Here is a 57,671-nt window from a genome sequence, read left to right as displayed (position 1 = left end):
TGCTCGGTATCGGTACCGCCCAAGGCGCGCCCGTAAAGCAGGCCAATGGCGAATTCCTCAAGGACGACCAGGGTGGCATCCTCATGCCGCGCCTGGACAGCGCCAGCCTCCGCGCATTTGTCGCCAGTACCGGGGGCCGCTACCGCAACGTCCGCATCGACGACCTCGACCTGCGCGGGCTTCGTCTGTTCGAAAACCCGAAAAGCCTGCGCGATGACGGGCAGACCCTGCAATTGGACAGTTGGGCCGACCAGGGCCACTGGCTGCTGCTGCCCCTGTTGCTGCTGGCGGCCTGCGCCGGTCGCCGTGGCTGGCTGTTCTGCCTGCCTCTGTTGCTGGTACTCCCGCAACCGAGCTATGCCTTCGAATTCAGTGACCTGTGGCTACGTCCCGACCAGCAGGGGCAGAGGCTACTTGAGCAGCGCCGACCCAACGAAGCCGCTCAACGCTTCGAGGACCGTCAATGGAAGGGCCTGGCCCTTTATGAAGCGGGTGACTACGATGGTGCCGCGCGTCTGTTCGCCCAAGGCAACAGTGCTGCAGACCATTTCAATCGCGGCAACGCACTGGCTCGCAGTGGGGAACTTGAAGCGGCACTGGATGCCTATGAACAGGCACTGGAGCGGCAACCGGAATTGCAAGCGGCGCTGAGCAACAAAGCCCTGGTCGAACAACTGCTGCAACAGCGTCAAGCCGAGCAGCCGGAACAGACGCCTGAACAAAGCCAGCAGAGCGACCCTAGCGCGCAAACCAGCACCAGCAGCACGCAGAACAACCAGGACCCGGCCAGCGAACAACCTTCGCAACAACCCAGCGAAACCAGCAAGGATGAAAGCAACACCAGTGAACAGGCGCAGAATGTGTCCGGCGAAGGTGACGACGAAGAGACTACTCGGCCCCCCCAGCGTCCACTCGACAGCACCCTGGATGCTGAACAGCGTCAGGCACTGGAACAATGGCTACGACAGATTCCGGACAACCCGGCAGAATTGCTGCGGCGTAAATTCTGGTACGAACAGCAACAACATCAGGAATCCCATCGATGAGTCGCCTCTGTTTTCTGGTACTCAGCCTCATTTTCAGCCTGCAGATTCAAGCCGCAACGCTGCTTGCCAGCGTTGATCGCGCGCGCCTGAATGCCGGCGAAACGCTGGAGCTGACCCTGCAGACCCAGGACGTGACCCAGTTTGGCAAACCGGACCTGACACCGTTGAATGCCAACTTCGAAGTCCGCGATACCCGCCAGGTCAACAGCCTCAACAGCCTTGATGAGCAGAGCGCCGCCGGCACCCGCTGGATCATCACCCTGCTGCCGCGAAAAAGCGGCAGCGTGGAAATTCCCGCCCTGCAAATAGGCGAACTGCGCAGCGAGCCGATCAGCCTGCAAGTGCTGACTCAGGAGGCCAACAACGAGAACCACGGCCCGGTATTCATCGATGCCAGCCTCGACCAACCTGAAGTCTACGTTCAAGCCCAAGCGGTACTGACCTTAAGCATCTACCACTCGGTACCGCTGTATGACGACAGCAGCTTGAGCCCGCTGCAAATCGCCAACGCCAAAGTCGAGCCGCTGGGCGAATCGCGTACGTTCGAAAAACAGATCGATGGCGTGCGCCATGGTGTGATTGAAATGCGTTATGCGGTTTATCCCCAGCAAAGCGGGGACCTCACCATTCCGACCCTGGTGTTCAGTGCAACCGCTGCCCAGAATGATGCCGAGCAAGAGCTCAATGCGCCCAGGGTCGGCAAGCACGTGCAGGTCAGCTCCACACCGCTGGTGCTGACCGTCAACCCAATCCCGGCTGACTACCCGGCCAATGCGCCCTGGCTGCCTACCAGCAGCCTCAGCCTCGAAGAGCATTGGAGCCCTGATCCTGCGCAACAGCAGACACAAATCGGCGACTCGCTGACGCGCACCGTGATCGTGCAAGCCGAAGGTCTTTCCAGCGCTCAGCTCCCACCGTTACCGACTATCGAAGTGACCGGCCTGCGCCGCTACCCTGACCAGCCGCAACTGCGCAATCAGGTGACCGACCGAGGTTTGCTGGGCATTCGTGAAGAACGTGAAGCCCTGGTCCCAACCCACAGCGGCAGCCTGGAGCTGCCCGCCCAGGAGGTGTACTGGTGGAACACCCGTGAAGATCACCTGGAGCACAGCAGCCTGCCAGCGCGGACCCTGCAGATTCAAGACAACCCGGCCCTGAGCGCCGACAAACCGACCAATATCGATCCGGTCAGAGTGACCACGCGCCCACTCTGGCCTTGGCAATTGAGTACCCTTTTGTTTGCCCTGACCACGCTGCTTGGCTTTGTTTTGTGGTGGCGCGCCCGTTCGCAACCGGCGGTGCTGCGCGCCGCCCAGGCCGGCCCGAGCCCGCGCACGCTGCTCGATGACCTCAAGCGTGCATGTCAGGCCAATGACCCCCAGGCCACCCGCCAGGCCCTCGACGCCTGGGCTCGCCAACACCCCGAAACCCTGGCGGAAATGGCCGCTCGCTTTGTACCACTGTCCGACGCTTTGGACGGCCTCAATGGTGCCCTCTACAGCGAAAGCGGGCAGTATTGGCAAGGTGATGAACTCTGGCGTGCCATCGGCACCATCCCGGCGGCTGAACAGATCCAGCCGACCGCGAACGAAAACGGCAGCCTGCCGCCGTTGTACCCCAAATAACCCAAAGGCGTGACGCGCCAAGCGTTGCGCCGGTAATCTGCGGAACCCTTCATGCGTCTGTTTCACACCTCCGACTGGCACCTGGGACAAGCCCTGCATGGCCAGGAACGCGACTTCGAGCACGGCTGTTTCCTCGACTGGTTGCTTGGCCAACTCAAACTGCGCCAACCGGATGCGCTGCTGATCGCGGGCGACATCTTCGACACGGTCAACCCGCCGGTCAAAGCCCAGGAACGGCTCTACGATTTCATCGTCCAGGCTCACGAGCAACAGCCGAAGTTGAACATCGTGATGATTGCCGGCAACCATGACTCCGGCTCGCGTATCGAGCTGCCGGCGCCGCTGATGCGGCGCCTGCGCACCCACGCCCTGGGCCGCGTGCAGTGGCTTGACGATGGCGTCCTGGACAGCGATCGCCTGTTGATTCCTTTGACCAACGCCCGCGGCAAAGTGGCAGCCTGGTGCCTGGCGCTGCCCTTTCTGCGACCGGCGGAAGTGACCGGCGCGCACCTGGGCGATGACTACCTGCGCGGTATCGCCCAGGTGCATGAGCGTTTGATCGACGCCGCCCTGGAACGGCGCAAGCCTGGCCAGGCACTGATCGCAATCAGCCATGCGCACATGGCCGGTGGCTCGGTCTCGGAGGACTCCGAGCGCAGCCTGATTATTGGCAATGCCGAAGCCCTGCCCGCCAGCCTGTTCAGCCAAGACATCAGCTACGTTGCGCTCGGCCACCTGCACAAGCCCCAGCGGGTCAATCGCGAGGAACGCATTCGCTACAGCGGTTCACCCATTCCCCTGTCGTTTTCCGAGATCGCTTATCAGCACCAGATTCTCGAGATCGAACTTGAAGGCAGCCAACTGAACAGCGTCGAGTCGCGATTGGTACCACGCGCCGTTCACCTGCAGCGACTCGGGCCGGCCCCCCTGGCAGAGATACTTGAGCAACTGGCCGAGTTGCCAGTGGTTGACCTGCTCGATGACCCGCAGCGCCAGCCCTGGCTGGAAGTGCGCGTGCGCCTGGATGAGCCGCAGCCGGATCTGCGCCAGCAACTGGAAAGCGCCCTGCACGGCAAGGCAGTACGCCTTGTACGAATCGGTGCCGAATACGCGGGGAACCGCAACGGTGAAGAAGTCGACGCCCAAACCCTGGTGGAGCTTGGGCAGCTGACGCCGCAGGAACTGTTCAGTCGCGCCTGGACCCAGGCCTATGGCAACCCAGTGGACGAGCAGACCCTGGCCGACTTCGCCCTGTTGTTACAGGACGTGCAGCAACAGGAGGAGCAGGCATGAAAATTCTAGCTATTCGCCTGAAGAATCTCGCCTCCCTGGCGGGCCCGTGCGAAATCGACTTTACCGCCGAGCCGCTGGCCAGCGCTGGCCTGTTCGCCATTACCGGCCCCACCGGCGCCGGCAAGAGCACCCTACTCGATGCCTTATGTCTAGCCCTGTTTGGCTCGGTTCCACGCCTGAACAATATCGGTCGCGAAACCAAGCTGCCGGAAATCGACAGTGACATTCTCACCAGCGACCCCCGCACGCTGCTGCGTCGCGGCACCGGCAGCGGCTTTGCCGAAGTCGATTTCATGGGCATCGACGGACGACGCTACCGAGCCCGTTGGGAAGCCAACCGCGCCCGTGATAAAGCCAATGGCAAGCTGCAAGGCAGCCGCCAAAGCCTGCACGACCTGGACAGCGAGCAACTGCTGAGCAACCAGAGTAAAGGTGAATACAAGCAACTGATCGAAGCGTGCCTGGGCCTTAACTTTGAACAGTTCACCCGCGCCGTAATGCTGGCCCAAAGCGAATTCAGCGCCTTCCTCAAAGCCGATGACAAAGATCGCAGCGAGTTGCTGGAAAAGCTCACCAACACAGCAATCTACAGCCAGTTGGGACGCCGTGCCTTCAGCAAGAGCAAAGAAGCCGAAGAAGCCCACAAGGCATTGAAGGACCAAGCCGCCGGGGTAATGCCGATGGCTGCCGAGGCGCGCGCTGATCTCGACCAGCGCTACGATCAGGCCCTGGAACGCCTGAAAGGCGAGCAGTCGCAACTGCGTCAACTTGAGCTGCAACGCACATGGCTGGCTGAACTGCAGCTCCTGCAAGCCCAGGTGCAAACCAGCCACGAACAACTGCACAGCGCTCAACAACACAGCGCAAGCCTGCAGAGTGACCGCCTGGATCTGGCACGCCTTGAGCAGCTTGCTCCGCAGCGCCACCAGTTCTCCCGCCAGCAGGCATTGAGCCAACAGCTCGCGCCCCTGGCTGCCAGCATCAGCAGCGCAAACCAGCAACACAGCGAGTTGCAGGCACGTCAGCAACAACTGCACAGCGAACAACTGAACGCCCAGCAGGCACTGAGCCAGGCCCTGGCCGAACACACAGAAAGTGCTCCGCTGCTACGCCAGGCCTTTACCGAACAGAACACCCTGGCGCGCTTGCTGGAGGAGCTCGGCAACTGCCAGTCGCTCAAGCAGCAGGCAGACCAAGTGTGCAGCGAAGGCCAGCAGCAGCTGCTGCAGCTGACAGAACAACAGCGCCTGACCCAGGAGCGCCTCGGTCAGATCAGCGAACAACTCCTGCACAGCGAATCCCTTGCCAGCTTGGGAGACGCCTGGAACGCCTATCGCGATCGTCTGCAGCAACTGATGCAGATGGGCAACCGCTTGAACCAGGGCCGCGCCGAGTTGCCCGCACTACAGGAACGGGTCAAACAGAGCAGCGCAGCGCTTGAGCAACAACGGGCGGCCATCGCCTTGCTCTACCATGAAGCGCAAGCTGAACCCGAAGCGCTGGCTGAGCAGATCGGCTTGCTGGGCGAACTGCTACAGAAAAATCGCCAGCAACAGCGTGAGGTGGATGAGCTCAACCATCTGTGGCGACAGCAACAGGATCTCGAACAGCGTCTCAACGCCCTGCGTGCGCGCCAGCAGGTTGCGCTTAAGCAACGTGAACAATTGATCAGTGCTGGCCTGGACGCCAAGAGTCGACTGACGACTGCCGAACAAACCCTCACAGTCACCCGGCAACTGCTGGAGCGTCAGCGCCTGGCCCGCAGCCAGAGCGTTGAAGACCTCCGCGCCCAGCTCGAAGACGGCCAGCCGTGCCCGGTATGTGGCAGCCAGGAGCATCCCTATCATCAGCCCGAAGCCCTGCTGCAGAGCCTGGGCCGGCATGACCAGAACGAGGAGCACAACGCCCAGAACGCGGTCGATGAGCTGAAAAAGCAACTGGACGAGTTGCGCACCCAGTTGGGTGGCATCAATGGCCAGATCAAGGAATACCTGCACCAGCAGGAGCAGTTGAGCGAGCAACTGCAAGGCCTGGAACCCAAGCTGCAGGCGCACTCGCTGTACAGCGTGCTGTCCGATCAGGAACCCGGCCAGCGCTCGAACTGGCTGGACCTGCAAGCGCGGCGCCTAGGTGACGATATCAGCCGCGACGAACAGCGCCAGAACACCCTGCTCACCCTGCAAAAAGACGCTACGCGCCTGCAACAACAGGTGCAGACCGCTAAAGACGCCAACCAACAGGCCAATCAACATCTGCAACAACAGCAGCAAGCCCTGGGCGCCGATCAAGAACGTCTGGAGCAAGAGTTGGCAAGCTTTGCCACGCTGTTACCCGCGGACACCCTCGACCAACTGCGCCGTGAACCGGCAGCGGCATTCCTGCGCCTGGACCAACAATTGGCCCAGCGCCTGGAACTGCTGCAACGGCAAAAAGACGAGCAAGAGCAATACAGCGAGCGCCAACAGACCCTGGACAAAGCTCAAGTCCAACAACAGGCACGCGTACAAAAACAGCAGGAACTGCAGGCGCAACTCGCCGGGCTTGAACGTCAACAGCAACAGAGCCAGACCAGCTTGATCGGCCTGCTCGGTGAGCAACCGAGCGCAGATCACTGGCAGCAGCATCTGGAGCAGTCTGTCGAACTGGCCCGCCAGCAAGTCACCCAGGCGGGCCAACAATTGCAGCAAACCCAGGCGCAGTTGATCGAGCTGAGCACCGAACTGAAGGCCAAGGGCGAGCGTTTGAGCGCCCTGGAACAGGAACATGCCGAGGTACGCGGGCAAATCGAGCAATGGCGCCAGCACCACCCTGAGCTGGACGACAGCGGCCTGGAACAATTGCTGGCCATGGATGACCACACCGTTGGCCAGCTTCGCCAACGTTTGCAGGACAGCGAAAAGGCCCTGGAGCAGGCGCAGATCCTGCTTACCGAACGCCAGCAGCGCCTGGAACAGCACCAAGCCCTGGCCACGCTGGAAACTCCCGCCGAAGCACTGCAACAAGCACTGCTCACGCTGCAAGAACAACTGTCTGCCAGCGAGCAGGTCTGCGCCGAACTGCGTGCCGAACAAGCGGACGACCAGCGCCGGCAGTTGGCCAACCAGGCCTTGACCGAACGCCTGGCCCAGGCCTATAGCGAGTGGCAGCGCTGGGCGCGACTCAACGCCCTGATCGGCTCAGCTACCGGCGACACCTTCCGCAAGATTGCCCAAGGCTACAACCTCGACCTGCTGGTGCACCACGCCAATGCCCAACTGCGCCAACTGGCACGGCGCTATCGCCTCAAGCGCGGCGGTAGCTTGCTTGGGCTGTTGGTACTGGATACCGAAATGGGCGATGAACTGCGGTCAGTCCATTCGTTGTCCGGGGGCGAAACCTTCCTGGTGTCGCTGGCCTTGGCGCTGGGCCTGGCATCAATGGCTTCGAGCACATTGCGCATCGAATCGCTGTTCATCGACGAAGGCTTCGGCAGCCTTGACCCAGAGTCGCTGCAATTGGCGATGGATGCCCTTGATGGCTTGCAGGCCCAGGGCCGCAAAGTGGCGGTGATTTCCCACGTGCAGGAAATGCACGAACGCATTCCGGTTCAGATTCAAGTACGTCGCCAGGGCAATGGCTTGAGTACCGTGGAGGTCAGCGGATGATTCTTTATTCATTCCGGCGTTGCCCCTGGGCCATGCGTGCCCGCCTGGCGCTTCACTACAGCGAATGCCCGGTGGAAATTCGCGAAGTCAGCCTCAAGGCCAAGCCGGCGCAACTGCTTGAGCTTTCGCCCAAAGGCACGGTGCCGGTATTGAGCACAGGTGTGCAGGTGCTCGATGAAAGCCTGGATATCATGCGCTGGGCCTTGGCCTGGAACGACCCGCAAGATTGGCTGCTGCACGCCGACCCACAAGCGGCGCAAGCAGCCGAGACGCTGATTGCGCGTAACGACCGGGACTTCAAGGCCCAGGTTAATCTGTACAAGTACGCGGAGCGCTACCCGCAACACACTCGCGAGCACTATCGTCACCAGGCCGAGGCCTGGCTTGGGGAGCTTGAAGCGCTTTTAAGCCAGCGCCCGTACCTGCTCGCCGACCACCCCAGTCTCGCCGATGTGGCGTTGTTGCCGCTGATGCGCCAATTCGCCGGGGTCGAGCCGCAATGGTTCGCCAGCGCCCCCTACCCGCACCTGCGTGCCTGGTTGCAGGGCTGGCTGGACTCGGCACTGTTCAAGGCCATTATGGCGCGCTGAAGTGACTCATCGCGGGCCGTAGCCCGCGATGAGATGTGTGCGACCACCTGGTATTTCTACTCGTTGACCCAAGGCAGACGCGCCTTGTGGTCGAGCGCGGCGTAGAAGTTGGCACTTTGTTGCAGGTACTTCTGGGTGTAGCTGAGGGTGGAGGATTTACGCTCGCTGATTTCAAACTGGGCGTGAGCAGGCAACACAACCGAAGCAGAAATGGCAGAGGCGGCAATGACGGGGAAAAGATTGAAGTTCATGGCGCTGATCTCGACGTCTGTGGTTTGAAAGGGCCGTTGCAGACCGTGGTTCAAACTTACGCCGCTGACGCGGCGCACAGAAATTCATTGCAGCAGTAGCCACTATCACGGCTATCGATAGTCAGTCTATGAACTTGAGATCCGAGGGCGCGCTCTGAGGCAGCTTCTGCAGGGTTTCTCCCAGCATGCCGCTGCGTGGGTCGCGGCGAATCACCACAATCTCGTTACTCTTCTGATTGGCGACCAGAACAAACTTGCCGGTCGGATCAAGGGCGAATTCGCGCGGGTGATCCCCCTCGACACTGCGATGCTGCACCTGCATCAGTTTGCCGGTGTCCTCATCGACAGCGAAGACCAGAAGCTCGTTGGCCGTACCCCGATTGCTGACATACAGAAAGCGTCCGTCAGCCGAAAGGTGCAAGGCACCGGCAGCCTTGGCAGAGGCATCATTCTGTTCGGTCAATGGCAAGCGCTGGCGTTCGATCAACTTGCCGTCGTTGTGCTCGAAGACCACTACCTGCGCGCTCATTTCCAGGGTCAGGTAAGCCTGCTTGCCATCGCTGCTGAACAGCAAATGACGTGGGCCACTGCCGGGCGGCAGATCGATCGACGGCGGGTTGGCTGGACTCAACGGATGTTTCGGACTGGCGCCGTCGTAGCGATAGATGAACACCTTGTCGGCGCCCAGGTCGCTGGCAAACACGAAATGCCCGTCTGGGGAGGGCACCACGCTATGCACATGCGGCCCGGCCTGGCGCTGCGGGTTTGCACCGCTGGCCTTGTGTCGGTCCTGCTGCACCGAGGCGGACAACTTCCCATCCTTGGCTACCGGTAATACGCTCAGGCTTCCACCAGGATCTGGCTGGACACCATAGTTGGCAACCAACAGATAACGCTGGTCATGGCTGAGGCTGGCATGGGTCGGCTCATCGCCGCCGCTGCTGATCTGGTTGAGCGGTTTCAGACCACCGTCTTTGCTGATGGCGAAACTGCTGGCCTGGCCCTTGCCAGCGCCATTTTCGTTAACGGCGAACAACAGGCGATTGTCGACCGACAACGTCAACCACGACGGATTCTCACTTTTGAGCACCTGCAACGGCTTGGCGTCGATCTGGCCGCTTTCGCTGTTGAATGCGTAGCGGTAGATCCCTTCGCTGGTGCCATCGGTGTAACTACCTACCAGCAATTGCGCGCCGTGAGCGTTGACCAACACACTCATGGCACTAGCTAGCAGCAGGGTCGTCAGTTGGCGTTTCATCGTCATCCTCGTCCGGGGCGCGAAAGGCACTTATACAGATTAGTCGATGCTCGGCAGTGTCAGCAGCGAGCAGCCAATCCTCGCCTTCTGCACGGGCGGCAGCGATTTGCTCAGGAGAGAAAGACCACTTCTTCAGGGCGCGACCGTCCATGCACTGGATGTGCAGGCCGCTGTCGTCAAAGGTGAAGTCGAAAGCGTGCAAACCGTCGATCAAGAGCATGTCGCAGGTTTGCAGGACTTGGGAAAGGGTTGTCATTTCGCACAGTATCGTCAGGTAAAAATGCATGATACCTGAAAGCATCGCGAGGCAAGTCGAGTCGGCTTGCCTCGCGAGCTCACGCGCTTAGTGCGCGAAGATCGAGTTGCTTGCCTTGCCGGCCATTTTCTCCGGCTTGATCAGGAAGCGCGCCAGCGCTGGCAACAGCCACAGCGCCCCGAACATGTTCCACAGCAGCATGAAGGTGAGCATCAGGCCCATGTCGGCCTGGAACTTGATTGCCGAGAAAATCCAGGTGCACACGCCGATCGCCAGGCACAGGCCCGTGAACAACACCGCCTTGCCGGTCGACTTGAGGGTCTGGTAGTAGGCCTCTTGCAATGGCAGCCCGGCACGCAGGAAGCTTTCCAGGCGACTGTAGATATAGATGCCGTAGTCGACACCGATTCCCACACCCAGCGCCACTACCGGCAAGGTAGCCACCTTCACGCCAATGCCCATGAAGGCCATCAACGCGTTACCCAGCACCGAGGTCAGCACCAGCGGCAGCACGATGCACAGGGTCGCCGCGAAGGAGCGGAAGGTGATCATGCACATCACCGCCACGCAGATGTACACGAGGATCAGGATGGTCAGTTCCGCCGACTTGATCACTTCGTTGGTGGCCGCCTCGATACCCGCGTTACCCGCCGCCAGGAGGAATTCCAGGCCTTCCTTGTTGTGGGTGTCGGCAAATTCCTGCACGGCTTTTACTGCACGATCCAGCGTCTCGGCCTTGTGGTCGTTGAGGAACACCAGCACTGGCGCCAGCGAGCAGTCGGCGTTGTACAAGCCATCTGCACGGGAGATGGAGCTGTTGAGTACATCCGGGTTACGCGACAGGCTTTCCCATTTCAGGTTGCCTTCGTTCATGCCCTTGATCATCTGCTTGGACACAGTGACCAGGGAAATTGCCGACTGCACGCCCGGGGTATTCTCCATCTTCCACATCAGCTCGTCGATCGGCGCCATGGTCGAGTAGATCGAGCAACCCTCGGTCGGGGTCTTGACCATTACCACCAGCACGTCCGAACTGGTCGAATAGTTATCGATGATGAAGCTGTTGTCCTTGTTGTAGCGCGAGTCCGGACGCAATTCCGGTGCGCCCTGATCAAGGTCGCCGATTTTCAGGTTCTGGCTGTACCACAGGCCACCACCGAAGGCCAGAAGGGCCAGGACGATGGAGACCGGTGCAACTTTGGCGCTGGCAAAGTTCGACAGCAGGCGCCAGAACGGATGCTCGCGCGTCGCGTCCTTTTTGCTGCGCTCAATGGCCTTCTTGCTGATACCGACATAGGAAATCGCCACCGGCAACAGAATCAGGTTGGTGAACACGATTACCGCTACACCGATGGAGGCGCCGATGGCCAGTTCCCGGATCACGCCAATGTCGATGATCAGCAAGGTGATGAAACCCACCGCGTCGGCAAGAATCGCGATCATTCCCGGCAAGAACAATTGCCGGAAAGTACGGCGTGCTGCGGTCAGGGCGTTATCAGCTTCGCTCGATTGCAGGGCAATACCGTTGATCTTCTGCACACCATGGGAAATACCGATAGCGAAGATCAGGAACGGCACCAGCATCGAGTAGGGATCGAGCCCGAACCCCACCGCGTGCATTAACCCCAACTGCCAGACCACTGCGACCAGCGTGGTGATCAACACGGCGATGGTGCTGCGGATACACCAGGTGAACCAGTACAACAGCACCCAGGTGATCACCAGGGCGATACCAAAGAACATCACCACCATCAGCAAGCCATCGATCAGATCACCGACCTTTTTGGCAAAACCGACAATGTGCACTTTTACATTGGGATTCTGAGCCTGGAACTTGTCGCGGATCTTCTCTTCCAGCTGGTGAGAGAACTGCTGGTAGTCGAGCTTGATCAGCTTGCTCTGGTCTTGCGGGTCTGGATAGGACTCAAGCAACGGTACGTCGATAATGCTCGACTTGAAGTTGTTGCCTACCAAGCGTCCAACCTGCCCGGACTTGAGGACGTTGTTACGCAATTGCTCCAGGCTGTCAGCCGAACCGTCGTAGGTGTTGGGAATGACCTCGCCGCCAGCAAAGCCTTCCTCGGTTACCTCGGTCCAGCGAACACTCGGGCTCCACAGCGACTTGAGCCCGGAACGGTCAACGCCAGGAATGTAGAAGACCTCGTCGTGAATCTGGCGCAAGGTCTCCATGTAGTCCTTGCTGAAGATATCGCCATCTGTGGCTTCTACCGAGATGCGCACGGTGTTGCCCAGGTTGGCCAGGTCGTTACGGTGCTCAAGCATCTTTTCAATGAAAGGATGCTGAAGCGGAATCATTTTCTCGAAACTGGTTGAAGGACGAATCTGCATGGCCTGCCAGAACAGGAACACGCTGACCACCAGGCAGATCAGGATCACCACCGGACGGTTGTTGAAAATCAGACGTTCAAGCAACGTCGCCTTGTCCTGATGGTGCTGCTGGTTCATGTTGATCTTCTCCTGCTGGCTCATGGCTGTACTCCTTCGGCGCCTTGGGCCGAAGCCAGGTGTACGCCGCCCTGGCCAACCAGTACCAGGCCTCCTCCGCTCTTGCCGCTGACACCTGCCAGGGCGACACGGTCCGACCGGTTGAAAACGCTGAACGTCTGGCCGTCGTCAGTGCTGCGCAGGACGGTGCCGCCATTACCCACGAGTACCAGGTTGCCGTCATCGAGAAGCGTAGCGCTTGCCAGGCCAAATTCGAGAGCGCCGCGTGCGCCTTGCAGATCAATCTTCTGCCAGCTGTCGCCGAAATCCGTGGAGCGGTAGAGATTGCCGCGCAAGCCGTAGGCCAGCAATGTACGTGGTTGAGCGGTACCGATCACACCGAACAGAGAGCCTTCATAAGGGCCTTCAAGCTTCTGCCAGGTCTGGCCGTCATCGCTGGAGCGGAACATCGTGCCTTGTTCACCAACAATGAACAGGCCGGCGTCCTTCACTAGAGCGATGCCGTTAAGGTGCAGTTGGTCTTCGTTGTCCAGGCGGTCAGCCACATCGTTCCATTGCTTGCCACCGTCGGTGGTTTCCAGCAACGCGCCGTAGGCGCCCACGGCAAAGCCGTGGTCGGGGTTTTTGAACCAGACATCGAGTAACGGTGCTTCGCGTTTCAAGTCTTCGAACTGCTTGGTCCAGGTTACGCCGCCGTCTGCGCTGACCAGCACCTGTGCATCATGGCCTACAGCCCAGCCGTGCTTGTCGTCGACAAAATACACAGCAGTCAGCAATTGCCGGGTCGGTACCTTGGATTGGGTCCAGGACTTGCCCTGGTCATCGGAAAAGAGGATATGGCCGCGATCGCCAACAGCGATCAAGCGAGCACCTGCGCGGGTCACGTCCAGCAACAGGCTCTTTTCGGCTTTGGCCGATTCAGTGGAGTAAACCGGCGCCGCGGACGTTGCCGCCTCGACGGTGTTGGCCCACAGCCCAATTGCCAGCACCAGCGCAGCGCTGGCGGCCAACGTCCATGGGCGCGCGTGCAATGCGCCACCGGTACCTGCCATATAAGGCTCGGTCATAGATCTGTTCCCCGATTATTGTTATTTGGGTCAATCTATTTGCAGGTACTGCCAAAAACCGTGTTCCAGAGCCCCGCAATAGCTGGGGGCAATCCTATCGGGGTTTGTGAAGGGCTGACAACGAACGGGACGTTATGTTTTGTTAAGCGGGGGTATGGGGGCAGGTAGATCACACTCAAAAGCAGGCGCAAGTGCTGCCCTGATCACGCCCGCTTAGCGGCCGTGACCAGGTAAACCAGCGTGTATCGCCAGGCGGTCAAGCCAGGCTTTTGCTGACCACTTCGTAGACATCACTGGACAGCGAACCCGATGCAAGGATGCGTTCGAGTTCTGACTTCATCAGCGCCTGGCGGGCACTGTCGTACTTGCGCCAGCGGGTCAACGGCGCCAACTGACGCGAGGCAATCTGCGGGTTGAGGGCATTGAGTTCGATCACCAGATCCGCCAGGAAAGCATAGCCAGAGCCATCAGCGGCGTGGAAGTTGATCAGGTTTTGCCCGGCAAAGGCGCCAATCAAGGCGCGAACCTTGTTCGGGTTCTTCAGGGTGAAGGCCGGGTGCTGCATCAGTGCCTTGACCCGCGCCAGACCGCCCGGCAAGGTACTGCCCGCCTGCACGCTGAACCACTGGTCCATGACCAGCGGGTTGTCCTTGAAGTTGTCGGCGAAGACTTCCAGTGCGTTGGCCCGCTCGCTTTCGAATGGCGAGTTGACCAGCACGGCCAACGCCGTCAGGCGCTCGGTCATGTTGTCACAAGCGTCGAACTGTTCCAGGGTCGCAGCCAGTACTTCGGGTTTACCACTGAGCATCAGGTACGACAACGCGATGTTCTGCAGGCTGCGGCGGGCAAAATGTTCGGCCGCGGCTACATACTCAGTGGTACGCGAGACCCCGCGGTTTGCCTGATAACGTGCATACAGCGCGTCGAATAGCTGATCGGCGATCTGCTTGCGCGCGAATTCGCGGGCCGCATGAATCGCATCGACATCCGCCACTTCACTGATTTCGGTGAGGTACGCCTCGCTTGGCAGCGAGAGCATCTCGGCGACCATGGCCTGGTCCAGTTGCTCATTGGCCAGCACGGTGCCCAAGGCGGTGACCAGACGCTGGTCAAGTACCAGGGCACTGCCCTGCAGATGCTGGGCGATCAGTTCCTGAAGCACCTGCACCGATAGTTGCTGACCTGCTTCCCAGCGGTTGAAGCCGTCGCTGTCATGCTGCATGAGGAACATCAGCTGATCGCGGTCGTAGGGGAAGCTCAGCTTCACCGGCGCGCTGAAACCACGCAACAGCGACGGCAGCGGCTTGGCCGCGATGTCGACGAAGGTAAAGGTCTGCTCGGCCTCGGTCACCGACAATACTCGCGAGGTGCCAGCAGCGGTGTCTTCACCTTGCAGGCGCAGATCGATATCGTTGCCCTGGGCGTCGAGCAGGCCCAGCTCAACCGGAATCACGAACGGCTGCTTCTCGACCTTGTCCGGGGTTGCCGGGTAGCTCTGGCGCAAGGTCAGGCTGTAGGTCTGTGCGGTGCTGTCGTAGGACTCGCTGACTGCCAGGCGCGGCGTACCTGCCTGACTGTACCAGCGTTTGAATTGGCTCAGGTCGACACCGTTGGCATCTTCCATGGCCTTGATGAAGTCGTCGCAGGTCACTGCCTGGCCGTCATGACGCTCAAAGTACAGATCGCTGCCCTTGCGGAAACCTTCGGCGCCCAGCAGCGTGCGCACCATGCGCACCACTTCCGAACCCTTTTCGTAGACCGTGAGGGTGTAGAAGTTGGAGATTTCGATGAAGCTTTCCGGACGCACGGCGTGAGCCATGGGGCCAGCATCTTCAGCAAACTGGTGGGTACGCAGGTAGGCCACATCTTCGATGCGCTTGACCGTACGCGAGTTCATGTCGGCACTGAACTCCGAATCACGGAACACCGTGAAACCTTCCTTGAGCGACAACTGGAACCAGTCGCGGCAGGTCACCCGGTTACCCGACCAGTTGTGGAAGTACTCGTGGGCGACCACCGCCTCGACGCGTTGGTGCGCGGCGTCGGTAGCGGTTTCGGCACGGGCCAGCACGCAACTGGAGTTGAAAATGTTCAGGCCCTTGTTTTCCATCGCGCCCATGTTGAAGTCGTTGACCGCAACAATCATGAAAATGTCCAGGTCATACTCGCGCCCGTAGACCTCTTCGTCCCAGCGCATGGATTTTTTCAAGCTAGTCATGGCGTGCTGGCATTTGTCGATGTTTTCCGGCTCGACATAAATGCGCAAGGTCACGTCGCGGCCCGACTGACGGGTGAAGGTGTCTTCGACACACCACAAGTCACCCGCCACTAGCGCAAACAGGTAGGCCGGTTTCATGAACGGGTCTTCCCAGGTCGCCCAGTGCCGACCATCGTCCTGAGGACCGCTGCCCACAGGGTTGCCGTTGGACAGCAACACCGGATAACGATGCTGCTCGGCAATCACCGTGGTGGTGAACTTGCTCATCACGTCCGGGCGATCAAGATAGTAGGTAATCTTGCGAAAGCCCTCGGCCTCGCACTGGGTGCAGAACATGCTGCCGGATTTGTACAGGCCTTCGAGCGCCGTGTTGCTCTCCGGATGGATCTTTACGCTGGTGTCCAACGTGAAGCTGGCAGCGTTGGGCTGCAGCGTCAGGTGGCTGTCATCGAGCTGGTAATCAGCCGCTTGCAAGGCATGGTCACCCATGGAAACAGCCAGCAACTCAAGTTGCTGGCCATCGAGCACCAGCGGCGGCAAACCGGCCCCGCGAGCGGGGTTACGGCGCATGACCAATTGCGCGTGAACCAGGGTGTGATCCTCGAACAGTTCGAAGGTCAGGTGCGTCTCGTCAATCAGGTATTCGGGGGCCTGATAGTCCTTGAGGTAGATCACTTGCGGCTGTTCGGTACGCATGTGGCGGTCCTTTTACTGATGCACGGCGAGCTGATACGCCGTGTATTTGCGAATATTGATCACACCGGTATCGAAGATCAGGTACTGGCCCTTGATGCCCAGCAGCGTGCCTTCAGCCACTGGGTTCTTGTCCAGATTGAAGCTGACGATCTTGCTTGGATAAGCCTCGACCGGGTAGCGAATTTCCACCACTTCGGCATCGTTCAACGGCTGCACGGCCTGCAAACCGAAGCGCTCCTGCAGGGTGCTCAGGCCTTCGGCGCAGCTGTCGAACAACTGATCGCGCACCGCCAACAGGTCAACCGCCACGGCATCGCCCTTGAGCAGCGCCCGCCAGTTGGTGCGATCTGCAACCTGGCTACGGAACAGGTCCTCGACCAGCCCCGACTGCTGGCGGGTGGCGACCCGCACGATGGGCAGAGCCTGACTTGCACCCTGGTCGAGCCAACGCGTGGGCAACTGGGTGGCACGGGTGATGCCGACCTTGATGCCGGAGGAGTTGGCCAGGTACACCACATGATCGGTCATGCAGAACTGCTCGCCCCACGAGGGCTCGCGGCAGGTGCCTTGATCGTAGTGGCATTTTTCCGGGGCCATGATGCACACATCGCACTGGGCCAACTTGGTCATGCAAGGGTAGCAGTAGCCCTGGCTGAAGCTGGTCTTGGTCATACGACCGCAGTGGTTGCAATGGATGGCACCGAGGTATTCCAGGCGCACCGTCTTGCCAATCAGCGGGTTGACCGGGACTTCCTGCTCACCCAGACGAAAAGCGTACTGCACCACAGGCGCGTCGAGACGCGCCGACATTTTACTGATGGAGCCGCGGCCAAGTTCGATCAATGGATCGCATCCGACTTGAACAGGATGTTCTCGACTGGCGCCGACTTCGAACCGCATTCCTGCGCGCCCATGTAGCCGGTGCGCTGATCTTCAGGCAGGTTCTGCATTTCCCAGGCAATCACCGCTTGCAGCGACAGCTCTTTCTGCTCGGTGGTGAGCTTGCGCCCGTCCGCCCATTTACCCAGCTCCACGGCCTGTTTCAGGCTCGCGTAGATTTCCGGGGTGATGTTTTCGATCATTTGCGCAAAAGTGGACATAGCGTCTCCCAAATCAAGCCGTAAGTTTACGCCGGGCCAGCGCCCCGCCCAAGAGCCCGCTGAGGCAACCGACCAACAACCCGCCGACATGGGCGGCGTTGGCAATCTGGCCAAAGCCCAGCAAGCTGACCAGTCCGGACAGGCACAACAGCAGCCAGACCAGCATCATCACCAGTACCCCGCGCGGCATCCTGTACACCGGGTTCGGCGCCAGCCACTGGTACAACCAGATATGCCCGAGCAGGCCGTAAAGCACCCCGGACAGACCACCAAACAGGCTCGGCCCGCCGAACAGGTATTGGCCGATGTTGGATACCAGGCTGAACAACAAGGTCAGACTCAGCAGCGCCCAGAATCCCTGGCGCAGCTCGATTCGTCGCCCCAACTCCCAATACCACAAGGCATTCATGGCCAGGTGAAGGATGCCGAAATGCACCAGCATCGGCGTAAACAACCGCCACCACTGGCCGTCTGCGAGGCTTGCAGCCAGCGGCGTGAAGTACAGGTAATCACCCTGTACGCGAAAATCGAGAAAAGTCAGCCAGCTCAAGGTGGCGAAGTTGTCACCAAGGCCGGTCAGCCCGGCAACGATCAGGCACAGCAAAAGTATCCCCGCGGTAGCCTTGCTGGCGCGCACCTGCTCGGCAAGCCGCGGACGCGGTGGCGGCGCCAAGGCGGCATCGGCAGGTAGTTGGAAGTTCGCGTCGCCCTCAGGAAACCTCTGGTACAACTCGCGCACATCTTCGGCGAGGTTTTCTGCCACCCACAGCACCTGCTCGCCGCCCTCCTCGCTGACCCGATGCGGTACCTGCAGGCGCCGCAACAGGCCGACAAAGCCGCTCAGGTCGATGTTCAAGGGCATGCGTAACACCACCACTGCACTCATTGACTGGCCTCCGGCCGATCGACATCGACCCAAACGAACTTGCGCGGGTCGATTCGGGTTTCATCATCAAGACGGTATGCGACCAATTTGCCGTACAACACCGCGCTATAATCCAGACAGGCCAGGTTCGAACGAATCGGCGCCGGCTTGCCGCTGCGCCAATAGTGGCCGACAAACAGCATCGGTTCGTCTTCACCGTAGCGCAGCAAGGCATTCTTCTGGGTGTGGCTCAACGGTGTGCTGGCAACTTTTTCGGGCAAGGCGTCAGGCTGGAACACAATATCGCCGTAGGTCTGCGGGTCTTCTTCCCAGAACTTGGTACGGAAGAAGGCGCGCGTCAGGCCGTCACCGCCGGTCAGCGTCAGTCCATCCGGCAGGCGCATGTCGGTGCCCCGCAGCAAGCGGTTACAGACCGTCGCCGCAAAGCTTTCGGGCTCGGCAGAAGCCTGGATGAAATGCTCATCGATACAGCCATCGGGGTGATGCTTGCGCAACGGTTCGATCAGCCGCGGATCCCAACAGGCATGGACCAGACGGAAGCGCCCGGCATCGAGAAACAGCGGGAGCTCGTAGAACCATTCGAGAAAATCGTGCCAATCGCCCGGATGCTGTTCGAACTGGGTCAGGGTTTCATAAATCAGGCGACCGTGGCGCGGCGTATGCTCGCGCACGAACTGCTTGCCACTATCAGGCAGGGCCGGCGTATTCCAGCCCAGGGCGTTGTACTCATGATTACCCATGATGCAGCGAGCCTGGCCGGCTTCGACCATGTCGTGGACAATATGCAACGCCTCACGGATCCGCGGACCGCGGTCGATGATATCGCCCAGAAACAGCGCCTGGCGCTGGGCATGACGCCAGACCCCGCCCTGGCGTTTGTAGCCAAGGGCATCGAGCAGGCGCTCCAGGGTGTGCGCACAGCCGTGCACGTCACCAATCAGGTCGTAACTACGGGCTGGATCGAGCATCACTCGCCTCCACCACCCAGGCGGCTGCCCCAGCCGAGCTTGGTTCGGCAGACCTCGTAATAATTGTGATCGAGCGGATGAATCAGGCGCAGCTTTTGCGGCTTCTTGTTCACCGTAATGGTGTCGCCCGGTGCACAGGTAAAGTGGTTCTGGCCGTCACAGGAAATTTGCGGGTAGATCTGCAGGTCCTTGGACACCACGATTTTCAGCTCGCTGTTGCCGTCGACCACGATCGGTCGTCCAGACAAGGTGTGCGGGTACATCGGCACGATGACGATGGCGTCGAGTTTGGGGTGCATGATCGGCCCGCCCGCCGACAAGGCGTAGGCGGTTGAACCGGTCGGGGTGGCAACGATCAGGCCGTCGGCCTTCTGGCTGCAGACAAACTGGCCATCGATGTAGATTTCGAATTCGATCATCCGTGTCGATTTGCCCGGATGCAGCACCACATCATTGAGCGCGTCGCCCTGGCCAATGGCTTCGGCGTGACGACGCACCTCAGCCTGGAGCAGAAAGCGATTCTCGACCAGGTAATGACCGTCGAGGACCTCGGCGACTTTTACTTCCAGCTCATCGGGACGGATATCGGTAAGAAACCCGAGACTGCCGCGGTTGATGCCCAGCACCGGCGTGTTGTGCTTGGCCAGGGCCCGGGCCGCACCAAGCAGACTGCCGTCACCGCCAACGACAATGACCAGGTCGCAGACCTCGCCCAGCAACTTGCGCGAAGAGGTCTGCAGGCCGTGGCCTGGCAGTACTTCGGCGATGGTGTCCTCGAGAATGACGTGCAGATGCCGTTGCAGCAGGAATTTTTTCAGTCGGCGAATAGTATCGAGCACCTGGGAGCTTCCAAGGCGGCCGATGATACCGATATTGCGAAATTGCTCCATGTGGCTCCTGCTAGGCACTACGGCGGGTAAAAAGGCGAATTGGCCAAAGAGTTCAATTATGGGCGAAAGCGCCGGCTGGCAGCAAACGCCGGAGAAAAACGCCAGGGCCGGGAGCTTAACGACTATGCTCGCAAGATGAACCCTTTTCCCGGCCTGATCGACTTGCCTCGCCAGTTACGCCAGCCTGCAGTACGCGACTTGGCCTGGACCCTGCTCGCGCCCCCCATGCTGCTTGAAACGCCTTGGCCACAACGTCATCCACTGGCTGCCAGCGACTGGGTCGAGCATCCCGAGCGGTTGCAGCAGTGGCTCCAGGCCCTGGATGGCGACAGTAGCACCTTGACCCAGTGGCTAGCCCATGGCCCCACTCGCCGCCTGGGCCTGTACTACGAACGTCTTTGGCAGTTTGCCTTGCAGCAGGCGCCAGGCGTGGAGTTAATGGCGGCGAACCTGCCGATCCGCACCGCCGGCCACACCCTGGGCGAGTTGGATATTCTCCTGCGTGACGCACAAGGGGTGCACCACCTGGAACTGGCGATCAAGCTCTATCTGGGGCCAACAACGGCTAATAGCAAGGACCCGGCGCACTGGCTGGGACCGGGCTGCCACGACCGCCTGGATCGCAAACTTGCTCATCTGAGCGACCACCAACTGCCGATTTGCGCCCGTGCTGAAAGCCGCGAAGTGCTGGCGAAACTGGATATCGAGCAGCTCAGCGCGCAAATGTGGCTCGCGGGCTATCTGTTCTACCCCTGGCCTGGGGGACAAGTCACCCCGCCTCAGGGCGCCCACCCCCAACATATGCGCGGACAGTGGCTGCACCGGCGCGACTGGCCGGCGTTTGTCGAACAAAGCCCGTCCGGATGCTGGCAACCCTTACCTCGCCATGCCTGGCTCGCGCCCGCACGCTGTAGCGATGAAGCGTGCTGGAGCGCGCAACGATTGAATTCCTGGCTCCAGGCGCTTGAGCCCTTGGCACCGGCGCAACTGCTGGTGCGTTTAGTGCAAGGGTCAGACGGTCACTGGGAGGAAGCTTCGCGCGTGTTTCTTGTTGCCGATGGCTGGCCCAACGAAGCCTGCACATAACCGCGCGATAGATGGCGCCACTAACCCAAGCTCAACCGCAGCGCCAACGCCGCCAACGTCAGTAACAACACCGGCAGCGTCAGCACGATGCCGACTTTGAAGTAGTAGCCCCAGCCAATTTTCACCCCCTTGCGTTCCAGCACATGCAACCACAACAAGGTTGCAAGGCTACCGATGGGGGTGATTTTCGGGCCCAGGTCACTGCCGATGACGTTGGCGTAGATCATCGCTTCCTTGACCACTCCAGTGGCCGAGCTTGCATCGATGGACAAGGCGCCAATCAGCACTGTCGGCAGGTTGTTCATGATCGACGACAGCAATGCTGCCAACAGTCCCGTGCCCATGGCCGCGCCCCACACGCCGCCAGCAGCAAAGCCATCCAGCCAACCAGCCAGGGCGTCGGTCAAGCCAGCGTTGCGCAGGCCATAGACGACAAGGTACATCCCCAGGGAAAACACCACGATATGCCAAGGCGCTTCTTTCAGCACGTTGCGCGTCGAAATCTTCTGTCCGCGTGCGGCGATCAGCAGCAATACCAGCGCACACACCGCTGAAATTGCACTGATGGGAATTCCCAGCGGTTCAAGGGCAAAGCAGCCGATCAACAAGATCGCCAGCACCAGCCAGCCAGCAACAAACGTGGCGGGGTCCTGAATCACGCTGCGCGGTCGATCCAACTGCAGAGGGTCATAGTTGACCGGAATATCGCGGCGAAAATACCACAGCAATACCGCCAGGGTCGCCGCCACGCTGACCAGGTTCACCGGCACCATGACCGCGGCATAACGGTTGAAGCCAATACCAAAGAAGTCCGCTGAAACGATGTTGACCAGGTTCGACACGACCAGCGGCAAGCTCGCCGTATCGGCGATAAAGCCTGCGGCCATTACAAATGCCAGGGTAGCTGCCGGGCTGAAACGAAGTGCCAGCAGCATGGCAACCACGATTGGGGTAAGAATCAATGCAGCGCCATCGTTGGCGAACAAGGCCGAAACCAGCGCGCCAAGCAAGACGATAAAACAGAACAGCCTCCTGCCACTGCCTCGACCCCAACGTGCAACATGCAGGGCCGCCCAGGCAAAGAAACCGGCGGCGTCGAGCAACAGGCTGATGATGATCAGCGCAACGAAAGTACCCGTGGCGTTCCAGATAATCTGCCAGACCACCGGGATATCACTCCAGTGCACCACACCACTGAGCAGTGCCAGCAACGCGCCACCCGTAGCACTCCAGCCAACGCCCAGGCCTCTGGGTTGCCAGATCACCAGGGTAATGGTCAGCAGAAAAATCAACGACGCCATGAGCATGGGAGAAACCAGGATCGCGAAGGGAAGAAACGCCGGATTCTAGCGACAGATCAATAATCCGATAGCAATTTTTTGTTGCAATTGACGAGTAATCCACTTGTCAGCGATTACAGTGACGTCACTGCGTCTAGAAGAACGCGGATTTAGACCTGATCACGAGGAATGACCATGACCCTGAAAACCCCCGTAGCCCGTTATGGTGGCCTGTCGATTGCCTTGCACTGGTTGATGCTGGTGCTGTTGGCCGCCGTCTATGCCCTGATCGAACTGCGCGGAATGTTCCCCAAGGACAGCGTCGAGCGCAACTTGATGAAAGACTTGCACTTCATGCTTGGCCTGACGGTATTCGTACTGGTGTGGCTGCGTCTGGCGCTGCGCCTGAGCCGCCCGACGCCACCGATCATCCCGGCCCCTCCGGCATGGCAGACCGGCCTTGCGCACTTGATGCACCTGGCCTTGTACCTGTTGATGATCGGCCTGCCAATTGCCGGCTGGTTGATTCTCAGCGCAGCAAACAAACCCATTCCGTTCTATGGCTTCGAACTGCCAGCCCTGATGGCGCCAGATCCGGACATGGCTAAATTCATCAAGGGCTGGCACGAGCGCATTGGCAGTTGGGGTTACTGGCTGATCGGATTGCACGCCCTGGCCGGCCTCTATCATCACTATGTGCAGCGAGATAACACCCTGATTCGCATGCTGCCGCGCAACAACTAAGCAAAGCCGCGGCGGCCTTGCAGGCCGCCGCTGTGCAGAAAGATAAGCCGTGTACCTGGCGCAAAAGCACCCGCCTCAACCTGCTCACGCAGCGCCAGCAGGGCCTTGCCGGTGTAAAGCGGCTCCAGTGGCACACCGGCTTGCGCTTCGCTGGCGGCGATAAACGCCAGCAATACCTCATCGACCTTGGCAAAACCACCGCGACAGGCGTCATACAGTCGATAACCACTGGTGCCGGCCAGGGCTTCAACCTGAGCAGGCACACCGTGGTCCCAGGGAACTGCCAAGGCGCCATGAACCTGATGAGCACCGCGCTCGGCCAGCACCAGCCCTGCCAGCGTTGTACCGGTACCCGCCGCCAGCCACCAACCGTCGTAATCCAGCCACCCGATGCTCGCCAGTTGAGCTTGCGCCTGTTCAACGATCAAGGCACAGCCCTTGACCCCAAGCGCCCCTGCTCCGCCTTCGGGAACGCAATGCCACCCCGGGTATTGCGCTTGCCAGGGCTGCCAGAACTGCGCGTGATGACGTGCACGGTATCCTGCATATCCAAGCCAATGCAGTTGCATACCGAAGTCTTGCAGATCGCGTACCGTGGGCGTGTCTTGCGGATGACCGCGCAACAGGCCAGCGGTGGCGAAGCCGAAGCGTTTGCCGGCAGCTGCCAAGGCGTGAAGGTGATTCGAATGCGCACCGCCAAGGCTGATCACACCTGCAGCTGCAGCTTTTTCCGCCAGGCGCAAATGCTCAAGAAGCTTGAACCACTTGTTGCCACTGATCAGCGGGTCGATAAGGTCCAGGCGCAACACCGCCAACCCAACGCCGAACGGCAGCAGCCAGTCCAATTCAAGTCGTTGCAAAGGCGCATGGGGAAGAACATCAAAGCCGGTCATGTACAGATCACTGCCACAAGGAAGCAGCAGTCTAACAGCGCGACGGGATAGACACCCCGCCGCGCGCGACGCGTGAAGTTAAGTGCTTAGAGCGCCGCCGCCAGACGTGAACCCTGGTTGATCGCCCGCTTGGCATCCAGCTCGGCGGCCACATCGGCGCCGCCAATCAAATGCACCGACTGCCCGGCAGCCTGCAGGCCATCGTACAGTTCACGCAGTGGGTCTTGCCCGGCACAGATGACCACGTTATCAACCGGCAGAAGTTGCGGCTCGCCCTCACCGATACGGATATGCAAACCGGCATCATCGATGCTCAGGTATTCGACACTGTTGAGCATCTGAACCTGCTTGTTCTTCAAGCCGGTGCGGTGAATCCAGCCCGTGGTCTTGCCCAGGCCGTCGCCGACCTTGGTTTTCTTGCGCTGCAGGAGGAACACCTGACGCGCCGGGGCATGCGGCTCAGCCTTGATACCCGCCACACCACCCCGCGCATTCAAGGCGGTGTCGATGCCCCATTCTTTCCAGAATGCCTCGCGATCCTGACTGGTGGCCACGCCTTGGTGAACCAGATACTCGCTAACATCAAAGCCAATACCGCCAGCGCCAATCACAGCCACCTTCTGCCCTACCGGCTTGCGCTCAAGCAGGACGTCCAGATAACTCAGCACTTTGCTGTGCTCGATCCCCGCAATGGCAGGCAGGCGCGGCGCGATACCGGTCGCCAGAATGATCTCGTCGTAGCCAGCGGCTGCCAGTTGCTCGACATCGACACGGGTGTTGAGGCACACCTCCACGCCGGTAGTCTGCAGCTTGCGCTTGAAGTAACGCAGGGTTTCGTAGAACTCTTCCTTGCCCGGTACGCGCTTGGCGACGTTGAACTGGCCGCCAATCTCGCTGGCCGAATCGAACAGCGTCACCTGATGGCCGCGTTCGGCTGCCACGGTGGCAGCAGCAAGTCCGGCTGGGCCGGCGCCGACGACAGCAATCTGCTTGACCTGGGTCACCGGCAGATAGTTGAGCTCGGTTTCATGACAAGCACGTGGATTGACCAGGCAACTGGTCAACTTGCCGCCGAAGGTGTGGTCCAGACAGGCCTGGTTGCAACCGATGCAGGTGTTGATCTCGTCGCCACGTCCGGCCGCCGCCTTGTTGACGAACTCAGGGTCGGCGAGGAATGGGCGCGCCATCGATACCATGTCGGCATCGCCTTCGGCGAGGATCTGCTCGGCCACTTCCGGGGTGTTGATGCGGTTGGTGGTGATCAACGGGATCTGCACCGCACCGCGCAATTTGGCCGTGACCTTGCTGAAGGCGGCCCGCGGAACCTTGGTGGCGATGGTTGGAATTCGTGCTTCGTGCCAGCCGATACCGGTGTTGATGATGGTTGCACCTGCCTTCTCGATCGCTTGGGCCAATTGCACGATCTCTTCCCAATTGCTGCCACCCTCGATGAGGTCGAGCATCGACAAACGGAAGATGATGATGAAATTCGGACCGACAGCCTCACGCACGCGGCTGACGATCTCCACCGCCAGGCGCATGCGGTTTTCATAGCTGCCACCCCAACGGTCAGTGCGGTGGTTGGTGTGGGCGGCGAGGAACTGGTTGATGAAGTAACCTTCCGAACCCATGATTTCGACACCATCGTATTCGGCGCTTTGTGCCAGCAACGAGCAATTGACGAAATCCTGGATCTGCTTTTCGATGCCCTCTTCGTCCAGCTCGCGAGGCTTGAACGGGTTGATCGGTGCCTGAATGGCGCTTGGCGCCACCGACTTGGGGCTGTAGGCGTAACGACCGGCATGAAGGATCTGCATGCAGATCTTGCCACCCGCCTCATGCACGGCCTGAGTGACGATACGGTGCTTTTCGGCTTCTTCCGGGGTGCTCAGTTTGGCAGCGCCGGAGTAAACCCCGCCCTCGACGTTCGGACCGATACCGCCAGTAACCATCAGGCCGACACCGCCACGGGCGCGCTCGGCGAAATAAGCCGCCATACGCTCGAAGCCACCTGGCTTTTCCTCCAGGCCGGTGTGCATCGAGCCCATCAGGGTACGGTTGCGCAAGGTGGTAAAACCCAGGTCCAGCGGGGCGAGCAAATGCGGGTAACGAGCGGCGGCCATAGTGAACTCCACAACAGGCGTAATCACAGGATGCGGGCACCTCGCCAAGGTTGGTGGCGCCCGTCAGTTATCTGAGGGCGACATTAAAGAGCACGGGCACAAGGCTCAATGACCGAAAGTGACAAGTTATTGATCCTACTGCACCCGAGGTCTACCCTAGAGGCCGAATCCTTCGTCGGCGCTGTGCTGTTTCATGCGAAAACTTCTGTTGAGCGCCCTGGCGCTGATTGTTATTGCCGCACTCTGTGGCTACGGGTTCTGGACCGAGCGACGGCCGACCGGCCATTACCTGTCGGACCTGCGCATTGACCTGGTCATGAGCGAAGGCGTCCCCACCGAGCACGGCAACCTGCTGGGCGTCGAGCCGCAACTATTCCCCAGCGACTATCAGAACCTGCAACGCCTGCACCGCAAACTCGCCGCTTACCTCGAGCAGGCCCGTGCGCGCGGGCTGGTTAACGCCCGGACTATCGTCATCCTGCCGGAACATATCGGCACCTGGCTCTGGGCCCGAGGAGAAAAGAACGAGCTGTACCAGGTCACTGACCGCCGTGAAGCCTGGAAGTGGCTGGAACTTAGCAATCCGGTCAGTTACGGCATGGCCATGCTTGGCGCCGAAGGAGACGACCGTCGCTCTGATGCTCACTTGCGCATGAAGGCCCAGCAAATGGCCAGCGACTACCAGCAGGTTTTCGGCGGTCTGGCCAAAGAGTTTGGCGTGACCCTGGTGGCAGGCTCGATTGTCTTGCCATCACCCTATGTCGAGCACGGTACCCTGCACGCCGGTTCTGGCGCGCTGTACAACAGCAGCCTGGTATTCGCCGGCGACGGTTCGGTGCTCGGCCAGCCCCTGCGCCAGCAACACCCTGACAGCGAAGTACGCCGCTATATCAGCAGTGGCATCGACCAGCCACCGCAGGTAGTGCAGACCCCGGCAGGTCGCCTGGGCGTGCTGATCGGCAGCGATAGCTGGTACCCCAGCAATCAACAACAGCTGGCCAACCAGTCGGCGCAGATTCTAGCCAATCCCGCCTTCCTCGGCGGCAAAGGCAGTTGGAATGGCCCCTGGCGCGGTAACCGGCACCAGCCATTGGCGGCTTCGCTGCCGGTCAAACCTGGAGAAATCAGCGAAGCCCAAGCCTGGCAACAGTTGACCCGCAACGCCAACCCCAGTGGCATGAGCAGCATGAGCGTGTTTCTGCACGGGCGGTTCTGGGACGTCGTAGCTGAAGGCCAGGGCTTTGCCAACCACGCCGGTCTCAACCTGCAAAGCAGCAGCGCCAGCGGCGCCCGCATGCTCAATCTGTGGTTGTAGTGCGCGATGACTCGCCCACGGATGCGCCTGGGGGATCTGTCTGTCGGCTTCATCCAGAGCCTTAGCGAAACCCTGCAGCAACGCGGCATCGACCCTACATCGCTGCTGCAGCGCTACGGGCTGGACGAAACACGCCTGGCTGAAGCCGGGGCACGCTTGTCGATCCCGCGCTACATGCACCTGGGCCATGCCGCCATCGAACTGACCGGCGAACCGGCCTTGGGCCTGCACATGGGCCGAATCAGTCGTTTGAGCCAGGCGGGCCTCGCCGGGGTTACCGCTGCCCAGGCACCGACGGTAGGCGAGGCAGCGCGCACACTGCTGCGATTTGAGCCGCTGTATGCCGCCAACTACCGCGGCCACTCAAGCTTTCATGAAGACAGCAGCGGCGCCTGGCTACGGTTTTACTCCATCAGCCCCTACAACGCGTACAACCGCTTTGTGGTGGATTCTCTGCTGTCTGGCTGGCTGTCCCAGCTGTCGAGCCTTGCCGGGGTGAACCTTGTGGCCGATCGCGTGGAGATTGAGTTCGACGCTCCGGTCTATGCCGACCACTACCAGGCCTTGAGCAGCAGCCCGATACAGTTTTGCGCCCCCACCAATCAGCTACACCTCAATCGCACAAGCCTGGCACTGAGCAACCCTGCGCACTGCCCCAGCACCTGGCAGCATCTGTTGAAGTTGTGTGAGGCGGAACTGGAGCAACGCACCCGCGTGCGCAGCTTGAGCGAACGCATCGCCCACTTGCTGGGACCGTTGCTAAACGGCGGTCGGGAACCGGACCTGGAAGAAGTGGCGCAGCACCTGCAACTGCCTACCTGGACATTGCGGCGCAAGCTGGCCGAGGAAGGCACACAGTTTCGGGCGATCCTCAATGACACCCGTCGCGACCTGGCCATGACCTACATTCGCGACACCGAACTGGCCTTTGGCGAGATAGCTTATCTGCTCGGGTTTGCTTCCGCGGAAGCCTTTCAACGTGCATTCAAGCGCTGGAACAGCATGACCCCGGGAGAGTTTCGTCGCAGCCAGCGGCGCACCGGCTGATGCTACAGCTCGGTGGCGTCTTCGGCAGGCTCGAGTGGGTCAAGCTCAAAGGCGCGGTACTCGAGTAGTTCTTCTTGATAATCGTCCATCTTCTGCTCCGTCGTTTTCATTCATTTCATTGATTCGTCATCGAGCCTAAAGTGCCGCGATGAAAGAAAAATGACAATGACGCTTATCAACACAACGTAGCAGTGGATGGAAAAATTATCCTCGCCTAGGGGGCAACCTGTTCAGGACTGTTTGCCGGTGCTGGCGGCGCCGGGGTCGAGGCAGGTTCGGTAGCGGCCGGCGTCGGCGTCGAAGGTTCGACATTGATTGGCGCAGCTTCGACAGGGGGAGGCACCGGCTGGGAGCCGCTGCTGTCATCGACGACCGGAGCCGGTGCAGCCTCGACGACCGGTACGGCCGTTGCGGGCGTTACGGGCGCTGGTGCGACAACCGCAGGGGTTGCCACCGGAATTGGCGCTTCGACCGGCGCCAGAGCCGCTGGCGCCGCCACAGGGACGCTCTCGGGTATACCCAGTGCGGGCGCGGGTTTCTCAACCGGCTTTTTCAGCGATACCTTTTTCTTCTGTTCTTTGGGCAGGAAACTTTCGACCAGCGCGAAATAACGCTCATAAAACTTGGCCGAGGTGACTGTTTCGCTGGCGACCTTGACCATTGAGTCGTCCGTGGAGCCGATTGGCATCGACAGCGAGCCCAACACCCCTACCCCGACACTTGCCGAGGTATTGGATTTTTTCAGAGCGTAGCGGTCCTGCAGGGCGTTGGCGAACATGGTTGAACGCTGTTCGTCACCGCTGTCGCGAGCACAGACCACATTGAAACTGATCTGCAGGTGCGATTCGCCGGTCTGCTGGAAGCTTTTGTTGCCGTTGACCTGCCCTGCATCGCTGCTGGTGATGATGTAGCCCTGGCTGAGCAAGGCGCGCCGGGCAGCCTCGCAGCTACCCGCTTCGCTCACTGCGAAGCTGCGCGAATAGGTTCCGGAATCGTCGAAATTTTCGTGTTCGTAGATGGCAGCTTTCTTCGAAGAACAGCCTGAAATACCCGCCAGCACCAGGGCCAGCCCAAGCGCACTGAAGACGGTTGACTGTGACATTGCAAATCCTGAGTAAAACGATCGGCGCCTATTGTGCAACACATCGGCAGATCTACGAAACCGCAGGCAGACGATCTCCCTGGAAAATTAATTCTGCCCTTGTCGCAAAAATGCGCGGCCACAAAAAAAGCGACCCGTAGGTCGCTTTCTTTGATACTTCAATATGGCGCAGCGGACGGGACTCGAACCCGCGACCCCCGGCGTGACAGGCCGGTATTCTAACCGACTGAACTACCGCTGCGTGTCGTGCTGACCTGGATCGCTAAATAGCCGCTGATCTCAGGCACAAAAAAAGCGAACCTTAGGTCGCTCTCTTTGTTACTTCGAGGAGTTCAAGGGCCTCGAAGAAATATGGCGCAGCGGACGGGACTCGAACCCGCGACCCCCGGCGTGACAGGCCGGTATTCTAACCGACTGAACTACCGCTGCGTATCGTACAAGCCTTAGCTTGCTTGAAACTGGGATCTGGCCTGAAGGCTTAAGTGCCTTCTGACCTCAAACCGGTCGTTAAACCGATCTGGAGAAAAGTGGCGCAGCGGACGGGACTCGAACCCGCGACCCCCGGCGTGACAGGCCGGTATTCTAACCGACTGAACTACCGCTGCGCATATGGACTTGCGTCCTGTTCCTCTCTGGTAACACTCTCGTTGGAAAGTGTCGGGCCAGGAACATCTCAGGAAGTGGTGGGTGATGACGGGATCGAACCGCCGACCCTCTGCTTGTAAGGCAGATGCTCTCCCGGCTGAGCTAATCACCCGTGTGCTTCGCTGAGGTGGCGAAATTTACGCAGGTATCGATGCTAAGTCAATACCCCTGTTGAAGTTTTTTTCAAAAAGGGCAAAAAAGCATTGTTACTTGTAGATCATCTTCTTGGTCATACCGCCGTCGACCACGAACTCCTGGCCAGTGACAAAGCCGGCATTGCGCGACAACAGCCAGGCAACCATGGCTGCCACGTCTTCTACCGTCCCTACCCTGCCCGCCGGATGCTGGGCATGATCCTCTTCACTCAGTGGCTCGGCACGACGCTCCGAGGGGTCGCGTGCGTCGATCCAGCCGGGGCTTACAGCATTGACGCGGATTTCCGGCCCCAGGCTCATCGCCAGGGCATGGGTCAGCGCCAGCAGGCCGCCCTTGCTGGCCGCATAAGCTTCGGTGTCGGGCTCCGATTGCGCAGCGCGGGTGGACGCTAGGTTAACGATCGCACCACCGTGGGCGCGCAGATACGGCGCACAGTGCTTGGCCAATAGCATCGGCCCTCCGAGATTAACCGCCAGCACCCGGTTCCAGTGCGCAAGACTCAGGGTTTCCAGGGTGGTGTTGTGCGGATCGGCAACGGCGGCATTGCACACCAGGGCATCGAGGCGACCAAACTGGCCAAGTACTTCAGCCACCGTGACCTTCACCTGGGTCTCATCGGCGACATCCATGCCGATGAACCAGGCGTTGTCCCCAAGCACCTTCGCCGCCTTGGCGCCGCGTACCCGATCCAGATCGGTAAGCACCACTTGCCAGCCCTCGGCGATCAGCCAGGCAGCAATGCCCAGGCCGATGCCGCGTGCCGCACCGGTCACCAGGGCGACGCGACCGTTATGGCTGCTATCGCCCGCTGACCAGTCGATCACAGCGCTTCCAGACCGCGGGCCAAATCGGCCTTGAGGTCGGCGACATCTTCCAGACCCACGGCCACGCGAATCAGGCTATCGCGAATACCGGCGGCCTCACGCTCCTGCGGCGACAGACGGCCGTGGGAAGTGGTGCCCGGATGGGTGATGGTGGTCTTGCTGTCACCAAGGTTGGCGGTGATCGAGATCAGACGCGTGGCATCGATGAAGCGCCAGGCACCCTCTTTGCCGCCCTTGACCTCAAAGCTCACTACAGCACCAAAGCCGCTCATCTGGCTTTTCGCCAGAGCATGCTGCGGATGGCTCTGCAGCCCCGCGTAGTGAACCTTTTCAATGCCGTCCTGCTGTTCCAGCCATTCGGCCAGAATCTGTGCGCTGGCACAGTGGGCGCGCATACGCAGATTGAGCGTTTCCAGGCCCTTGAGGAAGATCCAGGCATTGAACGGACTCAACGATGGCCCGGCGGTGCGCAAAAAGCCCACGACCTCTTTCATCTGCTCGCTTCGCCCGGCAACCACACCGCCCATGCAACGGCCCTGGCCATCGATGAACTTGGTGGCCGAATGCACGACGATGTCGGCACCCAGCTTCAGCGGTTGCTGCAAGGCCGGTGTGCTGAAGCAGTTGTCGACGACCAACTGAGCACCCTTGGCGTGAGCGATTTCGGCCAGTGCCGCAATATCCACAAGCTCGGCCAGCGGATTGGACGGCGACTCGACGAACAACAGCTTGGTATTGGCCTTGATTGCCGCATCCCAGCCGGCCAGATCAACCAGCGGTACGTAATCGACCTGCACGCCAAAACGCTTGAAATACTTCTCGAACAGGCTGATGGTCGAGCCGAATACACTCTGCGAGACCAGTATATGGTCGCCAGCGCTGCACAAGGCCATTACCGTGGACAGGATCGCCGACATGCCGGTGGACGTCGCCACTGCTTGCTCAGCGCCTTCCAGGGCGGCCATGCGCTCTTCGAACGCACGTACGGTGGGGTTGGTGTAGCGTGAATAGACGTTGCCTGGAACCTCGCCGGCGAACCGTGCAGCGGCATCGGCCGCTGTACGGAACACGTAGCTGGAGGTGAAGAACAGCGGATCGCTGTGCTCACCCTCCGGCGTGCGATGTTGGCCGGCGCGTACCGCCAGCGTATCGAAAGCGACCCCTTCGAGGTCGCTGTCCAGGCGTCCGGCATCCCATTCCTGTGTCATGCCGCCACTCCTAAATCAATTATTGTAGAGGTCGATGATCGCGCTGACCGCCTGGTTCTTGACCTTGGAGGCGTCGTTACGCGCCTGCTCGATCTTTTCCAGGTAGGCCTCGTCAATGTCGCCGGTCACATATTTGCCGTCGAACACTGCGCAGTCGAAATGCTCAATCTTGATCTTGCCACCACCCACGGATTCGATGAGGTCCGGCAGGTCCTGGTAAACCAGCCAGTCGGCGCCGATCAGCTCGGCCACATCTTCAGTGCTGCGATTGTGCGCGATCAGTTCATGAGCGCTCGGCATGTCGATGCCGTAGACGTTAGGGAAACGCACCGCTGGCGCTGCCGAGCAGAAGTAGACGTTCTTCGCTCCGGCTTCGCGAGCCATCTGGATGATCTGCTTGCAGGTGGTGCCGCGGACAATGGAATCGTCCACCAGCATCACGTTCTTGCCGCGAAATTCCAGCTCGATGGCGTTGAGCTTCTGGCGCACCGACTTCTTGCGCGCGGCCTGGCCGGGCATGATGAAGGTACGACCGATGTAGCGGTTCTTGACGAAGCCTTCACGGAACTTGACGCCCAGGCGGTTTGCCAGCTCGAGAGCGGCGGTACGGCTGGTGTCGGGAATCGGGATGACCACGTCGATGTCGTGTTCCGGACGCTCGCGCAAGATCTTCTCGGCGAGTTTTTCGCCCATGCGAAGGCGCGCCTTGTAGACCGAAACGCCGTCGATGATCGAGTCAGGGCGAGCCAGGTAAACGTGCTCGAAGATGCACGGCGACAATTGCGGGTTGATTGCGCACTGACGGGTGTGCAATTTGCCTTCTTCGGTGATGTAAACCGCTTCACCCGGGGCCAGGTCGCGGATCAGGGTGAAGCCGAGCACGTCCAGGGAAACGCTTTCGGAGGCGATCATGTACTCGACACCTTCGTCGGTATGACGCTGGCCGAAAACGATTGGACGAATACCGTTAGGGTCACGGAAACCAACGATGCCATAACCGGTGATCATCGCCACGACCGCGTAGCCGCCAACGCAACGGTTGTGCACGTCGGTCACGGCGGCGAACACGTCTTCTTCGGTCGGCTGCAGCTTGCCGCGCACCGCCAGCTCGTGAGCAAAGACGTTGAGCAGGACTTCGGAGTCGGAGTTGGTATTGACGTGACGCAGATCAGACTCGTAGATCTCCTTGGCCAACTGTTCAACGTTGGTCAAGTTACCGTTGTGCGCCAGGGTGATGCCGTACGGCGAGTTGACGTAGAACGGCTGGGCCTCGGCCGAGGTCGAGCTGCCCGCCGTCGGGTAGCGCACATGGCCAATGCCCATGTGGCCGACCAGGCGCTGCATATGGCGCTGTTGAAATACGTCACGGACCAGGCCGTTGTCCTTGCGCAGGAATAACCGGCCATCATGACTGGTCACAATACCGGCAGCGTCCTGGCCGCGGTGCTGGAGGACGGTTAGCGCGTCATACAGCGCCTGATTGACGTTCGACTTACCGACGATACCGACGATGCCACACATGCGACGCAACCCCTACTTAATGAAACTGGACTGAGCAGCTCTCAAGGCGTTTTCGGCCCCAGGATCTGCTCCTTGAACGGAAGATCAGCCGGTGCGCTGATCCCGCTGGCTAACCACTGGCTGGTGAACCCCAGGATGAGGTTTTTCGACCAGTCAGCTACCAATAGAAATTGTGGTATCAGGCGAGAATCCTGCCACCACTGATCTTGTTGTACCGGCCCCAGGCTCAACAGCCCGACGGCCACCACCACCAGCAAGGCCCCTCGGGCGGCACCGAATGCCATGCCCAGAAAGCGGTCGGTCCCGGAAAGTCCGGTGACGCGAATCAGCTCGCCGATGAGAAAATTGATCATGGCCCCCACCAGCAGGGTGGCGACGAAAAGAATGGCGCATCCTGCGATGACCCGGGCCGAAGGCGTCTGGATGTAAGACTCCAGGTACTGCGACAGCGAGCCACCGAACATCCAGGCTACAGCGCCGGCAATGATCCAGGTAAGCAGCGACAAGGCCTCTTTGACAAAGCCGCGCTTGAGACTGATAAGCGAAGAAATGGCGATGATCGCGAAAATCGCCCAGTCGACCCAGGTAAATGCCACAGTGTTGCCTGCAAACGGATAAGGCGGCGCATTTTACCAGAGCAACGGGCTGTCGGTAAGCAGTGATTTGTCGCCCGGCGCGGGCCGGGCGACGAACACTCAGCCGCGCTCGGGCTGGAAGCGCACGACAATGCCGTTGAGCTTCTGCTGGCGGCTGATCACGTCCCGCAGACGCTCAGCTTCAGCACGCTCGATCAACGGCCCAACGTACACCCGATTCATACCGCCGGCAGAACGAATGTAGGCATTGTAACCCTGGCTGCGCAGGGTTTTCTGCAGGTTGTCGGCCCCGGCCCGGTTGGACAGGCTGGCCAATTGCACCGACCAACTGACCGGCAGGCCATTGGCGTCGATCTTGCCTGCCGCAGGCTTGGCCGCAGTGGCAACGGCCGGGGCCGGCTTGGCCGCTGGCGGCGGTGTCACAGGCTTGGCCGCTACAGCGGGGGCGGGCACTGGAGCAGTCACGGGCTCAGGCACAACGGTCGGGGCAGGAGCAATCGGTGCGCTCGGGGTCTGGGCTGGCGCCGTGGACTCATCGACAATCACCGGGTTTTCTTCTGGCAACACCTTTGGCTCCGGCACCTGCACCGGCTCTACCTGAACCGGGGTCATGCTTGGCGCTATGGGCGCGTCAGGGGCTTCGACACGTACCTGGCGCATTTCGTCCTCCCGGGAAAACAACATCGGCAGGAAAATCACCGCCAATGCCACCAGCACCAGCGCCCCGACCATCCGTTGCTTGACCACTTTATCCAGCAATGCCATTTGCTTCTTCCTCCGTGGCCTGCCGATCCAGCCACTGCAGGGCCTCGCCGACACAGAAAAACGATCCGAACAGGAGAATTTCATCTTCTGCCGTTGCCAGCGCACACTGCCCGTCAAGGGCTTGTGCCACGCTGGAATAAGACTTCACCTGCGCACCGAGGTTCGCCAGGGTCACTTCAAGCTCGCCTGCAGACCGACTGCGAGCAGTATCCAGAGGCGCAACCGCCCAACGCTGAACCGCACCCAACAACGGTTGCACTACGCCGTCCAGGTCCTTGTCGACGAGAAGACCGAATACGGCCAGACGCTTGCCCACCACCGGCCTTGCCGCGAGGCGTTGGGCCAGGTACTCGGCAGCATGCGGGTTATGGCCAACATCCATGAGGATAGTCAACGCCTTGCCTTGCCAGCGAAATGCGCGTCGGTCCAGACGACCGACCATGCGCGTGGACTGCAACACCGCGGCGATCTGCCCGGCCTCCCAGGGCAGATCCATCAGCAGGTAGGCTTGCAGCGCCAGCGCTGCGTTTTCCATTGGCAGGTCGAGCAATGGCAGATCGTGCAGCTCGACCTGCTGGCCGCGGCTATCCACGCCCCGCCACTGCCAATACTGATCGGTACAGGCCAGGTCGAAATCACGACCACGCAGCAGGAATGGACAACCCAGCTCACGGACCTTGTCGAGCAGTGGCTGTGGCGGATTCAGATCACCACACAGCGCAGGCTTGCCCTGACGGAAAATACCGGCTTTTTCATATGCCACAGACTCGCGGGTATCGCCCAGGTAATCGGTATGGTCAACACCAATACTGGTAACCAGCGCCACGTCGGCATCGACGATGTTGACGGTATCCAGGCGCCCACCCAAGCCGACTTCAAGCACCACGGCATCCAGAGCCGACTGCTTGAACAGCCAGAAGGCAGCCAGGGTACCGGCCTCGAAATAGGTCAACGACGTTTCACCACGAGCGGCTTCAACGGCGGCAAACGCATCACATAGCTGCTGATCGTCGGCTTCCTGGCCGTCGATCAGCACACGCTCGTTGTAACGCAGCAGGTGTGGCGAGCTATAGACCCCGACCTTGAGGCCCTGGGCCCGCAACAACGCCGCCACGAAGGCGCAGGTCGAGCCCTTGCCATTGGTGCCGGTCACGGTGACGACCCGTGGCGCCGGCTTGTCCAGCCCGAGCCTGGCCGCAACCTGTTGCGAACGCGCCAAGCCCATATCGATGGCCGAGGGGTGCAACTGCTCGAGATAGGCGAGCCAGTCGCCAAGGGTACGTTGGGTCATACGTTGGCAGGCACCGGTGGTACGACGATCGGCTCAAGCACTGGCTCGACGAACTTAGGCGTCGGCAGGCCCATCATTTGTGCCAACAGGTTGCCCAGGCGATGACGCAGTTCCTGACGTGGAATGATCATGTCGATTGCGCCGTGTTCCAGGAGGAACTCGCTACGCTGGAAGCCTTCTGGCAGTTTTTCACGCACAGTCTGCTCGATGACACGAGGACCTGCGAAGCCGATCAGGGCCTTGGGCTCACCGACGATAACGTCACCCAGCATTGCCAGGCTCGCCGAAACACCGCCGTAGACGGGGTCGGTCAACACCGAGATGAATGGAATACCCTCTTCGCGCAAGCGTGCAAGCACCGCCGAGGTCTTGGCCATCTGCATCAGCGAGATCAGCGCTTCCTGCATACGGGCACCACCAGAGGCCGAGAAGCACACCATTGGGCAGCGGTTTTCCAGGGCATAGTTGGCAGCGCGAACGAAGCGCTCACCGACAATGGCTCCCATCGAGCCACCCATGAACGAGAACTCGAAGGCGCTGACGACAATAGGCATGCCCAGCAAAGTACCGCTCATGGAGATCAGCGCGTCCTTCTCGCCCGTTTGCTTCTGAGCAGCGGTCAGGCGGTCCTTGTACTTCTTGCCATCCCGGAATTTCAGACGGTCAACCGGCTCCAGGTCGGCACCCAGCTCGGCGCGACCTTCGGCATCCAGGAAAATATCGATGCGCGCGCGGGCACCGATGCGCATGTGGTGGTTGCACTTAGGGCAAACATCCAGGGTCTTTTCCAGCTCCGGACGATACAGGACCGCTTCGCAGGACGGGCACTTGTGCCACAACCCTTCCGGCACGGAACTCTTCTTCACCTCGGAACGCATGATCGAAGGGATCAGTTTGTCTACTAACCAGTTGCTCATGCTTTCTTTCTCCAGTAACGACGACCGACAGGCTTTGGCTGTCAGGTTCGCGCGTATGCCCTTGAGCTCAATTCATGTATGACGCGATGATGGACCGGCTCCGGCGCCCCACATACAGCGAGGTGCCCCGATACCGCTCCATCGTCAACCTGTAAGGGCGACGCCAACGGCGACACCCGGCAATTTCGACCGGCCCAGGGGCGCGATCAGGCAGCAATTGGCTGCGAAAGCTATGGACGATGGCGCACGGCCAGCCGTCACATCGACAACGGCAGACGTTTTCACGCCTGCTTTACCGCCTTGATAAAAGCCTCGATCAGGGCACTGTCCTTGATGCCCTTGGCCTGCTCCACCCCGCCACTGACATCTACTGCATAAGGGCGCACCTGAGCGATGGCGCTGGCAACGTTGTGCGGCGACAAACCACCGGCAAGAATAATCGGCTTGCTGAGTTTTTCCGGCACCAGCGACCAGTCGAACGCCTCACCCGTGCCGCCCGGCACGCCAGCGACATAGGTGTCGAGAAGAATCCCGCTGGCACCGCTATACAACTTGCAGGCCGCTTCGAGATCGTCACCGGGACGCACACGCAGGGCCTTGATCCACGGCCTGTTATGACCGGCACAATCAGCCGGGGTTTCATCCCCATGAAATTGCAGCAAATCCAATGGTACCGCTTCGAGGATTTCGGTCAGTTCACAGCGACTGACGTTGACGAACAGGCCCACGGTGGTCACGAACGGTGGCAAGGCGGCAATAATTGCCCGCGCCTGCTGCACATCTACCGCGCGCGGGCTCTTGGCATAAAACACCAGGCCGATGGCATCGGCGCCAGCCTCAGCCGCCGCCAACGCATCTTCAATGCGAGTAATACCACAGATTTTGCTGCGAACTGCGCTCATGACCTGTGAACCCTGGCTGATCTGGAAAGCTCCGGATCTTAGCAAATGGCTAGTGGGTCGTCAGCCGCCAGCGTTTCGTAACCGGTGAGAAAGTGTGGGCCGATGTAACGCTCGGGCAACTGAAACTCATCGTGGTACTCCACTTGCACCAGGTACAAACCGAACGGATGAGCAGTAACCCCCCCAGTGCGCCGCTCGCGGCTTTCCAGCACCTCTTTGGCCCACTCCACCGGGCGCTCGCCAGCACCGATCGTCATCAACACACCAGCGATGTTACGCACCATATGGTGGAGGAAGGCGCTAGCGCGAATATCCAGGACAATCATCTTGCCGTGGCGGGTAACGCGCAGGTGATGGATGTTCTTGATCGGCGACTTGGCCTGGCATTGACCGGCGCGAAAGGCGCTGAAGTCATGGGTCCCCACCAGATAGTCGGCAGCCAGGGCCATGCGTTCGACATTCAGCGGTCGGTGGTTCCAGGTCACTTCCTGACCCATATGCGCCGGACGAATCTGATCGTTGTAGATCACATAGCGATAACGCCGGGCTATAGCCTTGAAGCGAGCATGAAAACTTGCCGGCATCTCTTTGGCCCACGCCACACTGATGTCATGAGGCAAGTTGATATTGGCGCCCATTGTCCAAGCCTTCATGCTGCGCACTACCTGGGTGTCGAAATGCACCACCTGCCCGCAGGCGTGGACCCCGGCGTCGGTACGCCCGGCACACAGCAGGGTAACGGGTGAATCGGCAACTTTGGACAGGGCTTCCTCCAGGGTCTGCTGGACACTCGGCACGCCATCGGCCTGACGCTGCCAGCCACGGTAGCGCGAGCCTTTGTATTCAACACCCAGGGCAATACGGGAGAAGCCTTCGGCCGCCGATTCAGCAACCGTGTTATCAATGATTTCCAAGAAGATAAAGCCTGTCGATTAAGCAGATGGCGGGAATTATAACGACAACGGCAGCCTCGAGGGCTGCCGTTGGACGTGCAAGGGCAAGACTCAGACCAGACGCGAAAGCATCTCCTCCGCTTCTCCCTTCTGGGCATCATTACCCTCCTTGCGTACTTCATCAAGAATGTCACGGGCGCCATCATGATCGCCCATATCGATGTATGCGCGCGCCAGGTCGAGCTTGGTGGCTGCCTCATCGGCCCCACCGAGATAGTCGAACTCCAGGTCGTCGCCCAGATCGTCACTCATTGCGTCTTCAGCCGTGAAATGCGGCTCGATCGACGGTTGCTCCAGGCTCTGGGACAACTTGTCGAGCTCAGCGTTGACGTCATCAAGCTCGGAAGCAAAGCTCTTGGCTGCGGTTGAGTCGTCGTCCAGAGACAGCGACAGATCGAAATCTTCCGGCAGATCCAGTTCGCTCAGCGAATCGAACTCCGGCATGGTTTCGTCGAAGGCAGCCAACTCGGCAGCAATATCAACAGGTTCGCCTTGCTCCAGCGTGGCAACCTGGTCGGCAGCGACGTCGAGATCAAAATCAGCCAAATCATCGAGAGTCACCGGCGCAGGCTCAACCCGCGGCTCGACCATATCGTCGACTAGCGGTTCATCAAATGTCGGCTCGGCTACAACCGGTTCAACCACTACCGGTTCGATTGCAGGCTCAGGCGCAACGTCCACTTCGAGTTCAGGTGCCGACTCGCCAAGCTGCAGGGGCTCGGTTAGCTCCAGACCTTGCAGGTCGTCTTCCAGGCTCAGGTCAAAAGCACTGTCCAGCTCATCATCGACAATCGCTTCAGGCTCGGGCTCGGGCTCGATGACCGGCTCTGGCTGCACCTGCGGCTCGTCTTGCAGCAACGCCTGGACATATTGAGCGTCCATTTCCGCCGCCAGCGCCGCCGCGCCGATACCGCCCGCTGCCGCCAGCGCAACCATGGCCGGGAAGCGGCTTTTCAGCGCCTCGACATCCGCGTGGTTCTGGCCGTTGGCGATCAGTTGACGCTCATGACCAACAAAGGCATCGCGATCACCCTGACGCGCATACACCTCCATCAACTTCAGGCGCAAATCGCTACGCCCTGGTGCTGCAGCCACGGCGGGCTCCAAAAGATCAGCAGCGTGGTTCAGGCGTCCGCGGGCAATACTCAGTTCCACCTCGTCGAGCAAGGCATCGCCGCTTGGCGCGGGGGCAGCGTCAGCAGCAGGCGCCACCAGCGGCGCAGCCATAGGTTGCGGCTGCACAGGTGCTTCGACGGGGTCTGCTGCAGTCACTCTGGATGCCACGACGCCAGCTTCTGCCGCGCTGGCAGCTGCCGCAGAGGCTGCCACCACCGCTGGCGCCAAGGTAACGCTAGGCGCTGGCACGTCCAGGCCCTCGAAGCTGCTCGGCGGCAAGTCGAGGTCCGGGTTGCGCTCGCTTTCCTCAGCCAGTGCACGCGCCATGCGCAGGTGCTTTTCCGCCTCCTGGTCAGCCTTGCGCTTGCGCGCCAGCAGCAACAGCAACAACAGCAGCACCAGCAACGCAGAAGCGCCGATCAATGCGAGCATGGTCGGGTTGCCGAGCACATCATCGAGGGTGCTGCTCGACGCCGCTTCTTCGCTTGCAGGGGTTGAGGCGTCCAGCGGTGCGGTATCGACCGCAGCAGGCGCTGGAGCAACTACCGGTTCACCCGGCGCTGATTGCAACTGGGCGGATATGGCAGGCTGCGCCGGGGTGCCTTCGGCCGGTTCCTGGCCTCCGGCGCCCTGGGCTTCGAGCCTGGCCAATTGATCATTTTTCAAGGCAATCAGGCGCTCCAGCTTGTCCAGCTGGCTCTGCAGATCGCTCATCCGGCTTTTCAATTCGGTGTTGTCACGCCGGGAGGTGTCGAGGCTCTCTTGCGCCATCGCAAGTTTATCGCTGACCGCCTTGCCGTCACTGGCAGCCGCTTTGCTGCCTGGCGCTACCAGTCGCAGATTGTCCTGATTGGCAATTCGCGCTGGAGCCGTCTCGGCGGCGGTGCGGCGAGTGGCGTCGAGCTGTCGGGCGCGCGGCCCCAGTCGTCGCCCTTCACGCCAGGCGGCGTACTGCTCTGCAACTTCGGCTACCGCCTGGCCTTGAGGAATACTCATGACCTGTTGCTGATCGGGCAGGCGCAAGACCTGACCGGTTTTCAGCAAGTTGATATTGCCGTTGATAAAGGCATCGGGGTTCAGCGCCTGAATGGCCAGCATGGTCTGCTGCACCGAGCCCCCCTGGCGTGCTTTCGAGGCAATCTCCCACAATGTGTCACGGCGTACTGTGGTGTAGTTGCCCGGCGCGCTTACCGCCGGGCTGATTGTCGATTCAGGCTTGGCGCCCGGCAGTGCAGCCTGGTTGACCAGTACGCTGTAATCACGCAACAGGCGCCCGCTTGGCCACATCACCTGGACCAGGAACTTGACCATTGGCGCCGGCAACGCCTGACTTGAAGTCACCCGCAAGACACTCTTGCCGTTGGGGTTGATCACCGGGGTGAAAACCAGGCCGTTGAGGTAGGTCGGACGTTCAATCCCGGCCTTGGCAAACTCTTCAGGCGGCGCCAGGCTCGGGGCCATTTCGGCGGCAGTGAGATCGCGAACATCGAGCAGTTCGATTTCGGCATCCAGCGGCTGATTCTGCGCCGACTTGAGGGTCAACTCACCCAAACCGAGGGCATGCGCCATACCGGACGACAGCGCCGACGCCGCGGCTATTGCTAAGACCAGTTTGCGAATTCGAAGCATGACCTCTTCCTTTGAAAGAACCGTCCCCGGCAACCGAGCAATCTCTCGGTAAAAATTAGCTGCAAGTATCTTTTACACAACATGTTTTATCAACAATTGCGCCAATTGCACGGCGTTCAATGCCGCGCCCTTGCGCACATTGTCGGTGGTCAACCAGAGGTTGAGCTGCTCGACCTCGTCAATTCCACCGCGTACTCGTCCAACATAGACCACGTCCTGCCCAACCGCGTCACCCACCGGAGTCGGGTAGTCACCCTCCTCGACCAGTTCAATACTGTCAGCAGCCTCAAGCGCGGCGTTGACTGCGGCCAGATCAACCGCTTTGCGGCTTTGTACCGACACACTGTAGCTATCGCCGAAAAACACCGGGACTTGAATGCAGCTGACGGAAATCTTCAGCGCCGGCAAGCCCAGCACTTCGCGCAACTCACCGACCAGGCGACGCTCGAGCGCACCATGACCATCGGTATCGTTGGCGCCGACCTGAGCCAACAGGTTAAAGGCCATTTGTCGATCGAAGAAACGCGGCTCCAGCGGACGCGCGTTGAGCAGCTCTGCGGTCTGGCGGGCCAACTCGCTCACTGCTTCACGGCCTTGGGCCGACACTGCCAGGCACGCAGTTACGTTGATTCGCTCGATATCGAGCAAGTTCTTCAGCGGCGCCAGGGCCACCGACAAGGCCACGGCAGCAGCGCTCGGGCTGCTCACCTGCACTGGCTGAGCCAGGTTTTCGAGCCGTGCGGCATTGGCCTCAGGAACCAAGGCCGGCGCCGCCTCGGCCGACAAGCCGCCTGACAGATCAATCACGGCACAACCGGCGGCCTGGGCCCGCGGGGCGAAGCTGCGGGTAACGGCGGGGCCGGCAGCGAAAAACACCAGCTTGACCTTGGTGAAGTCGAAGCTGTCGACTTCACGGACGCGCAGGCTTTTACTGCGAAACATCACACCGCTGCCAGCCGATTCATTGCTGGCCAGCAAGTGCAGGGTACCCACTGGAAAATCCTGCTCTTCAAGAATTTGCACAAGGGTTTCACCGACAGTACCGGTGGCACCGATAACGGCAATATCAATAGGCTGGCTCATGGGGAACTCCTCTGCTGGAACGGCGGGAGCGGCACTTTACACCACAATCGCGGAGCAAGCCCGTTCCTGCCGGCTCTATTGATAACAACAAAAAAGCCCGTGCTGTCACCAGCACGGGCCTTCGCTACCGCCAGCGTCAGATCAACGCTCCAGCAGAATCCGCAGCATGCGACGCAGCGGCTCGGCCGCGCCCCACAGCAGTTGGTCGCCGACAGTAAAGGCACCCAGGTACTGCGAACCCATGTTCAGCTTGCGCAGACGCCCCACCGGAATGTTCAACGTACCGGTGACATTGGTCGGGCTGAGCTCCTGCATGCTGATCTCACGCTGGTTGGGCACCAGTTTGACCCATGGGTTGTGCTGGCTGATCATGCCTTCAATATCGGCGATCGGCACATCTTTGTTCAGCTTGATGGTCAGCGCCTGGCTGTGGCAACGCATTGCACCAATGCGCACGCAGATACCGTCAACCGGGATCGGGCTCTTGAAGCGACCGAGAATCTTGTTGGTCTCGGCCTGAGCTTTCCACTCTTCACGGCTTTGACCGTTAGGCAGTTCCTTGTCGATCCAGGGGATCAGGCTGCCCGCCAGCGGAACACCGAAGTTTTCCGTCGGATAGGCTTCGCTGCGCATGGCTTCGGCGACCTTGCGGTCGATGTCGAGGATTGCGCTGGCCGGATTGGCCAGATCATCCGCCACGGCCGCGTGGGTGGCGCCCATCTGACGGATCAGCTCGCGCATGTTCTGAGCACCAGCACCGGACGCTGCCTGGTAGGTCATGGCACTCATCCACTCGACCAGGCCAGCCTCGAACAGGCCACCCAAGCCCATCAGCATCAAGCTGACGGTGCAGTTGCCACCAATGTAGTTCTTGGTGCCCGCGTCGAGTTGCTGATCGATAACCCGGCGGTTGACCGGATCCAGAACGATAACCGCATCATCCTGCATGCGCAGGCTGGAGGCGGCATCGATCCAGTAGCCCTGCCAGCCGGCTTCGCGCAGCTTGGGGAATACTTCGCTGGTGTAGTCGCCACCCTGACAGGTCAGGATTACATCGAGGGTCTTGAGCTCTTCAATGCTGTACGCGTCCTTGAGCGGAGCAATGTCCTTGCCCACAGCCGGACCCTGTCCACCTACGTTGGAAGTGGTGAAGAACACCGGCTCGATGAGATCGAAATCCTGCTCTTCCAGCATCCGCTGCATGAGCACGGAACCGACCATACCGCGCCAACCGATCAGACCTACACGTTTCATCGCAACTACACCTTTGCTAAAAAGTGGGCCGCTGCTTCACAAGGAAAAACAGCAGCGGGCCCGAGAGATTACAGATTCCGCAGCGCTGCGACTACTGCGTCGCCCATTTCCTGCGTACCTACCTTGCTGCAACCGGCCGACCAGATGTCGCCCGTGCGCAGCCCCTTATCCAGCACCAGGCTGACGGCCGTTTCAATTGCTTGGGCTGCCGCCTGTTGATTAAAGCTGTAACGCAACATCATCGACACCGACAAAATGGTTGCCAGTGGGTTGGCGATGCCTTGTCCGGCGATGTCTGGCGCAGAGCCGTGGCACGGCTCGTACATGCCTTTGTTGTTGGCATCCAGGGACGCTGACGGCAGCATGCCAATGGAGCCGGTGAGCATGGAAGCTTCATCCGACAGGATGTCACCAAACATGTTGTCGGTGACCATGACGTCGAACTGCTTGGGTGCGCGCACCAGTTGCATGGCGGCGTTATCGACGTACATGTGGCTGAGTTCTACATCCGCGTAGTCCTTGGCCACTTCTTCGACGATTTCGCGCCACAACTGGCTGGAGGCCAAGACGTTGGCCTTGTCCACCGAGCAGAGTTTCTTGCCGCGTACACGGGCCATGTCGAAACCGACACGGGCAATACGGCGGATTTCGCTCTCGCTGTAAGGCAGGGTGTCGTAGGACTGACGTTCACCGCCTTCCAGCTCGCGGGTGCCCCGTGGTGCGCCGAAGTAGATACCCCCAGTCAGCTCGCGGACGATGAGAATGTCCAGGCCGGAAACGATCTCTGGCTTGAGCGAAGACGCATCGGCCAATTGAGGATAAAGAATGGCTGGGCGCAGGTTGGCAAACAGCTCCAACTGCGAACGGATCTTCAACAGGCCGCGCTCAGGGCGAATGTCACGCTCGATCTTGTCCCACTTTGGCCCACCCACAGCACCGAGCAATACCGCGTCGGCCTGGCGCGCACGCTCCAGGGTCTCATCGGCGAGCGGCACGCCATGCTTGTCGATGGCAGCACCACCGATCACGTCGTGAGACAGGCTGAAACCAAGCTGGAACTTATCGTTGGCCAGCTCCAGCACCTTGACCGCCTCGGCCATGATTTCCGGACCAATACCATCACCAGGGAGAATCAGAATCTGCTTGCTCATGGGTTCCTCTTGTTCGAATCAAGCGACACGCCGTACTGGCCTGCCGGAAATAAATCAGCGCTCTGCCCACAGCACCAGCACATCGGTGCTGAACGAGCCGTCGGCTTCAATCTGGTAATACTGCCGTACTTCTTCGCCCATCGCCTGCTGCAAATGGCGTATTGCGTCACGCATTACTTGTGGGGTGCGCATACGCTCGACCCACGAGCTGTACTCAAGACGCAAACGCTGGCGCGTGTGGCTGCGCGCAGCCAAGCCGGCCTCACTGATTTGCTGCAGCCACTGCGCCGCCGAATAATCGCGCACATGGCTGGTATCACGCAGGACCTCAACGCTTTGCAGATACGTGTCGAGCAATGGGCTGCCTGGCGAAATCACATCGATGAAGGCCGCCACGCCACCTGGCTTGAGTACCCGGCGCACTTCGCGCAGGGCCAACCCCAGGTCGCTCCAGTGGTGCGCCGAATAGCGGCTGAAGACGTAGTCGAAGCTGGCATCGGCAAACGGCAGGCGCTCGGCAACACCGCACTCGGTGACGATATTCTCCAAGCGCCGCTCGGCAGCAGTCGCCGCGACCACATCGAGCATTTGCTGTGACAGGTCGTAGGCCACCACTTCACGCACCAGCGGCGCTACGTGAAAACTCACATGCCCAGCCCCACACCCCAAGTCCAGCAAGCGCGCGCGACCTTGCCCGGCGAGCTCCGCCTGCAACAAGGCAAACTCGCTGCCCTGGGCGTGCACTGCACTGCTCAGGTAGGCATTGGCCTGCTCGCCGAACTGGCGCTGGACAACATCGGTATGGGTGCTGCTGGTCATGTGCATCTCCTTAAACCCCCACAGCAATCTTTGTGGGGGTGGGCTTGCCCGGCAATGGCTCAATCAAACGTCACGAAACAACCAGGGCTGACTGGCGCGATGCTTGGCTTCGAAGGTGGCAATTGCATCGGCATCCTGCAAGGTCAAACCAATGTCATCCAGGCCGTTCAACAGGCAGTGCTTGCGAAACGCATCGACTTCAAAGCTCAGTACCTTGCCATCGGGACGGGTGACGGTTTGTGCCTGCAAGTCGATGGTCAACTGATAGCCAGGATCGGCCTCCACCTGCTTGAACAACGCGTCCACTTCCTCATCGCTGAGGATGATTGGCAACAGGCCATTCTTGAAGCTGTTGTTGAAGAAAATGTCGGCATAGCTTGGCGCAATAATGCTGCGGAAACCGTACTCTTCAAGGGCCCACGGCGCGTGCTCGCGGCTCGAACCACAACCGAAGTTCTCACGGGCAAGCAGTACGCTGGCACCCTGGTAGCGCTCATGGTTGAGAACGAAGTCCGGATTTTGCGGACGCTTGCTGTTGTCCTGATAGGGCTGGCCCACATCCAGGTAACGCCATTCATCGAACAGGTTCGGGCCAAAGCCGGTGCGCTTGATCGATTTCAAGAACTGCTTGGGAATAATCTGGTCGGTGTCGACGTTGGCACGGTCCAAAGGCGCGACGAGGCCGGTGTGCTGGGTAAAGGCTTTCATGCTGCGCTCCCTTGAATCAACTCGCGTACGTCTACAAAACGACCGGTTACCGCGGCGGCGGCGGCCATCGCCGGGCTCACCAGATGGGTACGACCACCCGCGCCCTGACGGCCTTCGAAGTTGCGGTTGGAGGTGGAAGCACAATGCTCGCCACTCTCCAGGCGGTCCGGGTTCATTGCCAGGCACATGGAGCAACCTGGCTCACGCCACTCGAAACCAGCTTCGAGGAAAATCTTGTCCAGGCCTTCTTTCTCAGCCTGGGCTTTGACCAGGCCCGAGCCAGGCACGACGATGGCTTGTTTGACCGTCGAGGCAACCTTGCGACCTTTGGCAATTTCGGCAGCAGCGCGCAGATCTTCGATCCGCGAGTTGGTGCATGAGCCAATGAAGACGCGATCCAACTGAATGTCGGTGATCGCCTGGTTGGCGCTCAAACCCATGTACTTCAAGGCGCGCTCGATCGAGCCACGCTTGACCAGATCGGCCTCGGCGGCCGGATCGGGAACGCGCTGATCAACCGCCAGGACCATTTCCGGCGAAGTACCCCAGCTGACTTGCGGCTTGATCTGTGCGGCGTCCAACTCGATCACCGTATCGAACACGGCATCGGCATCGGAAACCAGGTCTTTCCAAGCGGCGACAGCCTGATCCCATTGCTCGCCTTTTGGCGCGTAAGGACGGCCTTTGACGTAGGCAACAGTTTTTTCGTCGGTCGCAACCAGACCTACACGGGCACCGGCTTCGATGGACATGTTGCAAATGGTCATGCGGCCTTCGACGGACAGGTCGCGAATCGCGCTACCGGCAAACTCCATCGCATGACCGTTGCCACCGGCGGTGCCGATCTTGCCAATCACCGCCAGTACGATGTCTTTGGCAGTCACGCCAAATGGCAGCTGGCCTTCAACCCGCACCAGCATGTTCTTCATCTTTTTCGCAACCAGGCACTGGGTAGCGAGTACATGCTCGACTTCCGAAGTACCGATGCCATGGGCCAGCGCGCCAAAGGCACCGTGCGTGGAGGTATGCGAGTCGCCGCAGACCACGGTCATGCCTGGCAAGGTTGCGCCCTGCTCCGGGCCAATGACGTGAACGATGCCCTGACGCACATCATTCATCTTGAATTCGGTGATGCCATACTCGTCGCAGTTCTCGTCGAGGGTCTGCACCTGCAGGCGCGAGACCTGATCGACGATGGCGTCGATTCCGCCCTTGCGCTCAGGGGTGGTGGGCACGTTGTGATCAGGCGTGGCGATGTTGGCATCGATGCGCCAAGGTTTGCGTTTGGCCAAGCGCAGGCCTTCGAAGGCTTGCGGCGACGTCACTTCGTGAATGATGTGACGGTCGATGTAGATCAGCGCCGAACCATCGTCGCGCTGTTTGACCAAATGCGAATCCCAGAGCTTGTCGTAGAGCGTTTTGCCGGCCATCAGACGTTTCCTCATCAGCGTCTTTCTATGCCAATAACCACTTGGCTTGTACGGACGATGCTATGAGGTTAGATTGAATAACTCAAATTCATAATTTTTATAGTTTGGATAACCAAAAGGAATCCGAGTTTTGGACCTGGCCAATCTCAACGCCTTCATTGCCATTGCTGAAACCGGCAGCTTCTCTGGAGCAGGCGAACGCCTACACCTGACGCAGCCGGCAATCAGCAAACGCATTGCCGGGCTTGAGCAACAACTGGATGTGCGCCTGTTCGATCGCCTGGGTCGCGAGGTGAACCTGACTGAAGCTGGCCGCGCCCTGCTCCCGCGTGCCTACCAGATTCTCAATGTGCTGGACGACACCCGCCGGGCCTTGACCAACCTCACCGGTGAAGTCAGCGGGCGGCTGACCCTGGCTACCAGTCACCATATTGGCCTGCACCGCCTGCCACCCCTGTTGCGGGCCTTTACCCGACAATATCCGGCAGTGGCATTGGATATCCAGTTTCTCGATTCAGAAGTGGCATACGAAGAGATTCTCCATGGTCGCGCCGAAATTGCCGTGATCACGCTTGCCCCGGAACCCCACCATCTGGTTCGCGCGGTGCCGGTGTGGGACGACCCGCTGGATTTCGTCGCCGCCCCCGAACACCCGCTGGCCCGAAACACTGCGGTCAAACTGGCAGACATTGCCCACCTTCCCGCGGTATTTCCCGGCGGCAACACCTTCACCCATCACATTGTCCAGCGCCTGTTCGAAGCCCAGGGGCTAACGCCCAACATCGCCATGAGTACCAACTACCTGGAAACCATAAAAATGATGGTTTCCATTGGCCTGGCCTGGAGTGTGCTGCCGCGAACTATGCTCGACGAGCAAGTCGCGCCTATCGCTTTGCCGGGCATACAGCTAACGCGCCAACTAGGCTACATTTTGCACACTGAGCGAACGCTATCGAATGCGGCGAAAGCCTTTATGGCCCTGCTCGACAATCATGCAGGCAGCGCTGACGTCCGGTAATAGCCGCTCAGAATGACACTCAAGGACGTGCCACCGCCAAAGGTCTGGTCTCGATGCCCAAATCAGCAAACCGCTTTCCGCGCCTGCCACGCATCCATGCGGCAGACCCCCAGGCGTTGGAGCAGACCTGGGAAAATGCACCGCAACTACTGGCGGCGTTGAACGGTGCGCGCCTGGGCGCCTGGTTCTGGGATGTCGAGACAGGCCAGATCAGTTGGTCGCGAGGCACCCAGGCGTTGTTTGGCTTCGACCCTCAGCAACCCTTGCCCAATGACCTGGACTATCTCGATCTGTTGCCGGTGGAAGACCGCGCCCGCACGCTGCAAGCCTTCAATGCGGTTCTCAATGGCGAACCGGTCGAGCAAGCCCTGCGCCACCGTATTCGCTGGCCAGATGGCAGCATGCACTGGCTAGAAATCAATGGCAGCCTGGCCAAGGACAAGCACGGACGTCCACAGATGATTGGTGTGATTCGTGAGATAACCCGCCAGCGTGAGCGCGAAACCGCCCTGATCAACTCGGAAAAGCGCTTTGCCACCCTGTTTCACTTGAGTCCGAACGTGGTGCTGCTGACCCGCCGATCCGACGGCCTGATCTATGAGGTCAACCAGCATTTCGAGCAAACGCTCGGCTGGTCCGGTGCGCAGGTTATCAACCGGACCACTATCGAAATCGGCCTGTGGGCCAACCCCCTGCAACGCCACAGCGTGCTTGAGGCAACGCGCAACAGCCACGGCCCGGCAACCCTGGAAGTACAATTTTGTGCCAGCAATGGCAAGATCCACGACGGCATCCTCAGCACTCAGAGCATCGAGCTGCAAGGCACTGTCTACCTGCTCAGCACCTTCGTTGACACCAGTGAACGCAAACGTGGCGAGCAGGCCCTCAAAGACAGCCAGGAGCGCCTGGACCTGGCCCTGGACTCAGCCCAGATGGGTACCTGGGACTGGCATATTCCCAGCGGTATGCTGTATGGCTCGGCACGCGCCGCCGAGTTGCACGGCCTGGACCCGGAACCGTTCCACGAGTCCTTCGACGCATTTTTCGAAGGTGTGCCGGAGCAAGAGCGCAATACCATGCGCAAGGCCTACCGCAGTCTGCGCGAAGGTCCAGCCGGCAACTACCAGATCACCTACCGGATCCAGCTGGAAAACGGCACCTCGCGCTATATCGAAAGCCGCGCGCGCTTGTACCGCGACCCGCAGGGCAATCCACTGCGCATGGCCGGCACCCTACTCGACATCACCGACCAGGTAGAGCGCGAACAACGCCTGACCAGTTCGGAAGAAAAGTTCGCCAGCCTGTTCCAGGCCAGCCCCGACCCCATCTGCGTGACGCGACAGGACAGCGGCCAGTTCATCGAAATCAATCCTGCGTTTACCCAGACCTTCGGCTGGAATGCCGCCGATGTGCTCAACCATACCGCCGAGGAAATCGGCTTGTGGGCAGAATCGGCCGAGCGTGCACGGCGTATCGAACAGGTCATTCGTGACGAGGCCCTGAATAACGTCGCGGTAGCGATCAACCACAAAGACGGGCAGCCCCTGACCTGTGTCATTTCCAGTCGTTTGATCACCGTCGACGAACAGCCCTGCAGCGTCACCACCCTGCGTGACATTACCCAGCAGCAACGGGCCGAGGCCGCTCTCAAAGCCAGCGAGGAAAAGTTTGCCAAGGCATTTCACTCCAGCCCCGATGCCATCACCATTACCGAACTCGAAAGTGGTCGCTATCTGGAGGTCAACGACGGTTTTTGCCGGCTTACCGGCTACAGTACCCACGAAGTGATCGGACGCTCCGTGTACGACATTGGCATCTGGGCGGACGAAAAGCAGCGTGCCGTACTGATCGCCGAGTTCATGGAGAAAGGCCGGGTACACCACCGGGAAATGCTCGGGCGTCACAAGGGTGGCGACATCCTTACTGTCGAGGTTTCGATCGAACCGATTACCCTCAACGAAACGCAGTGCCTGCTACTGACCGCTCGTGACGTCAGCCAACTCAAGAATGCCCAGGCGCAGATCCGTCACCTTGCCTACCATGATCCGCTGACCAATTTGCCCAACCGCGCGTTGCTGATGGACCGCCTGAGCCAGCAGATCGCCCTGCTCAAGCGCCACAACTTGCGCGGCGCGCTGTTGTTCCTCGATCTTGACCACTTCAAGCACATCAACGACTCCCTTGGCCATCCAGTGGGTGACACGGTGCTGAAAATCATCACCGCACGCCTGGAGGCCAGCGTACGCCTGGAAGACACCGTGGCACGCCTGGGTGGCGACGAATTCGTGGTGCTGCTCAGCGGCCTGGAAGGCAGTCGCGACGAGGTTACGGACAAAGTTCGCGAGCTGGCAGATACCCTTCGCGAGTTACTGGCCGAGCCCATGTTCCTGGATGGTCAACGCCTCCAGGTGACCCCCAGTATCGGCGTGGCGCTGATTCCCGATCACGGCTCGACTCCGGCCGATCTGCTCAAACGCGCCGACATTGCCCTGTATCGCGCCAAGGACTCCGGGCGCAACACCACTCAGTTGTTCCATGCCAGTATGCAAAAGGCTGCCAGTGAGCGTTTGCGCATGGAAAGTGACCTGCGCCTGGCACTGGCTCGCGGCGAACTGACCTTGCATTTCCAGCCCCAGGTCGATGCCCGCGACAATCGCATTGTCGGCGCCGAAGTATTGCTTCGCTGGCATCACCCACAACTGGGCCAACAACCGCCGTCGCAGTTCATCCAGGTGCTGGAAGAAAGCGGCCTGATTCTGGAGGTGGGAAGCTGGATACTCGACGAAGCCTGCGATGCCTGCGCAGGCATGTTGCGCGACCGCTTGATCGACGCCGAAGACTTCAGTCTGTGTGTAAACATCAGCCCCCGCCAATTTCGCCAGAATGACTTTGTCGAGCGAGTCCTGCGCAGCCTCGACGACTTCGGGCTGCCCTACAAAATGCTCAAGCTGGAGATCACCGAAGGTATCGTTATCCAGAACCTGGAGGACACGATCAACAAGATGCGCGAGCTCAAGCGCTACGGGGTGAGCTTTGCCATGGATGATTTCGGTACTGGGTACTCGTCATTGACCTACCTCAAGCGCCTGCCGGTAGACGCATTGAAGATCGACCAGTCGTTCGTGCGCGACGCCCCGCAGGACCCCAACGATGCAGAAATCGTCCGGGCTATCGTGGCCATGGCGCGCAGCCTGGATCTGGCGGTGATTGCCGAAGGCGTGGAGCAGTCGGAGCAGCTGGAATTTCTGGAACGTCAGGGATGCTTTCTGTATCAGGGGTATTTGCACAGCCGACCACTGCCACTGAGTGAGTTTCGCAGCTTGCTGCTAGAGGCGCCTGCAGACAGTTGACTGCTTGAATAGCGGTGGCGGGGGCAAGGCCGCCCTGCCGGGGGAGGTTTCAGGATCTGGACAAGCACACACTATCGTCCGTAGTCAGGTTTATTCAATCAAACCGATATGCTCATCAACACGTGAGCCACATTCCGGTGCTCGCCCGCTAGCAGGCCCGGTGCGTAGTCAGTGACGCATACAGCCAGGTGCTGATCCATTGGCGTGGGCGGTTTCGAATCACCTTTGCGCCCTTACGGCGAACTGGCGATGTACGAAAAACTAGATCAACATCAAAAGCGGCACACCAGCGCCTCGCTGTTGCTGTTGCAGTTGCCGCTGCTGTGCTTCTACCTACACAAATCGTGCAGACGCCACAAATCGTCCCTTCAGTAGGCCGAATGGAACCCTTGCGTAGTGGGGCGACGGCCATGGATGGCCGGCGAGCGCCGCAGGGCCAGGACGGCCCTTCGGCGCGGTCCCCGCGGGAGCAAGGGTGGAATGAGGGAACCCGGAGCGCAGCGTAGGGCCGGATGCAGGGACAGGCCCATGCCCACTTTTGCCCCGACAAAAGTGGGTCGCCGTAAGGGCGAAACCAGCCAGTGGTGCCACTGCATCAAATGGATATGCCCATCGCCACTCGAGCCACATTCCGGTGCTCACCCGCTAGCAGGCCCGGTGCGTAGTCAGTGACACATACACCCAGGTGCTGATCCATTGGCATCGGAGGTTTGGAGTCACCTTTGCGCCCTTACGGCGCATTCCTTTTGTCTTGGCAAAAGGAATCAAAACCGTCTGTCCCTGCATCCGGCCCTGCGCTGCGCTCCGGGTCCCCTCGCTCCGGCATTGCTCCCGTCGGGACCGCACCGAAGGGCCGTCCTGGCCCTACGGTGCTCGCAGGCCATCCATGGCCTGCACCCGACTACGCAATACCTACACTCAGCCTACTGAAGGGACGATCCAGGGTGTCTGAACTGGCGATGTACGAAAAACTAGATCAACATCAAAAGCGGCACACCAGCGCCTCGCTGTTGCTGTTGCTGTTGCTGTTGCTGTTGCTGTTGCTGTTGCCGTTGCCGCTGCTGTGCTTCTACCTACTGTATGGACCGGACACATGGTAGACACGTGTACGGAGACATGGTGGACACTTTCGGCACGATTTCTAGCCGGGATTTCGTGAACCATAAAAAAGGGCACCCGAAGGTGCCCTTTTTTGCAGTGCCGTACTCAGTTCAGTGCAGGCTGGCTATCGCCGTTGATCGGGATACGCTTGGCCTTGGCCTCTTCCGGTACGATGCGCAACAGGTCGATGCTGAGCAGGCCGTTAGACAGTCCGGCAGCCTTGACCTCTATATGGTCGGCCAGGCGGAAGGACAACTTGAACGCCCGCTGGGCAATGCCCTGATGCAAGTAGGTAACGCTTTCAGTGTTACTGTCACGCTTGCCGCCAGTGACGGTCAGGACGCCTTTTTCCACTTGCAGGTCGAGGTCTTGTTCCTGGAAACCTGCTGCAGCAACAACAATTCGATAGTGGTCTTCGCCATGTTTTTCAACGTTGTAGGGTGGGTAGCTGCTACCCGCCTCGTTACGCGCCGCAGATTCGAACAGGTCGTTGAAACGGTCGAAGCCTACGGAATGACGGAACAGTGGAGCCAGAGAAAAAGCAGTAGTCATGGTACATCTCCTGAAAATCAGCGAGGTTGTTTAGTCCCGCGACCCGACTTCGGCATCGCGTACTCCTTAGATAAGGACCCTCTCCTGCTTTTCAAGCAACCCGACAAAAATTTTTTTCAGGCCGCCTCACTGACCGGCACACCTATCAACTGCCCAACCCGATCGCAGTCGGTTTCGCGGCGAAGTTCAGTGAACAACGCCACGGCCTCCGGGTAAGTACGGGTCAGCATGGCCACCCATTGCTTCAAGCGCCCAGGCGCCTGGCGCGGTGTCATTTGTGCCCGGGCCTGGCCCCAGAAGTCCTGGATCAGCGGCAGCAGGCTTTGCCAGTCCATGGGCACGAACGCCACGCCGTCGCGCTCTGCCGCAATCTGCCGGGCCAGGTCCGGCCTGGATACCAAACCACGACCGAGCATGATGTCTTCGACACCACTGACCTCACGACAGCGCCGCCAGTCTTCAAGGGTCCAGACCTCGCCATTGGCGTACACCGGCACCTTGACCACGTCCTGAACCTTGGCGACCCATTCCCAATGCGCCGGCGGCTTGTAGCCGTCGACCTTAGTCCGCGCGTGCACCACCAACTGTTCTGCGCCTCCTTCGGCAAGTGCAAGTGCGCAGTCCAGGGCACCGTCAGGGCTGTCGAAGCCAAGACGCATCTTGGCGGTTACCGGAATATGCGCAGGAACCGCACGGCGCACTTCGCGCAGGATGGCGTGGAGCAGCTCCGGCTCCTTGAGCAGCACCGCCCCACCCCGGGATTTGTTCACCGTCTTGGCTGGGCAACCAAAGTTGAGGTCGATTACCGGCGCCCCTAGCTCACAGGCCAGAACCGCGTTTTCCGCCAGACAGACGGGATCGGAGCCAAGCAGCTGTACACGCAAGGGAACCCCCGCCGCCGTCTGCGCACCCTGGCCCAGCTCGGGGGCGAGCTTGTCGAAGGTGGCAGCAGGCAACAGCCGGTCGCAAACGCGAATGAACTCGGTCACACACCAGTCGATACCGCCCACTTGGGTCAGTACGTCGCGAAGGATGTTGTCGACCAGCCCCTCCATCGGGGCCAGGGCAATTTGCATGGGTTGCTACTCAGGTGAAAAAGGCCGGCAGTCTAACAAAATCCGCGTACTACAGCGTTCCGGTCATCAGCGCCGGGCCATAGCCATCGATGAACTCGCCGGGCATACGCTTGGGCCGCCCTGTGGATAACTCGATACAGACGAAGGTGGTTTGCGCGCGCAGCAAGGTGGTGCCGTCGCTGGGCCGTACCAGCTGGAAGCGCCGGGTCATTTTCAAGCGCTGATCCCAGTCAACGATCCAGGTGGCCAATTGCAACTCGTCGTCTTCATACGCCGCTGCCAGGTAATCGATCTCGTGGCGCACAACCGCCATGGCCCGGTCCAGACGCCGGTATTCGGCCAGGTCCAGGCCCAGGCGCTGTGAATGCCGCCAGGCACAGCGCTCCAGCCACGTAACGTAGACCGCATTGTTGGCGTGGCCGAGGCCATCGATATCGTCGGCAGCGACGCGCAGATCGATTATGAACGGTGTTGCCAGATCCCAACTCATGCCCGCTCCAGCTCTGTGATGAACGGGCAGAGTGTAACGGATGCTCAAGCCGATTGCCGTTCCAGCACCCGATCAGCCGCCAACAAAGCCATTACGCCCTCGATCAGTCGCGGATCGGAGAGCACGCGCTGATGGCCACCGTCAGGCAGCATGAGTAAACGACTGTCGAACCACGCCTGGTGAATCAGCCGAGCTTCGCTGGCCGGGATCAGGCTGTCGTCTTCGGCATGCACGATCAGCGCGGGAATTTCCAGCTGGTAACCACTGACATCCAGGCGCGAGACCGGTATGCCGACATCTCGCTCGACCTGCCGGACAAACGCTGCGCGGGCCCGGGCCGGCATGCCCAAGTGCCTGGCAAAGTTGCGCAGCACGCCGAGGAATCGAGCGGGGGCGGCAACACTGACCGCCATGTCGGCGCGCAACCCCCACTGCAGGGCGAGCATCACGCTGGAACCGCCCATGGAGTGCCCTATCACCGCCTTCAAAGGTGGCAGCTCTGCCGCCGCCTCAAGCAACGCCCGAGCGAACAGCACTACATGCGCCTGATGCCCCGGTGAATGACCGTGGGCGGGCCCCTCCAGGGCCACGGCGGTATAGCCGGCCTGCACCAGCGTGTCCACCAGGTGTGCGAACTGTGTCGGGCGCCCTTCCCAACCGTGCATCAACAACACCGTTGGCCCCTGCCCCCAACGCAGTGCGGACAGGCCGAATCGCAGGGTGATGCGCTCGGCACTCGCCAGCAGCGGTAGTTCCCAGGCGCGTGGCGGCAAATTTCGCGGGGTCATGAACGCGCGGCGCATCTTGCTGGCAATGTGCTCCGGTGCCAGCCGCCCAACGGTGCCGTTGACGCCACGAATCCAGCTCAAGGTATCCATCGCTTCACTCCGGTTGTTGTCGCTCGATCAGACCACCGCCGACTTGGCGGCACGCAAGATACGGTCAGACAGCTCATCTGTGCCCAAGGCACGGGCCAGGGCCAAGCCTCCGACCATCAACGCCAAGTCAGCGAGCACCTTGTCGGCTTCCTCGGGGCTGCCAGCAAGATTTGCCATCATCAACTCAATGTGTTCGGCCAGCACTTGGCGAAAAGCGTCCGGCAGGCGTGCCATTTCGCCCAGCGCGGTCGGTAGCGGACAGGCACGCTCCGTGGCATCCCGATGTTTGCGCGACAGGTAGAACGCCGCCACCAGGGCACGGCGCTGTTCGCCGCTCATGGCGGGGTCTACCTCGGCAAGCAGGGCACGGCGCTCCGACAACAACTGACTGAAG

The 57,671-nt window shown here is 60.2% G+C and carries 48 protein-coding genes and 4 tRNA genes (2 of these 52 cut by a window edge); 12 read left to right on the top strand and 40 right to left on the bottom strand.

The genetic code is table 11. The features are described from left to right. The 5 genes in view from H8F21_RS09295 to H8F21_RS09275 are tightly spaced (at most 51 nt apart) and all read left to right on the top strand, a layout consistent with a single transcriptional unit that may run on beyond the window. A protein-coding gene (locus tag H8F21_RS09295; protein WP_203476845.1) for a tetratricopeptide repeat protein crosses the window boundary here: on the top strand, positions 1 to 1,046 show its 3' portion. 670 nt of this gene lie to the left of the window's left edge; the window shows 1,046 of its 1,716 coding nt (coding positions 671-1,716); its start codon lies off the left edge, out of view; it ends in the stop codon at positions 1,044 to 1,046. Then, positions 1,043 to 2,671, top strand: coding sequence for a BatD family protein (locus tag H8F21_RS09290; RefSeq protein ID WP_203476848.1), 1,629 nt, complete (start codon positions 1,043 to 1,045; stop codon positions 2,669 to 2,671). Before H8F21_RS09295 ends, H8F21_RS09290 begins: the two co-directional genes overlap by 4 nt. Before the next feature lie 51 nt (positions 2,672 to 2,722). Then, positions 2,723 to 3,964 carry an exonuclease SbcCD subunit D C-terminal domain-containing protein gene (locus H8F21_RS09285; RefSeq protein WP_203476849.1) on the top strand — a complete coding sequence of 414 codons (1,242 nt, stop codon included), beginning with the start codon at positions 2,723 to 2,725 and terminating at the stop codon, positions 3,962 to 3,964. Continuing rightward, entirely contained in the window at positions 3,961 to 7,608 is a 3,648-nt protein-coding gene (locus H8F21_RS09280) for an AAA family ATPase (protein ID WP_203584263.1), read from the top strand. The genes H8F21_RS09285 and H8F21_RS09280 overlap by 4 nt, the downstream gene beginning before the upstream one ends. After that, positions 7,605 to 8,198 (top strand): glutathione S-transferase, encoded by a 594-nt coding sequence (locus tag H8F21_RS09275; RefSeq protein ID WP_203476853.1) that lies wholly within the window; start codon positions 7,605 to 7,607, stop codon positions 8,196 to 8,198. The genes H8F21_RS09280 and H8F21_RS09275 overlap by 4 nt, the downstream gene beginning before the upstream one ends. Positions 8,199 to 8,254: 56 nt before the next feature. Here H8F21_RS09275 and H8F21_RS09270 read toward each other — a convergent pair whose 3' ends face one another. The 11 genes from H8F21_RS09270 to H8F21_RS09220 form a co-directional block, all read right to left on the bottom strand. After that, the gene (locus H8F21_RS09270) at positions 8,255 to 8,449 is read right to left on the bottom strand and encodes a hypothetical protein (protein ID WP_203476856.1); all 195 of its coding nucleotides are present in this window, start codon (positions 8,447 to 8,449) and stop codon (positions 8,255 to 8,257) included. 121 nt (positions 8,450 to 8,570) lie between these two features. After that, positions 8,571 to 9,707 (bottom strand): lactonase family protein, encoded by a 1,137-nt coding sequence (locus H8F21_RS09265; RefSeq protein WP_203584262.1) that lies wholly within the window; start codon positions 9,705 to 9,707, stop codon positions 8,571 to 8,573. Beyond that, entirely contained in the window at positions 9,673 to 9,963 is a 291-nt protein-coding gene (locus H8F21_RS09260; RefSeq protein ID WP_203476861.1) for a DUF5629 family protein, read from the bottom strand. Before H8F21_RS09260 ends, H8F21_RS09265 begins: the two co-directional genes overlap by 35 nt. A gap of 87 nt (positions 9,964 to 10,050) precedes the next feature. Next, the gene (locus tag H8F21_RS09255; protein ID WP_203476948.1) at positions 10,051 to 12,435 is read right to left on the bottom strand and encodes an efflux RND transporter permease subunit; all 2,385 of its coding nucleotides are present in this window, start codon (positions 12,433 to 12,435) and stop codon (positions 10,051 to 10,053) included. 14 nt (positions 12,436 to 12,449) lie between these two features. Further along, positions 12,450 to 13,496, bottom strand: a complete 1,047-nt coding sequence (locus tag H8F21_RS09250) for a WD40/YVTN/BNR-like repeat-containing protein (RefSeq protein WP_203584261.1) — start codon at positions 13,494 to 13,496, stop codon at positions 12,450 to 12,452. Positions 13,497 to 13,752: 256 nt separating this feature from the next. Further along, positions 13,753 to 16,410, bottom strand: coding sequence for an aminopeptidase N (gene pepN / locus H8F21_RS09245; protein WP_203584260.1), 2,658 nt, complete (start codon positions 16,408 to 16,410; stop codon positions 13,753 to 13,755). Between the two features lie 12 nt (positions 16,411 to 16,422). Continuing rightward, positions 16,423 to 17,253 (bottom strand): DUF2797 domain-containing protein, encoded by an 831-nt coding sequence (locus H8F21_RS09240; protein WP_203584259.1) that lies wholly within the window; start codon positions 17,251 to 17,253, stop codon positions 16,423 to 16,425. Beyond that, entirely contained in the window at positions 17,250 to 17,510 is a 261-nt protein-coding gene (locus H8F21_RS09235) for a YeaC family protein (RefSeq protein WP_136475231.1), read from the bottom strand. The genes H8F21_RS09240 and H8F21_RS09235 overlap by 4 nt, the downstream gene beginning before the upstream one ends. A gap of 13 nt (positions 17,511 to 17,523) precedes the next feature. After that, the gene (locus H8F21_RS09230; RefSeq protein WP_203584258.1) at positions 17,524 to 18,396 is read right to left on the bottom strand and encodes a rhomboid family intramembrane serine protease; all 873 of its coding nucleotides are present in this window, start codon (positions 18,394 to 18,396) and stop codon (positions 17,524 to 17,526) included. Continuing rightward, a complete protein-coding gene (locus H8F21_RS09225) occupies positions 18,393 to 19,367 on the bottom strand; it encodes a metallophosphoesterase (protein ID WP_203476876.1) in 975 nt (324 codons plus the stop codon). The genes H8F21_RS09230 and H8F21_RS09225 overlap by 4 nt, the downstream gene beginning before the upstream one ends. Further along, positions 19,364 to 20,254, bottom strand: a complete 891-nt coding sequence (locus H8F21_RS09220; RefSeq protein ID WP_028945842.1) for an NAD(+) kinase — start codon at positions 20,252 to 20,254, stop codon at positions 19,364 to 19,366. The genes H8F21_RS09225 and H8F21_RS09220 overlap by 4 nt, the downstream gene beginning before the upstream one ends. Before the next feature lie 135 nt (positions 20,255 to 20,389). On the opposite strand from H8F21_RS09220, the gene H8F21_RS09215 reads away from it, so the two are divergent. Continuing rightward, positions 20,390 to 21,340 (top strand): DUF1853 family protein, encoded by a 951-nt coding sequence (locus tag H8F21_RS09215; protein ID WP_203584257.1) that lies wholly within the window; start codon positions 20,390 to 20,392, stop codon positions 21,338 to 21,340. A gap of 20 nt (positions 21,341 to 21,360) precedes the next feature. Here the strand turns inward: H8F21_RS09215 and H8F21_RS09210 are convergent, their stop codons facing one another. Continuing rightward, the gene (locus H8F21_RS09210) at positions 21,361 to 22,647 is read right to left on the bottom strand and encodes an arsenic transporter (RefSeq protein WP_203584256.1); all 1,287 of its coding nucleotides are present in this window, start codon (positions 22,645 to 22,647) and stop codon (positions 21,361 to 21,363) included. Positions 22,648 to 22,815: 168 nt separating this feature from the next. Here H8F21_RS09210 and H8F21_RS09205 point away from each other — a divergent pair, with 168 nt between their 5' ends. After that, positions 22,816 to 23,364, top strand: a complete 549-nt coding sequence (locus tag H8F21_RS09205; protein WP_203476887.1) for a cytochrome b — start codon at positions 22,816 to 22,818, stop codon at positions 23,362 to 23,364. On the opposite strand, the gene H8F21_RS09200 is transcribed toward H8F21_RS09205, so the two are convergent. Together H8F21_RS09200 and H8F21_RS09195 are read right to left on the bottom strand one after the other, a co-directional pair. Then, positions 23,361 to 24,257, bottom strand: a complete 897-nt coding sequence (locus H8F21_RS09200) for a 1-aminocyclopropane-1-carboxylate deaminase/D-cysteine desulfhydrase (protein ID WP_203584255.1) — start codon at positions 24,255 to 24,257, stop codon at positions 23,361 to 23,363. The two genes, H8F21_RS09205 and H8F21_RS09200, sit on opposite strands and share 4 nt — an antisense overlap. Positions 24,258 to 24,343: 86 nt before the next feature. Next, entirely contained in the window at positions 24,344 to 26,380 is a 2,037-nt protein-coding gene (locus H8F21_RS09195) for an NADPH-dependent 2,4-dienoyl-CoA reductase (protein ID WP_203476890.1), read from the bottom strand. Positions 26,381 to 26,573: 193 nt separating this feature from the next. Between H8F21_RS09195 and H8F21_RS09190 the strand changes: the two genes are divergently transcribed. Further along, entirely contained in the window at positions 26,574 to 27,695 is a 1,122-nt protein-coding gene (locus H8F21_RS09190) for a nitrilase-related carbon-nitrogen hydrolase (RefSeq protein WP_203476891.1), read from the top strand. A gap of 6 nt (positions 27,696 to 27,701) precedes the next feature. Further along, a complete protein-coding gene (locus H8F21_RS09185; RefSeq protein ID WP_203543082.1) occupies positions 27,702 to 28,742 on the top strand; it encodes an AraC family transcriptional regulator in 1,041 nt (346 codons plus the stop codon). A gap of 214 nt (positions 28,743 to 28,956) precedes the next feature. Here the strand turns inward: H8F21_RS09185 and H8F21_RS09180 are convergent, their stop codons facing one another. From H8F21_RS09180 to leuC, 21 genes are all read right to left on the bottom strand, one after another. Beyond that, positions 28,957 to 29,844 (bottom strand): DUF2242 domain-containing protein, encoded by an 888-nt coding sequence (locus H8F21_RS09180; RefSeq protein ID WP_203543081.1) that lies wholly within the window; start codon positions 29,842 to 29,844, stop codon positions 28,957 to 28,959. Between the two features lie 164 nt (positions 29,845 to 30,008). Then, positions 30,009 to 30,085 (bottom strand) — tRNA-Asp (locus H8F21_RS09175). A gap of 111 nt (positions 30,086 to 30,196) precedes the next feature. Then, positions 30,197 to 30,273 (bottom strand) — tRNA-Asp (locus H8F21_RS09170). Between the two features lie 99 nt (positions 30,274 to 30,372). Next, positions 30,373 to 30,449, bottom strand: a tRNA-Asp gene (locus H8F21_RS09165). Between the two features lie 76 nt (positions 30,450 to 30,525). Further along, a tRNA-Val gene (locus H8F21_RS09160) sits at positions 30,526 to 30,601 on the bottom strand. Positions 30,602 to 30,695: 94 nt separating this feature from the next. After that, on the bottom strand, positions 30,696 to 31,469 hold the full coding sequence (locus tag H8F21_RS09155; protein ID WP_203476899.1) for an SDR family oxidoreductase: 774 nt from the start codon (positions 31,467 to 31,469) through the stop codon (positions 30,696 to 30,698). Continuing rightward, a complete protein-coding gene (locus H8F21_RS09150; protein WP_203476901.1) occupies positions 31,466 to 32,677 on the bottom strand; it encodes an O-succinylhomoserine sulfhydrylase in 1,212 nt (403 codons plus the stop codon). The genes H8F21_RS09155 and H8F21_RS09150 overlap by 4 nt, the downstream gene beginning before the upstream one ends. A 15-nt stretch (positions 32,678 to 32,692) precedes the next feature. Further along, entirely contained in the window at positions 32,693 to 34,198 is a 1,506-nt protein-coding gene (purF, locus tag H8F21_RS09145) for an amidophosphoribosyltransferase (protein ID WP_203476906.1), read from the bottom strand. A gap of 41 nt (positions 34,199 to 34,239) precedes the next feature. Continuing rightward, the gene (locus H8F21_RS09140) at positions 34,240 to 34,794 is read right to left on the bottom strand and encodes a CvpA family protein (RefSeq protein ID WP_203476907.1); all 555 of its coding nucleotides are present in this window, start codon (positions 34,792 to 34,794) and stop codon (positions 34,240 to 34,242) included. Between the two features lie 99 nt (positions 34,795 to 34,893). Next, a complete protein-coding gene (locus H8F21_RS09135; protein WP_203476908.1) occupies positions 34,894 to 35,559 on the bottom strand; it encodes an SPOR domain-containing protein in 666 nt (221 codons plus the stop codon). Then, on the bottom strand, positions 35,543 to 36,850 hold the full coding sequence (gene folC, locus H8F21_RS09130; RefSeq protein ID WP_203543079.1) for a bifunctional tetrahydrofolate synthase/dihydrofolate synthase: 1,308 nt from the start codon (positions 36,848 to 36,850) through the stop codon (positions 35,543 to 35,545). Before folC ends, H8F21_RS09135 begins: the two co-directional genes overlap by 17 nt. Next, positions 36,847 to 37,767, bottom strand: coding sequence for an acetyl-CoA carboxylase, carboxyltransferase subunit beta (accD, locus tag H8F21_RS09125; RefSeq protein WP_203476910.1), 921 nt, complete (start codon positions 37,765 to 37,767; stop codon positions 36,847 to 36,849). Before accD ends, folC begins: the two co-directional genes overlap by 4 nt. A gap of 281 nt (positions 37,768 to 38,048) precedes the next feature. Next, positions 38,049 to 38,669, bottom strand: coding sequence for a phosphoribosylanthranilate isomerase (locus H8F21_RS09120; RefSeq protein ID WP_136475212.1), 621 nt, complete (start codon positions 38,667 to 38,669; stop codon positions 38,049 to 38,051). A 38-nt stretch (positions 38,670 to 38,707) separates the two neighbouring features. Continuing rightward, positions 38,708 to 39,583 carry a tRNA pseudouridine(38-40) synthase TruA gene (gene truA, locus H8F21_RS09115; protein ID WP_203476912.1) on the bottom strand — a complete coding sequence of 292 codons (876 nt, stop codon included), beginning with the start codon at positions 39,581 to 39,583 and terminating at the stop codon, positions 38,708 to 38,710. Positions 39,584 to 39,673: 90 nt separating this feature from the next. Then, positions 39,674 to 42,367 (bottom strand): FimV/HubP family polar landmark protein, encoded by a 2,694-nt coding sequence (locus tag H8F21_RS09110; protein WP_203584254.1) that lies wholly within the window; start codon positions 42,365 to 42,367, stop codon positions 39,674 to 39,676. A gap of 72 nt (positions 42,368 to 42,439) precedes the next feature. Beyond that, on the bottom strand, positions 42,440 to 43,450 hold the full coding sequence (locus H8F21_RS09105) for an aspartate-semialdehyde dehydrogenase (RefSeq protein WP_203476914.1): 1,011 nt from the start codon (positions 43,448 to 43,450) through the stop codon (positions 42,440 to 42,442). 141 nt (positions 43,451 to 43,591) lie between these two features. Continuing rightward, complete coding sequence (asd, locus tag H8F21_RS09100) at positions 43,592 to 44,704, bottom strand: aspartate-semialdehyde dehydrogenase (RefSeq protein WP_203476915.1); 1,113 nt, start codon at positions 44,702 to 44,704, stop codon at positions 43,592 to 43,594. A gap of 68 nt (positions 44,705 to 44,772) precedes the next feature. Continuing rightward, on the bottom strand, positions 44,773 to 45,855 hold the full coding sequence (gene leuB, locus H8F21_RS09095; protein ID WP_203476918.1) for a 3-isopropylmalate dehydrogenase: 1,083 nt from the start codon (positions 45,853 to 45,855) through the stop codon (positions 44,773 to 44,775). 54 nt (positions 45,856 to 45,909) lie between these two features. Continuing rightward, on the bottom strand, positions 45,910 to 46,674 hold the full coding sequence (locus tag H8F21_RS09090; protein ID WP_203476919.1) for a class I SAM-dependent methyltransferase: 765 nt from the start codon (positions 46,672 to 46,674) through the stop codon (positions 45,910 to 45,912). Positions 46,675 to 46,737: 63 nt separating this feature from the next. Further along, positions 46,738 to 47,382, bottom strand: a complete 645-nt coding sequence (gene leuD, locus H8F21_RS09085; protein ID WP_203476920.1) for a 3-isopropylmalate dehydratase small subunit — start codon at positions 47,380 to 47,382, stop codon at positions 46,738 to 46,740. Further along, on the bottom strand, positions 47,379 to 48,812 hold the full coding sequence (gene leuC, locus H8F21_RS09080) for a 3-isopropylmalate dehydratase large subunit (protein ID WP_203476921.1): 1,434 nt from the start codon (positions 48,810 to 48,812) through the stop codon (positions 47,379 to 47,381). The genes leuD and leuC overlap by 4 nt, the downstream gene beginning before the upstream one ends. A 130-nt stretch (positions 48,813 to 48,942) precedes the next feature. Between leuC and H8F21_RS09075 the strand changes: the two genes are divergently transcribed. From H8F21_RS09075 to H8F21_RS09065, 3 genes are all read left to right on the top strand, one after another. Continuing rightward, a complete protein-coding gene (locus H8F21_RS09075; protein WP_203476922.1) occupies positions 48,943 to 49,830 on the top strand; it encodes a LysR family transcriptional regulator in 888 nt (295 codons plus the stop codon). Between the two features lie 53 nt (positions 49,831 to 49,883). Further along, positions 49,884 to 53,180 (top strand): sensor domain-containing protein, encoded by a 3,297-nt coding sequence (locus H8F21_RS09070; RefSeq protein ID WP_203584253.1) that lies wholly within the window; start codon positions 49,884 to 49,886, stop codon positions 53,178 to 53,180. A 959-nt stretch (positions 53,181 to 54,139) separates the two neighbouring features. After that, complete coding sequence (locus tag H8F21_RS09065; protein ID WP_203584252.1) at positions 54,140 to 54,280, top strand: hypothetical protein; 141 nt, start codon at positions 54,140 to 54,142, stop codon at positions 54,278 to 54,280. A gap of 106 nt (positions 54,281 to 54,386) precedes the next feature. On the opposite strand, the gene H8F21_RS09060 is transcribed toward H8F21_RS09065, so the two are convergent. The 5 genes from H8F21_RS09060 to H8F21_RS09040 all read right to left on the bottom strand — a co-directional run. Beyond that, complete coding sequence (locus H8F21_RS09060) at positions 54,387 to 54,833, bottom strand: Hsp20 family protein (protein ID WP_136475202.1); 447 nt, start codon at positions 54,831 to 54,833, stop codon at positions 54,387 to 54,389. 116 nt (positions 54,834 to 54,949) lie between these two features. After that, positions 54,950 to 55,909, bottom strand: a complete 960-nt coding sequence (locus H8F21_RS09055) for a tRNA dihydrouridine synthase (RefSeq protein WP_203479139.1) — start codon at positions 55,907 to 55,909, stop codon at positions 54,950 to 54,952. A 49-nt stretch (positions 55,910 to 55,958) separates the two neighbouring features. Continuing rightward, positions 55,959 to 56,399 (bottom strand): acyl-CoA thioesterase, encoded by a 441-nt coding sequence (locus tag H8F21_RS09050; protein ID WP_203479140.1) that lies wholly within the window; start codon positions 56,397 to 56,399, stop codon positions 55,959 to 55,961. A 44-nt stretch (positions 56,400 to 56,443) separates the two neighbouring features. Further along, positions 56,444 to 57,277, bottom strand: coding sequence for an alpha/beta fold hydrolase (locus H8F21_RS09045; protein ID WP_203479141.1), 834 nt, complete (start codon positions 57,275 to 57,277; stop codon positions 56,444 to 56,446). A 27-nt stretch (positions 57,278 to 57,304) separates the two neighbouring features. Next, a protein-coding gene (locus tag H8F21_RS09040; RefSeq protein WP_203479142.1) for a TetR/AcrR family transcriptional regulator crosses the window boundary here: on the bottom strand, positions 57,305 to 57,671 show its 3' portion. The gene runs 173 nt beyond the window's last position; 367 of the gene's 540 nt are visible here — the last part of the coding sequence; the start codon falls outside the window, past its right edge; the stop codon is at positions 57,305 to 57,307.

Origin of the sequence: Pseudomonas arcuscaelestis (assembly GCF_016881005.1) — a bacterium.
GTDB lineage: Bacteria > Pseudomonadota > Gammaproteobacteria > Pseudomonadales > Pseudomonadaceae > Aquipseudomonas > Aquipseudomonas arcuscaelestis.
Note: the sequence above shows the minus strand (reverse complement) of the source record. Positions and strands in the feature narration are given on the sequence as shown.

Bases quoted from the DNA above. Each gene is read 5' to 3' on its own strand.
- H8F21_RS09290 (WP_203476848.1), top strand. From the start codon at position 1,043: ATGAGTCGCCTCTGTTTTCTGGTACTCAGCCTCATTTTCAGCCTGCAG.
- asd (WP_203476915.1), bottom strand. From the start codon at position 44,704: ATGAAACGTGTAGGTCTGATCGGTTGGCGCGGTATGGTCGGTTCCGTG.
- H8F21_RS09275 (WP_203476853.1), top strand. From the start codon at position 7,605: ATGATTCTTTATTCATTCCGGCGTTGCCCCTGGGCCATGCGTGCCCGC.
- H8F21_RS09235 (WP_136475231.1), bottom strand. From the start codon at position 17,510: ATGTCCACTTTTGCGCAAATGATCGAAAACATCACCCCGGAAATCTAC.
- H8F21_RS09220 (WP_028945842.1), bottom strand. From the start codon at position 20,254: ATGGAGCAATTTCGCAATATCGGTATCATCGGCCGCCTTGGAAGCTCC.
- H8F21_RS09065 (WP_203584252.1), top strand. From the start codon at position 54,140: ATGTACGAAAAACTAGATCAACATCAAAAGCGGCACACCAGCGCCTCG.
- H8F21_RS09190 (WP_203476891.1), top strand. From the start codon at position 26,574: ATGCGAAAACTTCTGTTGAGCGCCCTGGCGCTGATTGTTATTGCCGCA.
- H8F21_RS09250 (WP_203584261.1), bottom strand. From the start codon at position 13,496: ATGACCGAGCCTTATATGGCAGGTACCGGTGGCGCATTGCACGCGCGC.
- H8F21_RS09200 (WP_203584255.1), bottom strand. From the start codon at position 24,257: ATGACCGGCTTTGATGTTCTTCCCCATGCGCCTTTGCAACGACTTGAA.
- H8F21_RS09185 (WP_203543082.1), top strand. From the start codon at position 27,702: ATGACTCGCCCACGGATGCGCCTGGGGGATCTGTCTGTCGGCTTCATC.
- H8F21_RS09195 (WP_203476890.1), bottom strand. From the start codon at position 26,380: ATGGCCGCCGCTCGTTACCCGCATTTGCTCGCCCCGCTGGACCTGGGT.
- H8F21_RS09120 (WP_136475212.1), bottom strand. From the start codon at position 38,669: ATGAGCGCAGTTCGCAGCAAAATCTGTGGTATTACTCGCATTGAAGAT.
- H8F21_RS09090 (WP_203476919.1), bottom strand. From the start codon at position 46,674: ATGACCAGCAGCACCCATACCGATGTTGTCCAGCGCCAGTTCGGCGAG.
- H8F21_RS09180 (WP_203543081.1), bottom strand. From the start codon at position 29,844: ATGTCACAGTCAACCGTCTTCAGTGCGCTTGGGCTGGCCCTGGTGCTG.
- H8F21_RS09045 (WP_203479141.1), bottom strand. From the start codon at position 57,277: ATGGATACCTTGAGCTGGATTCGTGGCGTCAACGGCACCGTTGGGCGG.
- H8F21_RS09270 (WP_203476856.1), bottom strand. From the start codon at position 8,449: ATGAACTTCAATCTTTTCCCCGTCATTGCCGCCTCTGCCATTTCTGCT.
- H8F21_RS09230 (WP_203584258.1), bottom strand. From the start codon at position 18,396: ATGAGTGCAGTGGTGGTGTTACGCATGCCCTTGAACATCGACCTGAGC.
- H8F21_RS09265 (WP_203584262.1), bottom strand. From the start codon at position 9,707: ATGAAACGCCAACTGACGACCCTGCTGCTAGCTAGTGCCATGAGTGTG.
- pepN (WP_203584260.1), bottom strand. From the start codon at position 16,410: ATGCGTACCGAACAGCCGCAAGTGATCTACCTCAAGGACTATCAGGCC.
- accD (WP_203476910.1), bottom strand. From the start codon at position 37,767: ATGAGCAACTGGTTAGTAGACAAACTGATCCCTTCGATCATGCGTTCC.
- H8F21_RS09070 (WP_203584253.1), top strand. From the start codon at position 49,884: ATGCCCAAATCAGCAAACCGCTTTCCGCGCCTGCCACGCATCCATGCG.
- H8F21_RS09260 (WP_203476861.1), bottom strand. From the start codon at position 9,963: ATGACAACCCTTTCCCAAGTCCTGCAAACCTGCGACATGCTCTTGATC.
- H8F21_RS09280 (WP_203584263.1), top strand. From the start codon at position 3,961: ATGAAAATTCTAGCTATTCGCCTGAAGAATCTCGCCTCCCTGGCGGGC.
- H8F21_RS09135 (WP_203476908.1), bottom strand. From the start codon at position 35,559: ATGGCATTGCTGGATAAAGTGGTCAAGCAACGGATGGTCGGGGCGCTG.
- leuD (WP_203476920.1), bottom strand. From the start codon at position 47,382: ATGAAAGCCTTTACCCAGCACACCGGCCTCGTCGCGCCTTTGGACCGT.
- H8F21_RS09055 (WP_203479139.1), bottom strand. From the start codon at position 55,909: ATGCAAATTGCCCTGGCCCCGATGGAGGGGCTGGTCGACAACATCCTT.
- H8F21_RS09205 (WP_203476887.1), top strand. From the start codon at position 22,816: ATGACCCTGAAAACCCCCGTAGCCCGTTATGGTGGCCTGTCGATTGCC.
- folC (WP_203543079.1), bottom strand. From the start codon at position 36,850: ATGACCCAACGTACCCTTGGCGACTGGCTCGCCTATCTCGAGCAGTTG.
- H8F21_RS09150 (WP_203476901.1), bottom strand. From the start codon at position 32,677: ATGACACAGGAATGGGATGCCGGACGCCTGGACAGCGACCTCGAAGGG.
- H8F21_RS09110 (WP_203584254.1), bottom strand. From the start codon at position 42,367: ATGCTTCGAATTCGCAAACTGGTCTTAGCAATAGCCGCGGCGTCGGCG.
- H8F21_RS09210 (WP_203584256.1), bottom strand. From the start codon at position 22,647: ATGCTCATGGCGTCGTTGATTTTTCTGCTGACCATTACCCTGGTGATC.
- leuC (WP_203476921.1), bottom strand. From the start codon at position 48,812: ATGGCCGGCAAAACGCTCTACGACAAGCTCTGGGATTCGCATTTGGTC.
- H8F21_RS09105 (WP_203476914.1), bottom strand. From the start codon at position 43,450: ATGAGCCAGCCTATTGATATTGCCGTTATCGGTGCCACCGGTACTGTC.
- H8F21_RS09285 (WP_203476849.1), top strand. From the start codon at position 2,723: ATGCGTCTGTTTCACACCTCCGACTGGCACCTGGGACAAGCCCTGCAT.
- purF (WP_203476906.1), bottom strand. From the start codon at position 34,198: ATGTGTGGCATCGTCGGTATCGTCGGTAAGTCGAACGTCAATCAGGCG.
- H8F21_RS09215 (WP_203584257.1), top strand. From the start codon at position 20,390: ATGAACCCTTTTCCCGGCCTGATCGACTTGCCTCGCCAGTTACGCCAG.
- H8F21_RS09060 (WP_136475202.1), bottom strand. From the start codon at position 54,833: ATGACTACTGCTTTTTCTCTGGCTCCACTGTTCCGTCATTCCGTAGGC.
- H8F21_RS09050 (WP_203479140.1), bottom strand. From the start codon at position 56,399: ATGAGTTGGGATCTGGCAACACCGTTCATAATCGATCTGCGCGTCGCT.
- leuB (WP_203476918.1), bottom strand. From the start codon at position 45,855: ATGAGCAAGCAGATTCTGATTCTCCCTGGTGATGGTATTGGTCCGGAA.